The organism is Geothrix mesophila, from assembly GCF_022808835.1.
GTDB classification, from domain to species: domain Bacteria; phylum Acidobacteriota; class Holophagae; order Holophagales; family Holophagaceae; genus Geothrix; species Geothrix paludis.
Genome location: NZ_JAKZLD010000004.1, coordinates 110,502 through 156,995, shown reverse-complemented (window position 1 = coordinate 156,995; position 46,494 = coordinate 110,502). Strand labels below are relative to the sequence as shown.

The following is a 46,494-nucleotide window of genomic DNA, read 5'->3' as shown; positions in this document are numbered from 1 at the left end:
ACCCCCTCGCCGCCCCCCCCGGGGGGGTGGTCTCTTTTTGCGGGTGGGCGCCCCCCCCCCGCTACGCACGCACTCGGGCCGGCGGGGCCCCGCTCCGAAGGCTCCCCCGGAGCCTTCTCCGCGACCCGCCTCGTCCCTCGCACCGCGCCGCTGCCCTTCGCCACGGACCAGGCGCCGTCAGGCCGGGCCTGCTCGGACGTTACAGCGCCCAATCCTGTCCTTCTGCAGGAAGTTCGGGGCTGGTCCTGATCGTAGCTGTCGATAAATCGGGAGCGGGTGCTCCCGCTTTGTCGTATCCGGCTTCCATGCCAGCGGCGACGCGGATGTCAGCCGCCTGGCCAGCTCATGGGAGGTCCGGAACCCCCGACTGGGGCATGAACACGCGTCTATCCTTGTCGATGATCAGATAGGAAATGGGCTTGCCGAACAATCCCATGGGCGAGCCGTAGAAGGCCCGGTGCCTGGAGGCGTCTTCGGGGCTGGGCGCCGACCAAAACGTCGGCATCCCGGGCATCCGCTGACCCAGAAAATTCCGGAGGGATTCACTTATCAGAGCGTGCGAGGCATGGTCCTGCCAGCCTGGATCGATGCTCTGGAGCCTGCCTGCCAGGTCAGGGCTGGAAAGCACGATCACGGGGACGGTCCACTCTGAAATGCCGCATTCCCCGGGCAGATTCCCGTGGGGAGCCTTGGCCTGGAAATTCTGCCCATGGTCGCTGGTATAGAACACCAGGGTGCCCTCCGGAAGCCGCCCGGCCACGCCCTGTAGGAACGCCAGCGAGGCCCGGGAGATCGAGATGGAATAGGGGTCCGGGGCCCCGGCCACCTCAGGCGGAAGGCTATGCGCATAGGGGAAGTGGGTCCCGACCTTGTTGATGAGGGTGAACGTCCGCTCCGCCTTCCCCAGCTGGCCGAACAGCGCGGGGATGGCATTGAGATCCCGCTCCGTTCGCACACCCAACGCCCCGGCCGGCAGGACTTCGTCAATGAAGGACTTCTCAAGGTCATCGAAGTAGTCCTGGATGGCCAGGTCGTCCAACACGCCCTGGCAATCGATGTAGGCGGTCCGGAACCCAGCCTCCTTCGCCACCTGGAAAAGGCTGGGGAAGTGGCGAAGGGATGTTCCCGGATCTTTCGGATCCGCGCCCCGCCTGAGCATCAGGTTCGAGGCGGCGCTGGAATTGGCGAAGCTGTACCCCAGACCGAGATTGCGGAGGTCCGGCAGGTGAGCCCGATCGACCAGGTCGCGGAACGCGCCCCCTTCCACCGATTCGTCGATGACGAGAACGAGGTGCCGCACGGTGGGGTCCATGGGAACGTGCTGGAACGCCGCCGCGGCTTTTCCGCCTTGTACCCATCGGTGGGCCGCGGCATCCACGGCCAGCGTTCCGGCGTGCAGGCCGGCCTGGAACTGCATGGGAAACCCATTCAGAGCCGTGTCTCCACCGATGGCCAGGATCGCCACGTACATGACGACCGCGGTCAGGCTGGCGGTGATCATGGGGATGCTGTTCCTGATCCGCAGGGCGACGCGGACCCAGATAAGCAGGACCAGCACCCCTAGGATCTGCAGCACCACGATGAGGATGGGTGCCGTGAATTGGGACAGCGCATCTCGCGTGTTCCCGACCGATTCCAGGAGAGCCTTCCCGTCGACCAGGGTCAGGGGCCGCCCCCTGATCCTGAAGAAGGAGGTGCCGACCAGAAGATTAAGAGAGAAGAAAAGCCCCCCCAGGATCGCCCACCGGCGACGGGCGATCCCGCAACCCACCAGCGCCAGGACTGCGGCCAGGATCTCCACCAGGTAGATCAACCGTTTCAGCGGGTGCCCCAGGGTGGCCATCCGCTGGGGGATCTGGGGATTCATCCACAGCGATAGCACCACCAGCAGCGCGCACGCGACCAGCACCTGCGCGCGTCGGGTCAGCTTGAGAGGTCTGGGCAGGATCGATTCCGTGACCACCGGAGGCTCCGGATCAAGTCACTGTGAGCACCTGACACCCTAAGGACAAGTGTGGCGGGCGTGAGGAATCAAGAAACCTACATTCATCTGCCTTTAGGACTTTGGTCAGAGCATTCGGAGCGGGCGCTCTGGGAGGGTCGGACGAACCGGGCCGGGGCTCATCGCAGACAGGGTGGTTCGATCTCAAGGGCCCCGGACGAGGCCAGGCGCGGCAGACATTCAATGACGGGAGCCATCCGGCCCCCTTCGTTTCCCGGACGAAAACCTCCCTCGGACAGGCTCAACGGGAGCCCACCCGCCCTTCGCATCGCGCTGCTGCCGTTCGCTACGGATTAGGTTCGGTTTTGAACCTGCGAAAAAGCGGGGGCCACGGCCCCCGCTTTTTCGTACGCCACAAAGCAGGCTACTGAGCGGCCCTACTCAATCCGTCACCGCGAACACCACGCGGTCGTTGCGCAGGCGCTCGGGGTCCAGGATGCGGATGGTGGCGTTCTTCCGGTCGTCGGCGAGGATCACGGTGTAGTCCTTGTCCTTCTGGAGGGAGCCGGGCACCACGTTCACCTTGCTGATCTTGGCGAGGCCCACGTCCGAGGCCTGGATCTGCACCTGGGGATTGGGATCATCCAGCGGGAGATCCTTCACGAAGCGGGAGGCCACGGCCTTGGGGCCCATGCGGTCCTTGGCGAAGACCGGCACCACGATGACGCCTTCGTTGACCAGCTGCTTGCGCTGGCCGACCAGGTAGTGCATCGAATTGAGCTTGGCCTTCTGGGCCTGGCTCAGGGTGGTCAGCTCGCTCACCTGGGCCGTCAGGGTGGTCTTCTCGGAATGGAGGGCGTCCACCTCTTCCTGCACCTTGGTCCGCTCAGCCATCAGGTCCTGCACCTGGCCGGAGAGGTCATCGCGGTCCTTCTGGAGGGCCGCCCGCTGGTTGTGCAGGTACTCGGTGGGACCGATCTCGGCCTTGCCCTGGGTCACGGCGGTGAAGTACGCGCCGCCGGCGTACTGCTGGTAGACCTGCCAGCCAGGCTGGAGGTCTTCCAGGATGTTCGCCCGGGCGGCCAGGGTCTTGGCCTTCTCCTCCGAGAGGCCCTTGCCCTTCAGGAAGCGCACGGCCATGGCGAAGTGGTTGTCCTTCTCGGTGGCGATCTGGGGCTTGGGCAGCTGGGACTGGAGCCTGGCGATCTTGGTGTTGAGCTCGCCGATCTGCTTGTCGCGGTCGAGGATCTCCTGCAGGAGGGCCGCGGTGCCGTTGTTCTTCTCGGCCTTGATGCGCGATTCCAGGAGTGCGCGCTGGTCCTCCGTCAGCTGGATGCCCGCGGCGTTGGGCTGCAACCCCGCCTTGGCCATGGCTTCAGCCTGGGCCTTGGTGACGCCCTGGGCCTGGCCTTCAGCCTGCTGGGCCTCCGCCACCTTGCTGGCGAAATCCTTGGATTCCGCGGACTCGGACTGCGACTTCTGATTGCACCCGACCGCGAGAGCGAGCGGGAGGACCGCGAGGGCGGCCCCGAGAGCGAAGGGTTTCAGGAATGTCATGCACACCTCCTCAGAGAGCGGGGAACGCTGGACCTGAAGGGTGGTGCCGCCTCCGGATTCACGCAAGTCAATGTATATACACCATTTGTTCTATCACGAGCCCATCCCTGCGGAGGTGCGCCTCACTTAAAGGCCGTGATCTCTTCACTCAAGCAGGGGTCCATCAAGGCCGCGGTCGCGAAGATTTTGGTGTCGACCTCAAAAAAAGCGGGGGCCGGAGCCCCCGCTTCTCCTTCGGACCCGGAGGCCCTATTCCATCTCGTTGGCCAGGACGGGAACCTCGACCACGGGCGCGGCCGCTTCCGCCTTGCCGCCCAGGGTGGCGTGGAAGGTGTCCCAGTCCAGTTCCTTCTCCCAGCTGGCCATCACGACGGCGGCGATGCAGTTGCCGATGTGGTTGGTGATGGCGCGGGCCTCGGACATGAACTTGTCGATGCCGAGGATGAGGGCCATGCCGGCCACGGGGATGGTGGGCACCACCGCCAGGGTGGCGGCCAGGGTGATAAAGCCCGAGCCCGTGACGCCGGCGGCGCCCTTGCTGGTGATCATGGCCACCACGAGGATGCCCAGCTGCTGGCCCAGGGTCAGCTCGATGCCCAGGGCCTGGGCGATGAAGAGCGAGGCCAAGGTCATGTAGATGTTTGTGCCATCCAGATTGAAGGAGTAGCCCGTGGGGATCACGAGACCGACGATGGACTTGGAGAGGCCCAGCTTCTCCATCTTGTCCATGAGGGGGATGAGGGCGGACTCGGAGGAGCTGGTGGCCATGACCAGCAGCAGCTCGCTCTTGATGTAGCTCACCACCTTGAAGATGTTGAAGCCTGCCAGCCGCGCGATGATGCCGAGGACCACGAAGATGAAGACGGCGCAGGTGGCGTAGAAGAGGAAGATGAGCTGGGCCATGGGGATCAGCGACTTGAGGCCGAACTTCCCGATGGTGTAGGCGATGGCCGCGCCGGCGCCCAGGGGGGCGAGGTAGAGGATCTGCTTCATGACGCCGAAGAACATCTTGCTGAGGTTGTCCAGCATGCCGATGACGGGATCCTTGACCTTGTCGGGCAGGGCCGCGAGGGAGAAGCCCATCAGCACGGAGATCAGCAGCACCTGGAGGATGTCGCCCTCCGTGAAGGCGCTGAACAGCGTCTTGGGGATCATCTTCAGCAGGTGGTCCGTGACCGTCAGGTGCTGGGCCTGGGTGACGTAGTTGGCTACGAGCTTGGGATCGAGCTTCGAGGGGTCTGCGTGGAAGCCGCGGCCGGGCCCGAACACGTTGGCCATGACCAGGCCGATCACCAGCGCCAGGGTGCTGACGATCTCGAAGTAGAGGATGGCCTTCCCACCCACGCGGCCGGCCTTCTTGATGCTGCCGGATCCGGCGATGCCAAGCACCACGCTGCACATGATCACCGGCGGGATCAGCATCTTGATCAGGTTGATGAAGCCGTCGGCCGCCGGCTGCATCTTCACCGCGATGGCGGGATAGAAGTGCCCCAGGAGCGCGCCGAGGACGATCATGACGGCGACCCAGTTGTACAGTTTTGATGCGGCACGCTTGAACATGCGGATGGTCCTTTCAGAAGATCCAGACATGGGGAACAGGCGGCCCCGAGAGGGCCGGAAGGAAACGTGGTGGGAAAGATGCCGGAGGTCTGGGCGGAAACCCGGGAGGGGTCCGGGGTGCCGAACAGCTGCACTGCTCACACGACCTGCGGGTAGGTTTCCTGATTCTCGGTCACCCTTCCCGGAACGCACCGTTCTGGAAGTTGATTCCCCGATTTGGAACTTTTGAAAGCGGGTTACCCCCGGATGACCAACAACTCAACCCGGAGCGTCAAAGCGAGGTCCGGCTCCGCCGGGTCGAGCGCGGGGGTCCGGGAGGAGGCTCCACCTCCGCGAGCCCAAAGGGCGAGTGGGAGCCACGCCCCGCGTGGCGTCAGGTGGACGCGCAGCGCGCCCTTAGATCCCCACCACGCATGCGCAACGCGGGACCCCCGGAGAATCACAGGTATTTCTGGACTTCGCGCAAGTACCCCTTCTGGAACTGGAAGCGGTGGACCGGCCGCCCCCCAGTGCCGTAGCCGGGCTCCATCCGGAGCACCTTCAGCGCGCCGAGGAACTCGAAGTACTTCCGGACGGAGACCCTGGAGATGCCTACCTGGTGGCCGATCTCCTCGGCGGTGAACCAGGGGGACGGCCCCTGCCAGGCCGCGACCGCCTTCACCACCTTCTCCAGGGTGTTCCGGTCCAGGCCCTTGGGGAGCCCCTCCGCCTTCCGGCCTTCCGCGACCCGCCCGGCCAGGCGCTTGTCGAGCTCGATCTGATCGAGAACCTGGCCGCCCCGGATCAGGCGGCGGGTCTCGCCGTAGCGATCCAGGGCCTGCTTGAGCCGCTCGAACTCGAAGGGCTTGATGAGGTAGTCCACCGCGCCCAGCTTCAGGGCCCGATCGATGGTCGCCGCGTCCCTCGCGGCGGTCACGAAGATGACGTCCACATCCAGGGCCTGCCGGCGGATCTCCCCCATGAGCTCGATGCCGCTCTGCCCGGGCATGAAGATGTCCATGAGCAGCAGGTCCACGGTGTGGCGCCGCAGCAGGTCCAGGGCCTCGGCGGCGCTGCCGGCGGAGGCCACGGTCTCGAAACCCGGCACGCGGCTCAGGTACATCCGGTTGAGCTCGGCCACCATGGGATCGTCTTCGATCAGCAGCACCCGGATCATGGTTCCTCCCGGAGGAACAGGGTAAACGTGGCCGTGAAGAGGGCGCCGCCTTCTTCGCGGTTCTGCGCCACCAGGCGCCCGCCTCGGGCCTCAATGGCCCGGGCGGCCTGCCAGAGGCCGAAGCCGCGGTTCTCCCCCTTGGTGGAGAACCCCAGGTTGAAGGCCTCGGCCAGGATGTCTTCGGGCATCCCCGGACCGCTGTCCGCGACGGACAGGTGCAGCAGGGTGCCCTCGGGCCGGAGGGACACCTGGATCTCGCGGCGCACGCCGTCACCGATGGCCTCGACCGCGTTCTCCAGCAGGTTGCCGAGCACGGTGACGAGATCGTGGGAGGCGGCGTCATCGGGACAGGGGGGCAGCGAGGCGTCCTGGTCCAGCTCCATGTGGATGTTCTGCTCCCGCGCCGAGGCGAACCGGGCCAGCAGGAAGCCTGCGATGACGGGATCTTTGATCCGCTGGACCACGAAGCCCACCTCGTCGTCCAGCCGGCCCGCCACGCCGGCGATGTAGGTCTTCAGGCGCTCGTACTCCTCCAGCCGGACCAGCCCCAGGATCACGTGGAGCTTGTTCATGAACTCGTGGGCCTGGGCCCGCAGGGCATTGGCGTACAGGCGGACACCCGTCAGCTGCTCCGCCAGCCGGTTCATCTCCGTGATGTCGCGGAAGGTGGCCAGCGCCCCGGTGATGCGGCCGCCCACCATGACCGGAACGCGGTTCGTCAGGATCGGCAGGCCCAGGATGTCGCCCTCCTGGTCGTACTCCGCCTGGCCGGTCTCCATCACGGTGCCCAGCCTGGAGCTGGGGAGGACCTCTTCCACCGGGTGGCCCACCAGCTCGCCGTGGCTTCCCGCCAGCGCGAACAGACGCAGGGCCTCCTCGTTGACGATGGTGACCACCATCTCCCGGTTCACGCCGATGATGCCCTCCCGCACCGAATGCAGCATGGCGTTGCGCTGCTGGAGCATGGTGGCGATCTCCTGCGGCTCCATGCCCAGCAGGATCTTCTTGATGCGGCCGCCCAGGTACATGGCCCCCAGGATCCCCGCGGCGAACCCGATGACGCCCCCGATGACGATGCGCTTGCGCACGCTTACGATCGTGCGGTCCACACCCGACTGGAGGATGCCCACCGCCACCGCCCCCACCTGCCGATCCCCCTTCCACACGGGCGTGAAGGCGCGCAGCGAGAGGCCGAGGGTGCCCTTGGCGATGGAAAGGTAGGATCGCCCCTGGTACACCTCCGCATCGTCGCCGCCGGCGAACCGGGCGCCGATGAGGGAGGCGTTGGGGTGCGAGAGCCGCATCCCGTTCATGTCCATGACCACGACGTAGTCCACGCCGGATTCGGTCCGCATGCGTTCCGCAAGGCCCTGGACGTCAGCCTGGGGGCGGTTTCCCGCCAGGGCGTCCCGCACCACCTCCGCCTCGGCGGTGATCCGCGACAGCAGGACCACCTTCTGCCCCAGGGCGTCCCGGGTCTGGCGGGCCATGCGCCAGTCCACCATGGCCCCCGTGACGATGAGGGCCAGGGCCAGGATCAGCGAGACCAGGATGGTGATCCGGGTCCGGAGCTGGAGGAACGGGCGCATCCGCGGCATGGTAGGGACCATCGTAGGGCGGAAGGACGAGGAAAGGCGAGGCCGGCGGAGGCCCGCCCGTTCTGGGGTAACCTAGGGGCATGACCGACGACAAGTCCGTTCCACGGCTCCCCATGCCCCTCCGCCGCCAGAAGGCCGTCCAGGCCGCGTGGAAGCCGCTGCTGTTCCAGTGGCTGGTGCCGGGAGCGGGCTACTGGATGATCGGCGAGAAGGGCCGGGCCAAGGCGTTCTTCGGCGTCTGGGCCCTCTTCTGCCTCCTGGGTGCCCTGCAGATGCAGCATGGCGCGGTGGCCGGCGTGAAGGGCGGCGTCTTCGTTCCCCAGACCGGAGCCTGGCTGCCCACCCTGGGCGCCTTCGCCACCGCGGGCATCGGACCGGCGTACGGCTTCTTCGCCTGGGCCTTCGGTGGCGCGGGCACCGAGCCCGTGCGCACACTCACGCAGGAGTACGGGGCCACCTACGTGATGGTCGCCGGCCTTCTCAACTGGCTCTGCTGCTTCGACCTCTGGGACCGCATCACCGGCCGCTGGGTCTTCCGGCTTCCCAAGGACGAACAGGAGAAGATCGCCAAGGGCGAGTAGTCGCCGGCTATCAGCTGTCAGCTATCGGCCGTCAGCTAACGGCTGTCAGCCCTCGGCCTTGAGGGACTTCGCCAGGAGCTGGGCGCGGATGAAGGCGTCGATGTCGCCGTCCAGCACCTTCTGGGTCTGGCTGGTCTCCTCGCCGGTGCGGTGGTCCTTCACCATCTGGTAGGGCTGGAGGACGTAGCTGCGGATCTGGCTGCCCCAGGCCACGTCGGCCTTGTCGCCGCTGGCGGCGGCCACCTTCTCCTGGAACTTGCGCTGCTCCAGCTCGTAGAGCCGGGCCTGGAGCACCTTCATGGCCGTCGCGCGGTTCTTGATCTGGCTGCGCTCGTTCTGGCAGCTCACCACGATGCCCGTGGGCAGGTGGGTGAAGCGCACGGCGGATTCGGTGCGGTTCACGTGCTGGCCGCCGGCGCCGCTGGCGCGGAAGACGTCGATCTTGAGGTCCTTCTCGGGGATGTCGACATTGATGGTGTCGTCCAGCTCGGGGCTCACGTACACGGCCGCGAAGCTGGTGTGGCGCCGCTTGGCGGCATCGAAGGGGCTGATGCGCACGAGCCGGTGGACGCCCGCCTCGGCCCGCAGGTAGCCGTAGGAGAAGGGGGCATCGACGATGAAGGTGGCGCCCTTGATGCCGGCTTCCTCCCCGTCCTGGTAGTCGATCATCTCCGTGGCCCAGCCCTTGGCTTCGCAGAAGCGCAGATACATGCGCAGCAGCATGGCGGCCCAGTCCTGGCTCTCGGTGCCGCCGGCGCCGGGCGCGATGGCGACGATGGCGTGGTTGTTGTCCAGGTCGCCGCTGAGCATCATCCTCAGCTCGGCATCCTCCACCGCCTTGCGGAGCCCCGTCTCCACGGCCTCGGCCTCGACCAGCATCTCGGCGTCCTCGCGGGCCAGCTCCAAGCCCGTCTCCAGGTCCTCCAGCCCGCCGGACAGGCGCTTGGCCAGGGCGATGTCGTCGCTGATGGAGCCCCGCTTCTGGAGCAGGGGCTTGGCGGCCTCGGGATCGTCCCAGAACCCCGGGGCGGTGGTCCGCTCCTCGATCTGTTCCAGTTCCAGGGCCTTGCGCTCGGGATCCAGGTGGGCGACCAGCTGCCGGACCCGGGGCTCCAGTTCGTTCTTGGCCCGCACCAGGGTCTCGAAATCCATCGTCCGCGTCTCCAGCCCGAGCTTCCGGGGAACCTTCAAGTTTATGCCAATCGGGGATCGGCCGTCCCCACGGTATTCTGATCAGATGCATGATCCCACCCCCGTGCTGCCCGCCGATCTGGAGCCCACCGCCCGTGGGGTCCTGTCGGGCCATGGGGGCGTGACCCTCGCCTACGCGCGCTGGGAGCACCCGGAGCCCAAGGGGCGGGTGGTCATCTCCCACGGCTACGGCGAGCACGGCGAGCGCTACCGCCACACGGCCCGCTGGCTGCACGGGCTGGGCTGGTCCGTGTCCGCCATGGACCACAGCGGCTTCGGGCGCTCTGGGGGCATCCGGGGTGACGCGCATGGCATCCGAGCCTTCGTGGACGACTTCGCCCTCTTCCTCCGCCAGGAGCGTCGCCACGACGCCGGGCGCACGGGCGCCGCGCCCCGGGTGGTGGACGGCGTGCCCATGCCGCCCTTGCCCGTCTGCCCCCAGGTGGTGCTGGGCCACAGCTTCGGGGGACTGGTCGCCCTGCTCACCCTGCTCTGGCACGCGGATACCCTGGACGGCCTGATCCTGTCGAGCCCCAGCGTGGCTGTGCGGTCCAATTCGAAGGCCCTGGTCGTGCTCTCCCGCCTCCTCAACTGGCTCATGCCCCACCGGCCCATCCAGCTCCATGGCGACAAGAGCCGGGTCTGCTCGGATCCCGTCCTCGTTCAGCGCTACCAGACGGATCCCCTCTGCCACCGCTGGGCCACCGCCGCCTTCGGGGCCGCCCTGGACGAGGGCCGGGCCGAGCTGCTGCCCCTGGGCCAGGAGCTGGATCGCCCCATGCTCCTGCTGGAATCCGGCGAAGACACGGTGGTGGATCCGGACGCCTCCGAGGCGCTGTGGTCCGCCGTGAAGCCGGGCCTGCTGGAGCGGCACCGCCTGCCCGGTTTCTACCATGAGGTCTTCCACGATCGCCGGCGCGCGGAGGCCCAGGCCCTGGCCGAGCCCTGGCTGGACCACCTGTACCAGGCATGGAATCCCTCCCAGCGCCCCCGGAACCCTTCGCTCCGTCCCGCCATGTCTGAAATGCTGTCCCCGGAGTCCGCATGAAGCGCATCCTCACCGCCCTGTCCGTCAGCCTCCTCCTCGCGGGGCTGGGATTGGGCTGCCGCAAGCCGAAGACCGCCAGCCAGACGACCCTCAGCTCCACCGTCCTGATGGCCGAGGCGGACAAGCAGATGAAGCAGGGCAAATTCAACGAGGCCCGGACGACCCTCCGCCAGCTGGAGCAGTACCTTCCGGGCTCTCCCGAGTTCCCCAAGGCCAAGCTCATGCTGGGCGACAGTTTCTTCTTCCAGTCGAACCCCAGCTTTCCCGAAGCGGAAGTGGAGTACACGAGCTTCCTGAACTACTTCCCCCGCCACGAGCTCCGGGACTATGCCCTGTACCACCGGGCCCTGTGCCACTTCTCGTCCATCGAAAGCGCTGAGCGCGACCAGACTGAGACCCGCAAGGCGCTCGACGGGTTCCAGCAGCTGCTGACGGAATCTCCGGGCAGCCCCTACGCCCCCGAGGCCAGGTCCAAGGTCGTCCAGTGCTGGCGGCGCATCGCCGAGCACGAGCTGATCGTGGGCATCTTCTATGTGAACGTCTACTACTACCCGGGAGCCGAGCGGCGCCTGAAGGCCCTGCTGGAGACCTATCCCGACTACGTGGATCGCGAGCGGGCCTATTTCTACCTCGGCGAGGCCCTGCGCCAGCGGCTGCTGCTTCCCGAAGAGCTGAACCAGTTCGAGAAGGACTACGCCAAGAAGATCCAGAAGGAGGATCTGAAGGAGCTCACCCGGGAACAGGGCCTGCAGTACCAGAAGGACTTCATCACCTTCACCACCGAACGCATCAAGGGTTTCCGCGACGAGGCCAGGAGCTACTACCAGAAGCTGGTGGAGAGCTATCCGGGCTCCGAGTGGGCCCGCCGCGCGGCGGACCGTCTGGTGACCATGGGCACCGACGGCGTGAAGGAAGACCTGGATAGTTGATGTTGTCCGGGGGTTCCCCCCGCCACGCATGCGTGGCAGGGATCTCGGGGCCCGCTGCGCGGACACCCCGGGCCCCCGCGCTCGGTCCGGCTGAGCCGGTCCTCGCTTCAAATCAACCTCGGGACACGCCATGGACCTGAGCAGCCTCGGCCTCGGCACCTACCTCGGGGAGGCCACCTCCGCCGTCGATGAAGGCTATGCCGCCGCGGCCCACACCTTCTTCGCGGCCGGGGGGAATGTGTTCGACACGGCGGCGAACTACCGCGCCGGGCGCTCGGAGCGGGCCCTGGGTTCGGCCTTCGCCGGGCTCCCCCGGGAGGCGTTCTTCGTCTCCACCAAGGCCGGCTACCTGCCCATGGGAGACGGACTCACGGACGAAAGCCCCGGGGCCTGGTTCCGGCGCACGCTGGAGGGCCCGGGCATCCTGTCCGCCGAAGATGTGGTGGACGGCTGCCACGCCATGACTCCCCGCTACCTGGCCCACCAGCTCGAGGTGAGCCGGGCCGCCCTGGGCGTGGCGACCGTGGACCTCTTTCACCTGCACAACCCCGAGCAGCAGCTCCCGCATCTGGGGCCGGAGGCCTTCTACGCCGCCATCCGAAAGGCCTTCGAAGCCTGCGAGGCCTTCGTGGCCTCCGGGGCGATCCGCGCGTACGGCGTGGCCACCTGGAACGGGTTCCGGGTGCCGCCAGGGCGGCCCGATCACCTCAGCCTGGAGCGCCTGCTGGCCGCCGCGGAAGGTGCCGGAGGACGGGATCACCACTTCCGATGGATCCAGCTGCCCCTCAACCTCGCCCTGCCCGAGGCCTTCCTCGCCCCCACCCAGCCATTCCGGGGCGAACGCCTGACGCCGCTGCAGGCCGCCCGCGCCGCCGGCCTCTCCGTCCAGACCTCCGCGTCGATCATGCAGGCCCGCATCCTTTCCCAGCTTCCCGCGGACCTGGTGGAAGCGCTGGGAGGGGCGACCCCAGCCCAGGCGGCCCTCCAGTTCACCCGCTCCTGCCCCGGCGTCACGGTAGCCCTCTGCGGCATGAGCCGCGCGGACCACGCCGCCGAGAACGCCGCGGTGCTGGCCCTGCCGAAGGTGGACCCGGCCGTGCTGGAGGGCCTCTTCGGATGATCCTCCTCGCCATCACGCCGGGCCTCGGCTTCGATCGTGACCGCTGGGCCGCCGTGCTGCGCTCGGGCGTGGACGGCTTCCTGATCCGCGAGAAGCAGTTGGAGGCGCGCGCACTCCTGCAGGCCGCCACCTGGTGCCAGGACACCGCCCCCGAGGTGACGCTCTGGGTGGCCGGCCGCCTGGACGTGGCCTTCGCCGCGGGCTGTGGCCTGCACGCCCCGGAAGCCCATCCCGAGGTGGAACCGGGCCTGGTGCCGCTGTCCCGCCCCCTGCACGACGAAGGCCAGTGGGCCACCCGCAGCCGCGCGGACCAGTTGCTCATCTCGCCGATCTTCGCCAGCCCCGGCAAGGGCGCGCCCTGGGGGCCGGAACGACTGCGCCGCTTCCTCGACGGCCTGCCCGCGGAGGGTCCGCGCCTCCTGGCCCTGGGCGGAGTGGACCCTGCGAAGGCCGCTCTGCTCAGGCATCCGCGCCTGGTGGGAGCGGCGGCCATCCGGCCTTTCTGGGAAGGAGATCCGCGTCGTGCGGTCGCAGCCTTCCGCGAGCGCTCCTAGCCGGCGGATCTGGAGCCGGCTGGTATTCTGGAAGCGGAGGCTCCATGGATCTGCCCGAGAACCTGCATCACCTGGTCAGCGAACTGGGCGATTCGCTGGTGAAGGCCTTGGCCGAAGACGATCACTGCCGCGACCTCACCTTCCAGATCCAGGCCCAGGGCTACGGGCTCATGCTCATCCTGGAGGCCGCGCCCATCCGGCTCCGCGGGGAGGGCCCCAGCGAAGGGCTGCCCCAGGAGGGCCCCGAGCAGCCCTTCTCCGAGGACGACAAGCGCCTGATGAAGTCCTTCAAGATCCGGATGGACTGACGATGCCCCAGCTGTGGGACCTGCCGGCCCCTGAAGCCGGCCGCGCCGCGCGTCCCAATGCCGCGGGCCTGGACACCGCCGGCCTGAAGGCGCTGGTCTCCGCCCTGGGCGAGCCGGCCTGGCGGGGCGGCCAGATCTTCGAGGGCCTCTACCGGCAGCGCTGGACCCGCTGGGAGCAGTTCTCCAGCCTGTCCATGGTGCTGCGGACGCACCTGGAGGCCGAGGTGGACCTGTCCTGGCCCGCCATCGTCCAGAGCCAAGCCTCGGAGGACGGGTCCACCAAGCACGCCTTCGAACTCGCGGACGGAAAGCAGGTCGAAGGCGTATATATGCCTTATGTTGTCCGGGGGTCCGGCCTGCGACCTGCACCCCCGGAGGATGGTTCCGACGAGCAGCTCGATCGGGTGACGCTCTGCCTGTCGAGCCAGGTGGGCTGCGCCATGGGCTGCACCTTCTGCGCCACGGGGCAGATGGGCATCATCCGCAACCTCACGGCCGCGGAGATCGTGGGGCAGGTGGTGGCCATGCTGAACCACCACGGCCACCCCGAAGGCCGGCCCGTGAACCTGGTGTTCATGGGCATGGGCGAGCCCCTGCACAACCTCGACCACCTCATGGCCGCCTTCGCCATTCTCACGGATCCCAAGGGCCTGGCCATCCCGCCCCGGCGCATCACCGTGTCCACCTCGGGCCTGGTGAGCGGCATCGAGCGACTGGGCGCCTTCCCGAAGCGGCCGCGCCTGGCCCTGAGCCTCAATGCCACCACGGACGCCCACCGCTCGGCCATCATGCCCGTGAACCGGGTCTGGAACCTGGAGGCGCTGGCGGCGGCCCTGGCGGCCTTCCCCCTGCAATCCGGCGAGCGCATCACCCTCGAGTACGTGCTGCTGAAGGGCGTCACCGACAGCCTGGAGGACGGGCGGCGCCTCGCCGCCTTCGCCCGCCGCTTCCCCGCCAAGGTGAACCTGATCCCCTTCAACCCCCACGAGGGCAGCGGCTTCGAGCCACCGGAGGAATCCCGCGTCAGCGCCCTCTGCCGCCTGCTCTCGGATGCCGGCCTGCCTGTGAGCGTCCGCCGCAGCCGGGGCCAGGACGTGGCCGGCGCCTGCGGCCAACTGGTGCGGGAAGGCCAGGCCCGGAAACCGAAGGCCGAAGCCTGAAGACTGAGGATTGAAGACCGGGGACTGAGGACCCTTTTCCCGTCATCCTGATGGGGTGCTGCCCACCCCGAAGCCCTTCTTCGAGACCCTCCACGCCCTGCTGGACGCGGAAGGCGAGGTCACGCTCGGGGAACTGCTGGATGCCGCGGGCGAGCAGACCTACGGCCTGCTCACCCTGCTGCTGTCCCTCCCGAGCCTGGTGCCGGGCCTGAACCTCGGGCTGGCTCCGGTGGGCGGCATCGGGCTCATCGCCCTGGGGACCCAGTTGGCCTGGGGCACGCCCCATCCCTGGGTGCCCGGGCGGGTGCAGGCCCAGCCCATCCACAAGGGCCGCATCAAGAACGCCCTGGCGAAGCTCGAGACCCAGCTCGACCGCCGCCGCTGGCCCAGCGCCCAGCGGCGGCCCATCAACCACCGGTGGGTGGGCGCCTGCATCGCCTGGACGGGTTTCCTGCTGGCCATCCCCGTCCCCCTTCCCTTCGGCAACCAGCTGCCCGCCGCGATCCTATGCCTCCTGGGCGCCTCCCTCCTGGAGGAACGTCCCCTCTGGGCCTGGATCGGCGCCGCCGCCGCCTTCGCCAACACCCTGTACTTCGCCTTCAGCTTCGACCTCATCGCCCGCACCTTCATGAAGGCCTTCCACGCGATGATGAAGTGATGCGCATCGACGCCCTCACCCTCTTCCCGGAATTCTTCGAGGCCGCCCGCCTTGGCGTCACGGGGCGCGCCTTCCGGGAGTTGGGGCACACCCTCCTCACCCACAGCTACCGACCCTTCGCGGGCAACCCCTTCGGCCACGTGGACGACGCCCCCTTCGGCGGCGGGCCGGGCATGGTGCTGCGCCCCGAGGTGCTGCGGGATACCCTGGCCTCCGTGCCCCGGGCAGCGTCGAACCGCGTCATCCACTTCAGTCCCGCGGCGCCGCCCCTCACCCACGCCAAGGTGCTGGAGCTGGCCCGCCTGGATCAACTGATCCTCGTCTGCACGCGCTACGAGGGGCTGGACCAGCGGGCGGTGGAGCGCTACGTGGACGAGGAGCTCAGCGTGGGCGAGGCCGTGCTCAGCGGCGGCGAGCTGCCAGCCCTCTTCCTCATCGATGCCGTGTGCCGCTGGCTTCCGGGCGTGCTAGGCAACGAGGCCAGTGCCGAGGAGGACAGCTTCGCCACGGGCCTGCTGGACCACCCCCACTATACGCGACCGGCCGCTTTCGACGGTCTGGAGGTGCCGGTGGTGCTCCAGGGTGGCGACCACGGCGCCATCCGGCTCTGGCGCCTGCGGGAGGCCATGGCCCGCACGAAGCGCCTGCGGCCGGACCTCTGGACCGCCTACCTGCGGGACCGCCTGCCCACCCTGGATCGCCCCGCCCAGTGGTGCGCCTGGCAGGTGGAGCATCCCGAGGACTGGGACCGGGCCAAGCCCAAGGGCTGGAAGGGGTGGAAGCAGCTTGGCCCCTGAGGCAAGCTGCAACGCCCGTGTGCCCATTTTGCGACAGGTCGCAGCGGCCTGGAGATTCCCGCCAGCTGCCAGTCCTAAGGAATTTTGACCAAGCAACTTCAGGATATTCAATATCGCCATCCTCTATGGACAAGTTGGCATCATGGCTGCTCTTGTAGATGGGCCCCGCTTGGGCCCCACTGGAGAATCCATGACGATCCGCGCACTCATCCTGGCCGCCGCCGCGCTGGTGGCCCCCGCCCTCAGCGCCCAGGAAGGCCCCCGCTTCGGGCTCCAGGCGGGCCTCAACATCCCCCAGAGCGACCTCAAGGACGCGGTGGACAGCAAGGTGGGCTTCACCGTCGGCGCCCAGGCCACCTTCGACCTCCGGGGCGGCCACATGATCCGCCCCCGCCTGGACTACACCTGGTTCCCGGAGTACTCCGTGAGCGGTGGCGGGGCGTCCGCCAGTCTCAAGATGTCCAACATCTCCCTCGGCGCCGACTACATGTACTTCGTGGACGGCAAGCCCCAGGGCTTCTACTTCACCGCCGGCGCTGCCGCCATGCAGTGGAAGATGGAGGCCAATGTCTCCATCCCCGGGTTCGGCTCGGGCTCGAGCAGTGAGACCACCACCAAGCTGGGCCTGGCCGCCGGCGTGGGCTACCAGTTCAACAAGACGGTCGGAGCTGACGTCCGCTACCTGAAGAGCAGCGCCTGGGAAGGCGACCTCGACATGATCCAGGTGGGCGCCACCTTCCGCTTCTAGGCTGAGGTTCAGGGGCAAGGGGGCTTCCTCCGGGAATGCCCCCTTTCCTTTCCGGCCTTTTCCGATACACTGATGGACTCCCCGACTCCGGGGACATCGAGCCATGTCCGCCGATTCCGGCCCGGGACCGCTGGCCCAGGAGCCCACATGAGCCACATCATCGACCAGCTCGAAGCGAGCCTGCTTCGTTCCGATCTGCCCCGCATCCAGCCCGGTGACACCGTCAAGGTGCACGTGAAGGTGAAGGAAGGCGAGAAGGAGCGCATCCAGCTCTTCCAGGGCATCGTCATCGGCATCAAGGGCGGCGGCATGCGCACCTCCTTCACCGTCCGTAAGATCGCGAGCGGCGTGGGCGTGGAGCGCATCTTCCCCCTGAACAGCCCCACCATCGACAAGCTGGAAGTCGTGCGGCACGGCAAGGTCCGTCGCGCCAAGCTCTACTTCCTGCGCGAGAAGCTCGGCAAGGCCGGCCGCCTCAAGGAGCGCCGCACCGAGAACGGCGAGTAGGTCCAACCGCTTCCAACGAAAAGGCGCCCGCGAGGGCGCCTTTTCGTTGGAAATAAACGGAGTCGGATTCACCTCAACTCAAGCTAGATCTTTATTTCTAGCCTCATCTTTTCCCTCCCGAATGAAGGCGGCCTTCCCTTTTTTTGTGGGAACATGGCCCCGGCGCCGGTCGGCCCGCCCCGGGCCCGCGCCTTCCGGAGGAACCATGAAGATCCTGTCCCCGCTGACCCTGGCCATCCTGGCCGCCGCCGCCCTGTCCCTCCAGGCTGAAGCCCCCCGCTACGGCGTGCAGGGTCTCGTGAACATCCCCCTGGGCGACCTGAAGGACTACGTGGACAGCAAGCCGGGCCCGGGCATCGGCGTGCATGGCACCTTCGACCTGGGCGATGGCCACATGCTGCGCCCCCGCCTCGACTACGCGGTCTATCCCGAGTCCAGCTTCGGCAGCCTCAAGCAGGACGCCAACAACCTCAGCCTGGGCGGCGACTACCTCTACTTCATCGCCGGCAAGCCCGAGGGCCTCTACCTGACCGCGGGCCTGGCCGCCATGCGCTGGTCCTTCGAAGTGAAGGATCCCGTCCTGGGCGACGTCTCCACCCACACGACCAAGCTGGGCCTGGCCATCGGCGCCGGCTACCAGTGGAACGCCACCGTGGGCACCGAGGCCCGCTTCATCCACTCGCGCATCACCAGTCAGTTCCAGGCCGACGCCCTGCAGGCGGGGGTCACGATCCGATTCTAGGATAGGGTTCCTTCACGGCTCGGGCCCCGTCAGGGGCCCGAGTTCGTCAGAGGCCGTATTCCTTCCACCGCTGGCCGATGCGGTCGAGGATCTCGTCGGGGAACACCAGGTCGCGCGGCCACTCGCGGGGGAAGGCGTCCCAGGGCTTGTTCTTGCGGGTGGCGTCGATGCCCACCTTGGAGCCGAAGGCGAAGCGGTCGGCGCTGTGGTCCAGCACGTCCAGTGGCCCTTCGGTGAAGAGCATGTCGCGCCTCGGGTCCACGTTGCTGGTGAGGCGGAAGAGCACCTCGGTCAGGTCGTGGGGATCGATGTCCTCGTCCACCACCACGATGCCCTTGGTGAACATGATCTGGCCCGTGCCCCAGATGGCGTTCATGACCTTCTGGGCGTGGCCGGGGTATTCCTTCTTCATGGAGAGGATCGCCAGGTTGTGGAAGGCCCCGGCGGCCGGCAGGTGCATATCGCGGATCTCGGGCAGCACCATGCGGAGGAGCGGCAGGAAGATCCGCTCGGTGGCGAGGCCCAGGTAGGCGTCCTCCTGGGGCGGGCGACCCACGATGGTGGCGGGGAACACCGGGTTCTTCCGCATGGTGATCGCTTCCACATGCAGCACCGGATAGTCGTCGGCCAGGGAGTAGTAGCCCGTGTGGTCGCCGAAGGGACCCTCGCGGCGCAGCTCGCCGGGGGTCACGTAGCCCTCGATAACCAGCTCCGAATCCGCCGGGACCTCCAGGTCGTTCGTCACGCAGGGCACCATCTCGATGCCCTCACCCCGCAGGAAGCCCGCGAACATCACCTCGCTGAGGAAGGGCGGCAGGGGCGCGGTGGCGGCGTAGGTGAGCGCCGGGTCCCCGCCGAAGCTCACGGCCACGGGCATGCGCTCGTCCTTGCCGTAGCCGTGGCGGTTCCGGGCGCCGTCATGGTGGAGCTGGGTGTGGAAGCCCAGGGTCCGGTCGTCGAAGACCTGCAGGCGGTAGAGGCCCACATTGCGGTGGCCCGTCTGCTTGTTGCGGGTGTGGCTCATGCCGAGCGTGATGAAGGGTCCGCCGTCCTCGGGCCAGGTGGTGAGCACCGGCAGGTCGGAGAGCTTCACCTGGTCGCCCTTGAGGACCACCTCCTGGCAGATGCCTTTGCGCACGGTCTTGGGCATCCAGTTGCCGACCTCCGCCAGCACGGGCAGCTTGGCCAGCTTCTCGAAAAAGCCCGTGCCGGGCTTGGGCATGGCCTCCTGCACCAGCTTCTCGATGCGGTCGGCGATGGCATCCAGGCCGCGGGCCTCCCGGTCCACGCCCAGGGCCATCTCCATGCGCTTGAGGCCGCCGAAGGCGTTCATGGCCACGGGCATGGCCTTGCCCTTGGGCCGGTCGAAGACCAGGGCCCTGCCGCCCCCGGGCTGCTTGGAGATCCGGTCGGCAATGGCGCCCATCTCCAGATAGGGGTCGACTTCGGCGGCGATGCGGCTCAGCTCGCCCGCGGCCTCGAGCTGCTTGAGGAAGGTCTGGAAATCACGGCCCATGGGAATCTCCGGACCCCGATCATCCCATCCAGGCCTCGCCGCCGGAACCCTATCCCCTGTCATTCAGGAATTTCCCTTGAGGAGCCAGGGATTTTCCCGCATACTGATGGGCCTTGCCCTGGCCGTGGGCTCCCAAGTGCGTCCGATGGACCGCCGCCCCCGCGCCCCAACCGAATGAGGTTTCCATGTTCGCAATCATCAAGACCGGCGGGAAGCAGTACCGCGTCGCCGAGGGCGATATCCTCCGCGTGGAGCTGCTGGAGAAGGATCCCAAGCAGGCCGTGACCTTCGAGGACGTGCTCCTCATCGACAAGGACGGCGACCTGAAGGTGGGTCAGCCCACCGTGAAGGGCGCCAAGGTCGAGGCCGAGGTCATCACCCACGACCGCGCCAAGAAGGTGATCATCTTCAAGAAGAAGCGCACCACCACCTATCAGCGCACCCAGGGCCATCGCCAGGGCTACACGGAAGTGCGGATCAAAGCCATTAAGGCCTGAGCCATTTCGCTTCGCGAAATAGCTGGTGAGAACGACATCCATTTCTTCCGATTTCAAAATTGAAGAGGTACTTCCATGGCTCACAAAAAAGGCGTCGGTTCCAGCCGCAACGGTCGTGATTCCCATTCCCAGCGCCTGGGCGTGAAGGAGTTCGGTGGCGAGGTCGTCACCGGCGGCTCCATCCTGGTCCGCCAGCGCGGCACCAAGTTCAAGGCCGGCATCAACGTCGGCATGGGCAAGGACCACACCCTCTTTGCCAAGATCGACGGCAAGGTGCGCTTCCAGGACAAGGGCCAGTCCGGCCGCTTCATCCACATTGACCCGATCGAAGGTTGAATGCTGTCCGGGGGTCCCGCGCTGCGCGCACACCCCCGGGCCCCCGATCACAGGCCGGGCAAAGCCCGGCCTGTGATCATTCCCCCCTTCTCCTGAAGTGATCCCCCACCATGTTCCTTGACTACGTCCAGCTCCGCGTCGCCGCCGGCCACGGCGGGTCGGGCGCCATGAGCTTCCGCCGCGAGAAGTTCGCTCCCGAGGGCGGGCCGGACGGCGGCGATGGCGGCAAGGGCGGCTCGATCTTCCTCCGGGCCAACCGAGCCCTGAACACCCTGAATCCCTACCGCCACAAACGCGACTTCGCCGCCGAGCGCGGCCGCCAGGGCGAGGGCTCCCTGCGTCACGGCAAGGACGGTTTGGACGTCACCCTGGAAGTGCCCCTGGGCACCGTGGTGAAGGACGGCGACACCGGCGAGGTGCTGGCCGAGCTGCTGGCGCACGGCCAGGATGTCTGCGTGGCCCGCGGCGGCCGCGGCGGCCTGGGCAACACCAACTTCAAGAGCTCCACCAACCGCACGCCCCGCCACCACCAGCCCGGCGAAGAAGGCGAGGAGCGCACCCTCGACCTGGAGCTGAAGCTCATCGCGGACGTGGGCCTGGTGGGCTTCCCCAACGCCGGCAAGAGCACCCTGGTGAGCCGCCTGAGCGCGGCCCGGCCCAAGATCGCCGACTACCCCTTCACCACCCTGGAGCCCCAGCTCGGCGTGGTGAGCCTGGACCGCTTCGGCGGCGACCTGCTCGACAGCTGGGTCATCGCCGACATCCCGGGCCTCATCGAGGGCGCGGCGGACGGCGCGGGCCTCGGCATCCAGTTCCTCCGCCACGTGGAGCGCACCCGCATGCTGCTGCACCTGGTGGATCTCTCCGATCCCGTCACGGAGCCCGTGGAAGCCGTGCGCGTCATCGAAGGCGAGGTGGAGGCCTTCAGCCCCGTGCTGGCCGCCAAGCCCCGCTGGCTGGTGGGCACCAAGCTCGACGCCCTGCAGGATGAGGAGCGGCGCACCACCTTCGAGGCCCTCTGCGCCGACCGCGGCCAGAAGCCCATCTTCATCTCGGGCGTCACGGGCGAGGGACTGCGCGAGCTGGCCTTCGCGGTCGATGCGGCCCTCAAGGACAAGGACGCGGCCCAGTGAAGCGCGTGGGCCTGCTCGGCGGGGCGTTCAATCCCCCCCATGAAGGTCATCTGAAGCTGGCGCGGCTGGCCCTGGACCACCTGGATCTGGATGAGCTCCGCTTCGTGCCCACGGCCGTCAGCCCCCACAAGCCCGATCCCGGCGGCCCCGCGCCCGAAACCCGTCTGCACCTGCTGGACGAGGCGCTCCGCGCCTTCGATCCGCGCTGCGCCGTCGAGACCGCGGAACTCGAGCGGGGTGGCGCCAGCTACACCGTGGACACCCTGGAGACGCTGGCCGCCCGGGAGCCCGGCACGGCCTGGATCCTCGTCATGGGCAGCGACCAGCTGGCGGGCTTCGCCACCTGGCGGCGCCCGGAGCGGATCCTCCAGTTGGCTTCCCTGGCCGTGGCCCTGCGCCCCGGCGCCCCGGCGGACGTTCCGGCCTTTCCCGGGCTGCGACCGGCCTCGGCCTGGTCCGGCGGAACCGGCGAGCTGATCCGGCTTCCCTCCACGGATACGGACCTCGCCTCCACGGAGCTCCGGCACCGTCTGGCGGCGGATCCTGCCCAGGATCCGGGCGGCATCCCGCCCCAAGTTCTCGCTGCCATCCGCGCGGAAAACCTGTATCGTTAGCCCTGTTTCGGAGCCCGCATGACCCTTGATTCCCGGCTCGCGACCGTCGTCGAAGCCGCCCGGTCCAAGAAAGCCTTCCGCATCCGCCTCCTGGACGTGAGGGACATCGCCAGCTTCACCGACACCTTCGCCTTCATGAGCGGGGGCAGCGACCGCCAGAACCGCGCCATCGCCGAGGCGGTGGAGGATGCCCTCAAGCTCACCGGAGAGCGCCCCATCTCCCGCGAAGGCGAGGCCAACGGCAACTGGGTGCTGCTGGACTACGGGAACCTGGTCGTCCACGTCATGGACGAGGAGACCCGCCGCCACTACAACATCGAGGGGTTCTGGAGCGCCGGCCGCGATCTGGAACTGCCGGCCGAGACCCATCCCGCCCAAGAAGCCCGTCCGTAGGAGATGCCCTCCATGCTGACCAACCAGACCAACGCCTTCGAGGCCATGCAGGCCCGTCTTCGCGTCGCTTCCCAGCTCTACGGCCTGGATGACGCGCTGTTCAAGGTCTTCATGGCCCCCAGCCGGTCGATGATCGTGAGCCTCCCCGTGCTCATGGACAGCGGGCATTGGGAGGTCTTCACGGGCTACCGCGTGCAGCACAACATCGCCCGCGGCCCCGCCAAGGGCGGCATCCGCTACGACCTGAACGTCACCCTCGACGAGGTGAAGGCCCTCGCCGCCTGGATGACCTGGAAGTGCGCCGTGGTGGACGTGCCCTTCGGCGGCGGCAAGGGCGGCATCGTGTGCGACCCCTCGCGCCTGAGCCTGGGCGAGAAGGAGCGCCTCACCCGCCGCTACATCGCCGAGATCATGGACATCCTCGGCCCCGACCGCGACGTGCCCGCGCCCGACATGGGCACGGACGCGCAGACCATGGCCTGGGTGCTGGACACCTACTCCATGCACGTGCGCCGCACCGAGAACGCCATCGTCACGGGCAAGCCCCTGGGTCTGGGCGGCAGCCTGGGCCGCAACGAAGCCACGGGCCGCGGCATCCTCATCACCGCCCGCGAGGCCATGCAGCGGCTGGGCAAGCCCCTGGCCGGCGCCACGGTGGCCGTGCAGGGCTTCGGCAACGTGGGCAGCCAGGCCGCCCGCCTGCTGCACGAGGCCGGAGCGCGCATCGTCGCCATCAGCGACATCCAGGGCGCCGTGCGGAACGACCGCGGCCTGGACATCCACGCCCTGCTCAAGCATGTGGCCGAGGCCCGCACCGTCGTGGGCTTCCGGGGCGCCGAGCCCATGGACCCCAACGCCGTCCTGGCCCATCCCGTGGACATCCTGGTGCCCGCCGCCTCGGAGAACCAGATCACCGAGGCGAACGCCGCGCAGGTCCGCGCCAAGGTCATCGTGGAGGGCGCCAACGGCCCCACCACCCCCGAGGCCGATCCCATCCTGCTGGAGCACGGCGTCCTCGTGGTGCCGGACATCCTGGCCAACGTGGGCGGCGTCACCGTCAGCTACTTCGAGTGGGTGCAGAACCGCCAGGGCTTCTACTGGCGGGAGCGCGAGATCAACGAGCGCCTGGTGGACTACATGACCCACGCGTTCCAGGCCACCTTCGCCACCACCGACAAGTACAAGACCAACCCCCGCATCGGCGCCTACATCCTGGCCCTGGATCGCGTGGCCCAGGCCATGAAGTACCGCGGTTTCTACGCCTGAGGCCGATTCCAGGGCCCGCGCTAGGATGGAGGTTCCTCCTCTCCGCAGGAGCCTCCCGCTCATGTTGAAGCCGTTTCCCAGGTCCTTCGCGACCCTGGCCTTCGCCGGGATGCTCCAGGCCCAGTCGCCCATCGGCACCCTCATCTCGGAGCAGTCCCGCACCAACTTCGCCGTGCAGGGGGCGGGGGCCCGGGCCATGGGGCTCGGCGGCGCCTTCATCGCCGTGGCCGACGACGCCACGGCGGTTTCCTTCAACCCCGCGGGCCTGGCCCAGCTCCTCCAGCCGGAGGTGAGCTTCGTCGCCCGGGGGGCACAGCACAACGTGGGCTACCAGGATTTCGAGACGACCAGCCAGGGCCGTGTGCTGGCCGCCAGCGACGCGGTGACCACCAGCATCCGGTGGGATCCCCTCTTCGCGTCCGCCACTGCGCCTCTCCGCCTCGGCGGGCGGAACCTGGTGCTCCAGCTCTCCATCCAGCGGGCCTTCGCCCAGAACGAAGACAGCGACCGCGCCATGACCGAGGTTCCCGTCACCGGGGATCCAGCGACGGGAGGGCACCTCGACCAGAGCATCAACCAATCCGGCCAGATCGACCTGTACTCGCTGGCGGTGGCCTACGAGGTCTCCCAGCGCATTCTCCTGGGCGTGGCCTACAACCGGTGGCGGGGGCGCTGGGACCTCGACTCGTCGAGCACCTGGACCTCCTCCCTGGGCACTACCCAGGTGGCCTACCGGCAGGTCAACGCCCTCGACGGGGAGAACTTCAACCTGGGCCTGATCTGGCGCTGGCCCACCTGGAGCCTGGGCATCGTCCGCCGCACGGGCTTCCACGCCGACTACGCCTTCGCGACCCACCTGGCCACCAACTTGGCCCTGGGCAACCGCCAGTACGGCCCGATCACCACCGGCTTGCACTGGCCCTCCAGCACGGGAATCGGGTTGGCCTATCGTCCCGCCTCCCAGTGGCTCCTCACGTCCGACCTCACGCACACCCTCTGGTCCACCACCCGCTACATGTCCGATTCGCGGTATCTCAACGGCCAGAGCTTTTTCGACTTCGACAAGGGCGGCCGAACCCCCGACGCCACCACGGCCCACCTGGGCGTCGAGTACCTCATCCTCACCGAGGCCGACGCGGTCATTCCCCTGCGGGCGGGCTTGAGCCGCGAGCCCCAGCCGGTGGTGGACGGCGTGACGGGGGAGCAGCGCGTGATGTACCGGGTGTCGGTGGGCAGCGGCTTCAAGCGCGGGAACACGGGCATCGACCTGGCCTACCGCTACGGCTGGTCCCACCGCCGCGCCTCCCAGTTCCTCGAGATCGACCAGATCCTCAGCCACACTCCCCCGACCTCCATAGGCACCGAGCGCATCCGGGAACACCGGCTGGACCTTTCGTTCATCTGCAAGTTCGACCGGAGGCCCCTGGAGCGCGCCCTGCACTACCTGTTCGTGGGGGACTGAGGTGCGCGGCGCCTGGCTCCTTCCGGCCGCCCTCACCCTGTCGGCCCAGACCCAACCCACCTTCTACGCGGCCTGGCAGGACGGACTCGACGCGGAGCACGCGGCCCACTGGCAGGAGGCCGCAGCCGCCTACCGCCGGGCGCTGGAGCTCCGCCCGGCGCCTACGGCCCGGGCCTTCACCTACGGCAACAACCTGATCCGGGACTACTACCCCCGCACCCGCCTGGCCCGGTGCCTGGTGGAACTGGGCGATCTGGACGGCGCCGAAGCCGCCCTCGCCGCGGCCCAGGGCGAGCCTTCCGCAGCGCGGGAAGCCCTGGCCACCCGGATCGCCGGCCTGCGAGCCGCGCGGAACCCGGGAACCGTCTCGACCAGGCCGGAGCAGGTCCCCACCCCGACCCCGCCGGTCGATCCCGCGCGCCTCCAGGCCGCGCCGCCGCTCACGGCCGCGGTGGCCGAACAGCCTTCCTCCCAATCCCAGGCGCAGACCCAGACCCTGGGCCCCGCCGGATCACCTTCCCCGGCGGCCGCCTCCATCTCCCCGGCTCCAGACCGCCGCTTCCCGGCGGCAGAACCACCTTCCCAGCCACCGCCCCAAACCCAGGTCACCGCCTCCCTTCCCGCGCCCTCGGGGCCTCCTCCGCTTCCCCGCTGGCTGCCCTGGGCGGCCGGTCTGGGCTCGGTCGCTCTGGGTGCGACCCTCTTCGGCCGCCACCGCAGAAGAAGGGGCCTTTTCTCGCAGCGGCAGCCCGCCGATCGCCGAGGCCTCGAATATGCCCCACCGTCGGCCGTCGGCCCCTACCGGGTGGGTCCCCTCCTCGGGCGTGGTGGTTTCTCGAGCACGTACCTCGCCTGGCACCAGGAGACCGGCCAGGAGGTGGCCCTCAAGCTGCCCCATCCCCATCGCCTGGATGATCCCGAATTCCAGCTCCGCTTCCGGCAGGAGGCCCGGCTGGGAGCCCAGCTGGACCATCCGAACCTGGTCCGGATCCTCGATCCAGGTCCTTTGGAAGGGACCCCGTACCTGGCCATGGAATACGTCCCCGGCCCCACCTTGGACCAGCGGTTGAAAGAAGAGGGGGCCCTGCCCGTCGAGGTGGCCCGCGCCATCGCCCTGGACGTGGCCCGGGCCATGGCATACGCCCACGGCCGTGGCGTGGTCCACCGCGACCTCAAGCCCGGCAACATCCTGCTCGCCGGCGCCGGAGCCCGGGTCATGGACCTGGGCATCGCCCGGGTGATGGATGCCGCCACCGTCACCACGACCTACGCCTTCCTCGGAACGCCCCTCTACGCGGCGCCAGAGGCCCAGCTCAAGACCCATGTGGGTCCCGCCGCGGACCGCTACAGCCTCGGCGTGATCCTCTTCCACATGCTGGCGGGCGCTCCGCCTTTCCGAGGGGAGACGCCCTTCGAGATCCTGGACCGGCACCGCACGGCCCAGCCCCCCGACCTCCGCTCCCTCCGGCCCGAGGTCCCCCCGGTCCTGGCCCGATTGGTCGCCCGCCTCCTGGACAAGGAGCCGGACCAGCGGCCCGACGATGGGGAGGTGGTGAACCTCCTGATGGGGCGGGCCCCGCTCATGGCCCGGCCAGAAGGTGTGCCGCCGGATTGAGCACCACCACCGGCGCCCGCCGCCGGTAGGAGGGCCTGAGGGTCGAGGCTTCCGTCGGCAGGGCGCTGCCCGATGGGATCTGGTCGGTCACGGACGCCCACCAGGCGGGTTCCACCAGGGCCACCACCGGAACCGGCGCGGCCAGAGCGGCCTGCAGGCCGGCAGGCGTGTCGAGCACCGGCAGATCGTGTCGCAGGCGGAGGCTGGCGAACCCCAGCTGGGTTTCCGTCAGCTGGCTCTCCACTACCCGCGCGCCGCGGCGCTCCAGGCGGAGGGCGTCCGCATAGGGGGCGGCGAGGGGGCGCCAGATCTCCCGATCCCATTGGGGCACCGCGATCGCCAGGAAGAGGGCCAGGAAGACCGCCCACTGGGTCATGCCCCAGTCCAGGGCCCCCCGGAAGTCGCGCCGCCACAACCGGCCCAGAGACACGATGCTGAGGGCCAGGGACCCGGCGGACAGGCCCAGCGCCAGGGGCCAGGGCAAGTGGGCCCGGACCATGGCGATCCAGGGGAAGCCCACCGCCAGGATGCCGACCAGGAAGAAGCTGAGCCCCAGGACGGCCATCAGCGTCCGGTCGATGCGGCGACGCGCCCGGGGCACCCTCATGTCCAGCCACAGGGCCGCGTGCAGGAACGTGATGGGGAAGACCGGGAGGATGTACTCCATGCGCTTCTCGGCCGACAGGGAAAGCAGCAGCAGGTTCAGAGCGAAGGCCAGAGGCAGGAAGTAGCTCCGCGGGGACAGGTGGTGCCGCCGTCGGCGCGGGAAGGCCGAGGCCATCGCCGCGGCCCAGATGGCGAGCCAGGGCAGCAGGTTGCCGGGACTGCGCTGGAGATAGAAGGTGAAGGGTTCCACGTGCTCGCCGAGGCGCCCAGTGCGAGGCACCAGGCTCGGGTCCGCCATGAAGCGGCCGAGGGTGTTCCTCAGGAAGACCTCCACAAGGAATTCCTTCCCGCCCCGGAGGGCGAGGGGGACCACCCATCCCAGGGCCAGCAGGACCGCCACCGCCATGCCCCAGCTGGGCCGGAGGAAGGCCTTCGCAAGCTCCCGGTCCTGCTGGATGAGGATCGTGATTCCCAGGGGCAGCAGGATCAGCACCGGACCCACCAGCCCCTTCGCCAGGAAGGCCAGGCCCAGGCTGGTCCAGAACCATGGGATCCAGCGCGCACGATAGTAGGGCTCCACCAGGGCGAGGAAGGCCAGGCCAAGGCTGAAGCTGACCGCGGCGGTCAGGGTCATGTCCACCACGGCCATGTGCCCGACCTGGAAGAAGAGTACGCTGGTGCCCACCATGAACCCGGCCCAGCCCCCGGCCCGGGCCGAGCTCAGGCGCCATCCCAGAAAGCTGGTCCACACCACGGTGGCCAGGGCCAGGAGGGCCGAAGGCAGCCGGAGGGCCCAGGGCTCGAAGCTGCCCGTGGCCCGGCAGACCAGGGCGCCCAAGGCATAGAAAAGGGGCGGCTTCTCCAGGTAGGGATGGCCGTTCAAGGTGGGGACGATCCAGTCGCCGGTGGTGGCCATCTCCCGCACGATGCCGGCCACGTAGGGCTCGAAGTAGTCCCACAACTCATGGTTCCCCAGGCCCAGGCCATAGAGGACCAGGGCCGCCAGGGCGGTCCAGAGCAGGGTCTGCCACCCCAGGATGCGCCGCCCGCTGACCTTCAGCGTCTCGGAGGTGTGGGCCTTGAAGGGGGTGACGGGGCGCATGGGCCCATCAGGTTACCTCACCCTCCATCAGGCGGCGGCCCGGTCCCGGACCGCCGCCTTCGGACGGGCCGGCCTCAAAGCCCCAGGTTCACCGTCAACGTCAGGCCCGCCGTCACGGTGGCCGGCTGGACGGTGGAGGTGGTCACGGTGGTAGTGCCGTCGGCGTTGAGGGTGGTGCGGACGGCCTGCACGCTGTAGGCCCCAGCGGGCACCGTGGCGAAGCCGTAGGTTTCCGTGGAGGTGCCCACGGTCGCCATGCCGCTGTCCACGATGAAGGCGAAGCTGCCCGAGCCCGTGACCAGGGTCTGGAGGAGGTTCACCGCGTCGCTCTGGCTGCTGGTGGCCACGGGCGTCAGGCCGCCGGACACGCCACCGGTGGCCGCGTCCGCGGTGAAGGCCGCGTTGTAGGTGAAGACCGGCGTGGCCGCGCTGAGGGCATAGCCATCGCTGGCCTTGGCGTCATAGGCCTTCGGCGTGGTGGTTCCCAGCACGGGCTGGCTCACCACGTAGTAGGTGGCGCCCACGGGCAGGAGGTCCAGGGTGTACGCGCCGGTGGCGTCCGTGGTGGTGGTGCGCGCGATCCGGGCGTTCCCCGTGGTGTCCAGGGTTTCCGCATAGACCACGGCGCCGGCCAGACCCGTCGACGTCGCGGCATCCGTCAGCTTCCCGGAGATGGAGCCCGTCACGATCTTGTCGTAGGCCCAGACCGTGGGACGGAGGAGGTACTGGTTGGACATCCCGGCCTGCACCACCTGGATGGAATGGGCCGCGTCGAAGTCGATCCACACGTCCTTCGTGGTGCCGGCCGCCACGTCGAAGCTCACGATCAGCTTGACGCCCGACTGAAGGCCCGAAGGCACCGTGAGGGGCTGGACGCTGCCATCCGCCAGCTTCACGGTGTTGCCCGACCCGAGGATCAGTCGCATCTGCTGGTAGTGGCCCGCGGGCAGCGTGGTCCCGGCGGCCAGCATCTCGCTCACGCCGCCGGTGAGGCTCAGCAGGTTGTAGGTCTTGTCCGGGGTTCCGAGGGTGATCCAGCCGCCATTGCCGCTGATCTCCACGGACTGGATGTGGACGTTCACCTCCTGGTAGCCCGTGATGGGGCCATCCACCAGGTGGACGTTCATGGTGCCGGTGCTGGATCCTGACGAGCCTCCGCAGGCCATCAGGAACGCCAATCCCAGGGTTGCCAACACAACGATGGTTAATCCACGCCAACGGCTCATGGTTGCCTCCTCGGGGGTTATTGAGTCCCGAAACCATTCTTTGGTTGAAGGGTGGAAAAGAGCCGTCGTGGCCAAGCGGCAGGAATATGAATGTTTATACAAAATCATGAACAACGATAAAAATCGCGGGCCGTCGAGTGCCTATTTTTGTGACGTTTCGCCCCCATCCAAAGGCCTAGTTCCATCTCGACCATTGGTTCCGATCCGTCCCAGCAGGCGCAGCAGGCCATCCAGGATGGTCAGCGGGTGCGGCGGGCAGCCGGGGATGAAGAGGTCCACCGGCACCACGCTCGCGGCGCCACCGAGTTGCTCCTCCTGCTGGTAGTAGGGCCCGCCGGCGATGGCGCAGGCCCCCACGGCGATGACGAGCTTGGGTCCCGGGATGGCGTCGTAGGTCTTGCGGACGGCCAGTTCCATGTTCTTCGTCACGGGGCCGCAGAGGAGCAGGCCGTCGGCGTGGCGCGGCGAGGCCACGTACTGGATGCCGAAGCGCCCCAGGTCCCAGGCCAGGGTGCCCAGCACGTTGACGTCCACCTCGCAGCCGTTGCAGCCGCCGGCGCTCACCACCCTCAGCTTGAGCGACCGGCCGAAGAGCCGCTTCATCTCCCCGTCCAGGGCCGCCGCCAGGCGGTATTCCTCGGCCGGATCTGTCACCAGGTCCTCCCGGTGCCGGGTGGCGAGGCGGTGCTCCTGCGTGTATCCGATGGCGCCCTCGGGGCAGGCCTCCACGCAGTCGGGGCAGAAGAGGCAGCGGCCGAGATCCAGGCGCGGGCCCGCGGGACCGAGCGTGATGGCGTCGGTGGGGCAGGCCTCCGCGCAGGCCCGGCAGCCCCTGGAGTAGCTCTCGGCGCAACGCTCCGGATGGATCTTCGGCCGGCCCCGGAAACGCTCGGGCAGCGCAGGCAGCGCCTTGGGATAGGGCAAGGTGCGGTACCCCTGGCGCCAGCGGGAGAGCAGGATGTGGATCATAGGTCGTGCCCGCAGTAGGAGAGGTTGAAGCTCTTGTTGCACAGGGGGAAGTCGGAAACCTGCTCGCCCCGCAGGGCCAAAGCCAGGCCGAACCAGTTGTGGAAGGAGGGGTCCACGAGCTTGTAGCGGGCGAAGCGCCCCTGGGCATCGGTCCAGGCCAGGTGCAGCACCTCGCCGCGCCAGCCCTCCGTGAGCGAGACGCACAGGTGTTCCGGGGCCCGCGGCGGCAGGGGCCGGGGCCTGGGATCGGCGTCGCTTTCCGTCAGAGCAGCCAGGGCCGCGGCGAGGAAACGCGAGCTCTCGCCCAGCTCCAGCCAGCGCACCCAGGCCCGGGAGTGCACGTTGCCGCTCTCAGCCTGGGCCACAGGCAGGGGCCGGATCCCGTAGGGACCGAACGGATGGTCGCGGCGCACATCCCGGCCCAGGCCGCAGGCCCGCGCCGCCACGCCCACCAGCCCGATCTGGCGCGCCTGGTCGGCATCCACGCGGCCCGCCGCCTCGAAGCGGATCATCACGGAAGCCGCACCCCATAGCAGCTCCACCGCGTCCTTCGTGTCCGCCCAGGCGCGGTCCAGGCGCGGCCGCATGGCGGCGGCCCGCGCCGGCTCCAGGTCCTGGCGCAACCCGCCCGGCCGCAGCCAGTCCCGGCCCAGGCGACTGCCACAGCCCTCGGCGCTCAGGTTCAGCCAGTCACCGCGGATGCGCCCGCAGAAGGACGCCGTGGGCAGGAAGCCCACATCGCCCGACAGGGCGCCGAGGTCGCCCACGTGGTTGGCGGCGCGCTCCAGCTCCAGGGCCACGCCCCGCACCAGGTCCACGCGCTCGGGTACCTGGACGTCTGCCAGGCCTTCCAAGAGGCGGCAGTAGGCCCAGGCGTGGGCGATGCTGCTGTCTCCGGCGGCGGTCTCCGCCTGCTTGAGGCTGAGAGGATGGGGCCCGCCGATCAGGGCCTTCTCCAGTCCTCGGTGCTGGTAGCCCAGGGCGATCTCCAGGTGGAAGACCCGCTCACCGTGGCACTGGAAGCGGAAGTGCCCGGGCTCGATGACGCCCGCGTGGACGGGCCCCACGGCCACCTCGTGGACCTCCTCGCCCTCCACCCGGTAGAAGTCCATGGCGCCCGGAACCGGTGCCCCGCCGCGCTGCCACGGATCGGGCGCGCCGATCCAGGGCAGGTGGAAGCGCACGGGTTTCAGCCAGGGATGGCCTTCGGGGACGATGCCGGTCTGCTCGGCGATCTCCCGCTCGAAGAGGTGGGCCTGGGGGCAGTCGGGCGTGAGGGCGGGATAGCGGGGCGCATCCAGCTTGGTGCGGAGGACGCGGAGCGCGTGTCCCGCATCGTCGGCCAGCACCGCCATGAGCTGCAGGTCGAAGCCGGCGCACAGGCAGGCGAGGCGGTCCCCCTCCTGCACGCGCCGCAGGATGGCCTCGCGGAAGTCGCGGATGGGCAGGTCGGGCACCTCCCGCAGGGGCAGGCGCTGGCCGTTGCGGAGGATGGGCAGGGCGGAGGTCATGGCCGCACCTCCAGGCTGGCGGAGCGAAGGCCCTCGGCGGTGGCGCTGGCGTGGTCCAACATGGCCTGGAGGGGCCGGGGCAGCCAGATCCCCAGGACCAGGGCCAGGCCGAGCGCCACGATGAGGGGCGCCGTGGTGGCGGGCGCATCCTTGTAGGGCGTGCGGACGCGCTGGGCGCTGGGCGTGCCGAAGACCACCTTCACCACCGTTTCGCTCATGGCGAGAAAGATGCCGCCCAGCAGGACGAGGAAGGCGGCGCCGCTGGCGAGGTGGCCGGTTCCCAGGGCCCCTGAGGCGATGCTGAACTCGCTGAGGAAGGGCGCGAAGGGCGGCAGGCCCGTGATGGCCAGGAAGGCCAGGAGGAAGAGCCAGCCGGATACCGGCGTGCGGCGGAGGGCGCCGGTGACGAAGGGCAGCTGCTTGCTGGCGTAGCTGCGGTGGATGTTGCCCGCCGACAGGAAGAGGACGCTCTTCACCAGGGCATTGGCCGCCAGATGGAAGAGGGCGAACTTCGCCGCCAGGCCCCCGATGCCGATGCCGAAGACGAGGATCCCCATGTGCTCGACGCTGGAGTAGGCGAGCATCCGCTTGATGTCCGTCTGCCGGATCATGAACACCAGGGCCCAGGCCATGGAGAGCATGCCGAAGGCCACCAGCAGTTCCCGGGCGAAGGCTCCCTCGCCCGCCGCCGCCACCACACCGTAGATCCGAAGCAACGCGAGGAACGCGCAGCTGGTGACACCACCGGCCAGGAGGGCTCCAACAATGCCCGGGGTCTCGCCGTAGGCGTCCGGCTTCCAGGTGTGCAGGGGCGCCAGGCCCATCTTGGTGCCGTAGCCCACCAGCGTCAGCACGAAGCCCGCCCGCAGCCAGGGCCGCGACAGCAGGGAGGCGTTCTCCACGAGCCGCGTGTAGCGCAGCGGCTCCTCCAGTCCGCCCATGTGCGCCGCATAGGCGATGAAGAGCGTGCCCAGCAGCGCCAGGGCGATGCCCACGGAGCCGATGACCAAGTACTTCCAGGCGGCCTCCAGGGAGCGGCGGTTGTGGTTGAAGTAGATGAGGGGCGCGCTGACCAGGGTGGTGGTCTCCATGGCCACCCAGGCGATGCCGGGATGGCGGGCCTGGGCCAGCAGCGAGGCCAAGCCCAGGAAGCCCAGAAGGCAGGTGGCGAGCACGCGGTGATCGCGGTCCGGGCGCAGGGCCAGGTAGGCCGGGGCGTAGAAGGCGCAGATGCAGAAGAGGACGCTGATCACCAGCAGCACCCAGCCGCCCAGGGCGTCGAGACCGAACCAGGCGGTGGCAGGCAGGGTGCGCCAGCCCGCGAGGGCCATGAGCAGCAGCCCCAGGTGGAGGACGCCCACGGCCGGCAGGATCCAGGCGCGGAGGGTGGGGGACGACACGGCGAAGGCCAGGGCCGCGGCCAGGAGAGGGACGAGGATGAGCAGCCAGGCCATGGGTCAGTCCTTCAGCTCGGCCAGGTGCCGGGTATCCGTAGAATCGAAGGCCACGCGGATGTGGTTGATGACGATGCCCATCACGAAGATGCCCACGAAGAGGTCGAGCAGGATCCCCGCCTCCACCAGGGCCGGCATGTCCTCCACCAGCAGGAGGCCGAAGAGGTAGATGCCGTTCTCCAGCACCAGGTAGCCCACCACCTGGGTGAGAGCCTTCCGGCGGGACACCAGCAGCAGGAAGCCCGTGAACAGCGTGGCCAGCGAGGCGGGCACCATCAGCACGTACTCCGTGCCCGGCTTGAGCGGCAGGTTGTGGGCCAGCAGCAGGCTGAGGCCCGTGCCCAGGGCGCAGAGCATGAGCGAGACGGTGTAGCCGATGTAGGGATCCACCTCGCGCTGGATGTGGACCTGCTTCAGGGCGCGACGGAACAGGAAGGGGATGAGCCAACCCTTCACTGTGACCGCCGCGATGGCCAGCAGGATGATGTGGAAGTGGCGGCCCAGGCCCATGGCCAGGGGCATCAGGCCCAGCAGCACGCCCTGGAGCACCGCGAACTGGATGGCCTTGGCCACGCGGCTCGTGGCCACGAGGCTGAAGTTGGACAGCATGGTGAGGGCGATGAGCAGGTCGGGCAGCATGGCTACACCAGCATCAGGAGGAAGGCGAAGGCGGTGGCCAGCACGCCGGCCACGAGGAACTGCGGAACCTTGGTCATTCGGAATCGGGCCATGGAGCTCTCCACCACGCCCACTCCCACGGCCAGGCCCGCCAGGGCCGCATAGAACGCCAGCCAGTTCTGCCAGGCATGGGGTGCGCGGGGAAGGGCCGGCGTCAGGATGAGCGCGCCCAGCACCAGGAGCTTGAGGCTGGCGCCGTAGAGCACCAGGGCGAGGGGGCGGCCCGAGTGGTCGAGCACCATCACCTCATGGATCATGGTGAGCTCCAGGTGCGTATTGGGGTCGTCCACGGGGATGCGCGAGTTCTCCGCCAGGTAGACGATCACCCAGCCCGCCAGGATGAGGATCAGGGGTCCCGTGAACCGCGCCGTGAGGCTGCCCGGGAAGGCCAGCATGGTTCCCAGCGAGAGGCTGCCGTTGGCCTTGGCCAGGGCCGCGAAGCCCAGGAACAGCGCGGGTTCCGCCAGGGCCGAGAAGGTGGCTTCGCGCGCCGCGCCCATGCCCTCGAAGCTGGAGCCCGTGTCGAGCGCCGAGAGGATCGTGAGGAAGCGGGCCAGTCCGAAGAGGTAGGCGAAGAGGATGACATCGCCCTGGAAAGAGACCGGTGCCGGCGTGTGCCCGAAGGGGACCAGGCAGGAGGCCACCAGCCCCGCGGCCACCCCGCCCACGGGGCCTGCCAGGAACACCCAGGTGGTGGTGCGGCTGAAGACGGCCCGCTTGCGGGCGAGCTTGGCCAGGTCGTAGTAGAGCTGGAGCACCGGCGGCCCCTGCCGGCCGGCCATCAGGGCCTTGGTCTTGGCGATGAGCCCCGGGATCAGGGGCGGCAGCAGCAACGCGGTGAGCATGTGCAGCAGGAACTGGAGCATCGCCGTGAGCATCACCGGGAGCGTCGGGAGCATTGTCGGGAGCAGGGATCGAACCATGTCAGGCCACCATCCAGACCAGGAGCGCGAGCAGGGTGAGCAGGACGTAGAGCAGGTAGACGGGCAGCGCCCCGCCCTGGGCCACGCGGAGGAGGCCGGCGCCGCGCACGGCGAGCTGGAGCGCGGGCGAGGCCGCCCGGTCCAGGGCCGGATCCGGCACATGGCTTTCGTACCGCGCCAGACGCGGGAACCAGCCCACGAGGCGGGGAAGGTGCGCCACGGGCCGCAGGGCCCAGCGGAGGCCCCGGACCAGGCCGTCCGCGAAGGAGGAGGCGGTGTACTGCATCCGCGCGTCCGCCGCCGCGTAGCCGCAGTCCCAGGTGGGCAGATCCCTCCCCTGCGGCACCAGGCGGAGCCAGCGCCCGAGCAGGAGGGCCAGGAGCCCCAGGACCAGGGCCGCCCAGGTCAGCATACGCAGGGGGGCCAGCGCGGCGAGCGCCTCGCCGCCCACCGGCGCCCCGCCGGCCGCGCTCACCACACGCCCCAGGGCGGGCGCGAAGAGGACCGGGGCCACGCCGATGGCCAGGCAGGCCAGGGCCAGCAGGCCCATGGGCAGGAGCATGGTGCGCGGCGCCTCCGGCGCCTGCTCTGCCGCTGGGGTCCGCGGCAGCCCCAGGAAGGCCGTGCCGAAGGCCTTGGCGAAGCAGGCCAGGGCCAGGGCCCCGATGAGGGCCAGCGACACGAGGATGACCAGCGGCCAGGCCTGGCGCCCCAGCCCAGGATCGGAACCCAGCCCCCGGAAGGCCCCCAGGTAGATCAGCCACTCGCTCACGAAGCCGTTGAGGGGCGGCAGGCCGCAGATGGCCCAGGAGCCCGCCAGGAACGCGGCGGACGTCCAGGGCATCGTCCGGCCCAGGCCGCCCAGGCGCTCCAGGTCGCGGGTGCCCGTGGCGTGCAGCACCGACCCCGCCGAGAGGAACAGCAGGCCCTTGAAGAGGCTGTGGTTCACCACGTGGAGCAGGGCCCCGGCATAGCCCAGGACCTGCATCGCCGGATGCCCAGTGGCCTTGCCGAGGGTGCCGAGCCCCAGGCCCAGCAGGATGATCCCGATGTTCTCGATGGAGTGGTAGGCCAGCAGGCGCTTCAGGTCGTGCTGGCCCAGGGCAAAGGCCACGCCGAGGATGCCGGACAGGGCGCCCAGCGCCACCAGGGCCCCGCCCCACCAGGCCGGCGGATCCGGAACCCAGGAGAGGAAGCGGACGAGGCCCAGGATCCCCATCTTGAGCAGCACGCCCGACATCAGCGCCGAGACGTGGCTGGAGGCAGCGGCGTGGGCCGGCGGCAGCCAGACGTGCAGCGGCAGCACACCGGCCTTGAAGCCGAAGCCCAGCAGGAAGAGGGCGAAGAGGGCCGTGCCCCCGCGGGTGGCGGCCAGACCCGCCGGAAGCGCGGCGAAGGCCGAATGGCCCTGGACCTTGGCGAGCAGCGCGAATGCCGCGAACAGGAACAGGGTGCCCGTATGGGTGGCGGCCAGGTAGATCCAGCCCGCCCGCCGGGTCTCGGACTCGCGGTCCTCGGCCATCACCAGCAGGAAGGCGGCGATGGCCATACCCTCCCAGGCCAGCAGGAAGGTCAGGGCGTGGGCCGCCATCACCAGCATCAGCAGCGAGGCCGTCAGGAATCCGAAGACCAGGCGCAGGATCGGCGTGTGGCCCCGGTGGCCCTCCCAGTAGCCCAGGCCGTACAGCCCTCCGCTGAACGAGAGCAGCAGCACCGGAATGGAGAAGAAGGCCGCGAGCGGATCCAGCACCAGGAGACCCGGTGATCCCAGCGCCGCGGTGTGGAGCAGGAGGGTCCCGCCGGGTCCCCCGGCGAGCACGGGCAGGGTGGCCATCAGGCCCAGCACCGCCGCCAGGCCCAGCAGGCCCGCCGCCACCTCCCCACCCCGCCGCCGCAGGAACAGCCCCGGCACGCCGGAGACCGCCGCGACCAGCAGGGCGAGGAGGGCGAGGTTCATCCCAGCAGCCTCCCCCTCAGCAGCATCCAGAGGAAGGTGCCCAGGAGGGTCAGCAGCACGTAGAGGAGGTAGACCGGGAGGTGACCCTGCTGGAAGCGCCGGAACCGGAGCAGGCGCTCCGCCACCCGGACCACCCGCGGCTCCAGGAACACCTCGCCGAAGGGTTCCCGGAAGGCCTGGCGGAAGGAGGCCCCGCCCGGGAAGAGCCCCCGGAGGCGCGGCCGTCGCGCCCGCAGCCCCGGTTGGACCGGAGCCCACGCATCCGCGAAGGAGCTGCCGGTGTATTGGGCCCGGGCCACGGCCGCGGCATAGCCGCAGTCCCAGGTGGGAAGGTCCGCCCCCGGCGCTTCGGGCGATCGGCGGAGCCAGGCGAAGCCCACCCCGACGAGGATCAGGAGTCCCAGCTCCACCCCGGCCAGTCGATGGAAGTCCACGCGGAGGCCCGCGGCCAGCAGGGCCGGCGTCCCGGGCGCCCCGGGTGCCACCGCGGCGACCACCCGGTCCAGCAGGGGCAGCAGCAGGAAGGCCCCCAGGCCCACCGCCAGGCAGAGCCCCGCCAGGACCGCCATGGGCAGCAGCATGGAGCCGGCCGGGTCATGGGCGTGGTTCGCGAGGTCGCTTCGGGGCGAGCCCAGGAACAGGGTGCCGAAGAACCGGGCGAAGGCCACCGCCGCCAGCCCCCCCGCCAGGGCCAGGGCCACCAGGCCCAGGGCCGCGGACCAGGGATAGCCCCGACCCAGGGAGGCGAAGAGGCCCCGGTAGAGGAACCACTCGCTCAGGAAGGCGTTGAAGGGCGGCAGGGCCGCCACCGCCAGCACCGCCGGGAAGACCACCAGGGCCGTGCGGGGCATGCGTCGCGCCAGGCCGCCCAGCGCCTCCATGTCCCGGGTCCCCGTGGCGTGCAGCAGGGCCCCGGCTCCGAAGAAGAGGAGGCTCTTGAAGAGGGCGTGGTTCCAGACATGGAAGATCGCCCCGCCGAAGCCCAGGGCCATGAGCCAGGGATCATGCGTGGCCCGGCCCGTCCAGCCCAGGCCCACGCCCATGGCGATGATCCCCAGGTTCTCGATGCTGGAGTAGGCCAGCAGCCGCTTGTAGTCCCGCTGGGCCAGGGCGTTCCCCACACCGTAGAGGGCGGTGAGGGCTCCAATGGCCAGGAGGGCTCCACCCACGCCCCGGGGGATGCCCGGCAGCAGGCTCGACACGCGGAGAATGCCGTAGATGCCCGTCTTGAGCATCACCGCCGAGAGGATGGCCGAGACATGGCTGGGGGCGCTGGCGTGGGCCGAAGGCAGCCAGAAGTGCAGGGGCAGCACGCCCGCCTTGAACCCGAAGCCCGCCACCGCCAGCAGGAGGATGCCGCCTTCGAACCAGAGCGGGGCGGAAGCCGGGAGAGGAACCCACGACAGGCCTCCCATCCGCTGAGCCAGGAGAATCACCATGGCGGTCAGAAGCAGGGTGCCCGTGTGGGTGCAGGCCAGGTAGACCCAGCTGGCGCGCCGGACCTCCGGCTTCTCGTGCTCGGTGCCCACCAGGAAGAAGGCGGACACGGCCATCAGCTCCCAGGCCACCAGGAACACCAGGCCGTGGCGGGCCAGGAAGAGCAGCGTCATGGCCGCCACCAGCAGGTCGTAGAAGAAGCGCAGGGAGCGGCCCGAGCCCCAGGCCAGCTGCACCGGCCAGTAGCGCTGCCCGTAGATCAGGCCCAGCCCGCCCACCAGCTGGAGGGGCAGCAGGAAGGCCGCGGACAGGGCATCCAGCTCCAGGCGGGCCGGGAAGCCCCAGACCTGGAAGGCCAGGCCCGAGACCGTCCCCCCGAGCAGGAGGTGGAGCGCCGCCCCCAGGGCCAGGAGGCTGCCCAGGAGGCCGAGGCCCGTGGTCATGCGCTCCGGCGCGCGCGGCACGGCCGAGACCAGGGCCCCCGCGAACCAGCACCCGGAGGACGCGAGGACCAAGGCCACATCCAGCATCTGCACGCTCCGGGTTCAGGAAACGAGCCCGGCGGCTCAGGTTTTGGCTGGGGCACCCGGGTGGGGGCTCGTCATCAGATGGGCCGGGGTCGGTTGGGCCCATGCTACTCCCAACCCGGGTCCGTCTTCAAAAACCGATGCGGACATAGCGGGCCGCTCCGGACAGGGCAAGGCCCGGAAACCCCGTATCTGAGGGTTTCCGGGCCTTGAGGCGGGCGGATCAGAGCCCCAGGTTCACGGTCGTTGTCGTGCTCGCGGTCACGGTGGCCGGCTGCACGGTCGAGGTGGTCGTGGTGGTGGTGCCATCCAGGTTCAAGGTGCTCCGCACGGCCTGGACACTGTAGGTCCCGACCGGAACGGTGGTGAAGTCGTAGGTCTCCGTGGAGGTGCCCACGGCGGCCATGGTGGTGCGCACGATGAAGCCGAAGGTGCCCGACGACGTCACCAGCGACTGGAGCAGGTTCACCTGGTCGCTCTGACTGCTGGTGGCCAGCGGCGTGAGGCCGCCGGACACGGTGCCCGTGGAGGCGCTCGCGGTGAAGGCCGCGCTGTAGGTGAACACGGGGGTCGAGGCCGTCAGGGCGAAGGCCTCGCTGGCCTTGGCGTCATAGGCCTGCGGGGTCGTGGTCCCCACCAGCGGGTGACTCACCACGTAGTAGGTCGTGCCCACGGGCAGCAGGTCCAGCGTGTAGGCGCCATTGGCGTCCGTCACGGTGCTGCGGGCGATCCGGGCGTTCCCGGAGCCGTCCAGGGTTTCGGCATAGACCGTCACGCCGGGCAGGCCCGTGGAGGTGGCGGCGTCCGTCAAGGTGCCCTGGATGGAGCCCGTGGCGATCTTGTCGAAGGCCCAGATGGTGGGACGCAGGATGTACTGGCCGGACATCCCGGCCTGCACCACCTGGATGGAGTGGGCGGCGTCGAAATCGATCCAGACGTCCTTCGTGGTCCCGGCCGCCACATCGAAGTTCACGATCAGCTTGATGCCACTCTGCATGCCCGACGGCACCTTGAGGGGCTGGACGGACCCATCGGCCAGCTTGACGGTGTTGCCGGAGCCGAGCACCAGCCGCATCTGGCCGTAGTGGCCCGCGGGCAGGGTGGCGCCGGTGGCCAGCGTCTCCTCCACGCCGCCCACGAGACCCAGCAGGTTGATGGTCTTGTTGGGCGTGCCCAGGGTGATCCAGGTGCCGTTGCTGTTGATCTCCACGGACTGGATGTTGACGTTGATCTCCTGGTAGCCGGAGATGGGCCCGTCCACCAGATGCACGTTCATGCTTCCGCTGGCGACGTTGCCGCCGCTGCCCGAGCCAGAGCTGCTGCACGCCAGCAGGAAGGCGAGGCCCAGACCGGCCAGCGTCAGGAAGGTTGCGCGCCATTTCAGCATGGTCACCTCCGATCTCATGCCCCGGATAAGGACATCAGGACAGCCATCATGGTCCCGGAGGGGGTGCCCCGCAATTTAAAAAATGAGTTTTAAGGCCAATCAAATAAAGATATAGATCTTTGGGTCTAACTTTCTTAGAACACCCTGAGCAGGGCCACGTACCCGTTCACGGTGCGGACGCCCGCGATGTCGCTCTGCACGCCCACGCCCAGATCCACGCGCACGGCGGTGAAGAGCCAGAAGCCCGGCAGGTCCCCTGTGACGCCGACGCCGCCCATGCCGTAGGTCTTCTGGTCGTCGAGGCTGCGGGCCCGGGCGTACTCGAGGCTGAGGGACAGGCGCAGGTTCGGTCCCGTGGGGATGGCGAGGGCCGTCTTGGCGTAGGAGAGCCGGTCCGCCGCGATGGCATTGGCCCGGATACCCGCGATGCGCACCACGCCGCCCAGGCCGCCCACATCCAGCGCCTTGAAGCGGTCGAAGGCACGCCCCGAGGCCCAGCCCGCCTCGCCGTGGAACCAGAGCCCGGGCGACACCTCGCGATCCAGGCCCAGGCTGCCGCCCCAGCGGCGGAAGTCCCCACCGTCGGGCACCTCCTGGAGATCTGCGGCCAGGCCGTAGGTCCCGTCCGGCCGGCGGCCCCAGCCGTGGTAGGCCCGCACCTGGAAGCCGCGGAAGAGCCAGGAGCCCTGGAGGGTGCCGATGCGGGTCAGGCCCGAGGGCGGCAACTGGTACCCCGGCGTGCGGTACTTGCTGTCCCCCTCGCTGAAGTCGTCGTACTCGAAGTCGCCGCGGCCCTCCAGGCGGAAGCCCAGGCCCAGGTCCCGCCCCAGCTCCAGGCCCATCTTCCCGAAGCGGCGGCCCACGCCGTCCCGGTCCGAGAGCCGCCCGTTCACCACGGGACGCTCCGTGCCCTTGAGCAGCAGGACCGTGGCGTCAGCGCTCACGTCGAAGCTGCCCAGGCCCCGGGGGATGGCCAGGCTGGCGGTGTTGAAGAGGATGGCCGTGAGGGCGTTGAGCTGCACGCCCTTCCCGAAGGCGTTGTAGTCGAAGTAGAGGAGGCCGCCCAGGGGCGCCACCGGCGGCGTGAGGCCCGGGTCCGCCAGCACCACCGCGGCCAGGGCGCGGCCGCTGCTCTTTGGCTTCTCCTCGATCTTCCGCGTGCCGTCGCCCTGCTTCGTGAAATAACGGGCGCCCTCGGGCGTCACCTTGAGCATGGTGGCTCCCGAGGCCCGGGCCTCGGCGCGCGCCGCCTCGAAGCCCTCGCCGTTCACCTGGAAGTCGCGGTAGGTGAAGCGGCGCTGCACCTGCACCACGCCCCCGGCGCTCACCCAGCGCTCGAAGGTCTGCACGGAGACGGGCCGCCACAGGCCCGGCGCGGCCTCGCCGTAGGTGAGGATCTCCCGCTCGCTCTTCACGGTGCCCGGCAGGTCCGTGCGTTCCCGCCGCTCCACCAGGATCCGCCCCGTGGCCTCCTCCACCTCCAGATCCCCGGAATACAGCAGGGGATCCGCGTCCACCGGCTCGAAGCGCAGCCGCCGCCGCCCCGGGCCCGCCGCGCCACCGTCCCGGTAGCGGTAGCGCTCGGTCATGCCGAGGGCCACGGGCAGGGACATGGACTGGCGGCTTTCGATGAGGGGGAGCTGCACCTCGCCGTCGAGCTTGGCGGTGACACCGTTGAAGCGGACGGCCTTCTGGAGCAGCTCCGGCCATTCCCCGGCCTGCTCGAAGTAGCCGAAGCTGAAGCCCAGGTCTCCGCCCCGCCCGGAGGGCGTCTGGAGGTGCAGGTCCAGCTCCGCCTTGGCCTGCACCGTGCGGGCCGCGGCCCGGGCGCGCAGCTGGGCGGCCCGCACCTTGGCCAGCAGGGCGCCCACGTCGTAGGCCTCGGCGGCGCTGACGGCCACCTCCGTGCGGTCCTTGGGCAGGGGCACCGCCGACCATGCACCGCCCGCGAAGGTCCAGCGGCGCATGGCCCCGGCGCGGTTCCGGAGGGTGAGGTCCCCCAGGCCGCCCTCCACGTCCGTGAAGCCCGCGGGCAGCGCCTCCGCCAGCCGGGCCCCGGGGCCGCCGGCGGGCACCACCACCCGCCCCCCGTCGCCCATGAGGACGGACACCAGGGCCCCGGGGTCCGAGGGCAGCCAGAGGGTCCAGGGCCGGCCCGGGAAGCTGTCCTGGGCCCGGGTGAGCTGCGCCCGCCACTTCGCCGGGTCCAGGTTCAGGTCCGCGGGCACCAGGGCGCCGCCGTCGACGGCCCCCCAGGCGGTCTCGTCCAGGAGGGGCGCGGCCTCAGGATCGAAGGCCACGTAGAGGCGCTGGGCCGGCGACTGGGCCTTGAGGGCCTGGGCCGCCGCCAGCAGGAGGGGAAGCCGCCCTTCACCGGAGGGCAGGCGCAGCCGCACGGCGGAGGCCTCCTTCAGGCCCGCCACCAGGTCGGTCCAGCGCTGCCGGGCCGCCTCCACCTGGGTCGCGTCCCGGTTGTCCCGGGGCACCAGGAGCGATCCGTCCACGGCGCGCAGGTCCAGGATCGCCGGCTCCGCGACGCCTGCGCGCAGGGGCGCGGAGGGCGGGGCCTGGGCTGCCAGGGTGAAGGTGAGGACGGGCAGCGCAAGAAGCGGGCGAAACGGCACGAGGCCTCCGAAGGATCCCATGAGGCTATCCGGTCGGGGGCGGAGCCTCCAGACTCCGGGCTTCCTTTCCCGCTATCCTCAAAGCTCCCAGGTGCCCATGCGATTCACGGTCCGGCTCACGCATTCCAATGGCGACGTCCTCGTGCGGGACTTCGAGGCGGAGAGTGTCGAGGCGCTGCGGGCCCGCGTGCTGGCCGAAGGCGGCTTTCCCCTCGAGATCACCCGCACGGACACCGCCTTCCGCAGCCGCACCCAGCTCAAGACCGAATCCCTGGTGCTCTTCAACCAGGAGCTGCTGGCCCTGCTGAAGGCCGGCATCCCCCTGCTGCAGTCGCTGGAGCTGCTGGTGGGCCACGGCAAGGATCCCCAGCTGCGCCGCTCTCTGGCCCACGTGGTGGAGCTGGTGCGGGAGGGCATGTCCTTCTCCGACGCCCTGGAGCAGGCCGGGGCCTTCCCGCCGGTCTACCGCAGCAACGTGGTGGCGGGCGAGCGCAGCGGCACCCTGCCGGAAGTGCTGGCCCGCTGGCTGTCCTTCCAGAAGTTCGCCCAGAGCAGCCGCCGGCGCATCATCGAGGCCCTCTTCTATCCCGCCTTCCTGGTGCTGGTGCTCATCCTGGCCCTGGGCGTGATCTTCAACGTGGTGCTGCCGCGCTTCGCGGAGTTCTACGCCGGCGGCGACATCGAGATGCCCCTCGTCACCCGGATCCTGCTGGGGATGGGCAAGGTGGTCAGCTCCACGCTCTGGCTCCAGGGCATCCTCCTCGCGGGTCTCGCGGTGCTCATCCGCTGGATGGCGGCCTCGGAGGCTGGGCGCAAGCTGGCGGAGCGGATGCTGCTGATGCTGCCCAAGGTCGGCACCCTCTACCGCATGTACCACTCCAGCGTGTTCTCGCGCACCCTGGGCGTGCTGCTCTCCGGCGGCCTACCCGTGGTGCAGGCCCTGGAGGTCGTGCAGCGCACCAGTCCCAGTGAGCGCCTGAAGGGGGGCCTGGCCGTGGTCACCGAGAAGGTGCGGGCCGGCAGCAGCCTCCATCTCGCCCTGGAGCAGGCGAAGATCCTGGATCCCCTGGCCGTCGAGATGGTGCGCGTGGGCGAGCAGAGCAGCGCCCTGCCCGAGATGCTGGACCACGTGGCCGACTTCTTCGACCAGGAAGTGGAGAAGGCCACCACCGCCGTCACCAGCCTCATCGGTCCCGTGCTCATCCTCTTCATGGGCGTGGTCGTCCTCGGCCTCCTGCTGGCCATCTACGTGCCGCTCTTCAACGCCAGCAACGTGGTGCGGTAGCGCTTGGCCCAGTAGGCACTCTTCGACCGGGCCCCCGCGGACGGCCCCGTGAGGGACCTACTTCATCCTCCGCTTCAGCTGGTTCCCCACCTCCACCATGGCATCCAGCACGGGGCCCATCCGCTGGCCCAGCTTCGTCAGGCGGTATTCCACCGTCGGAGGCGAAGTCGGCATCACCTCGCGCAGGATGAACCCATCGGCTTCGAGACGCCGGAGCCGCGTCACCAGCACCTTCGCGGACACACCCTGGAGGTCCCACTGCAACTCGCTAAACCGCCTCGGGCCTTCCCTCAGGTACCAGAAGATCTCTAGGGTCCAGGCTCCCTGGACGAATTTGAGACATGTGCTGAGCGGGCAATCCTCGGGCGGCGGGGTTGCCTTGTTCTTTCTCCGGGGCACCATCCAGCCCTCCATGTCCTCGGTTCAAGCCGGCTGTGCGGGGTCTAGCATCCGCCGCCGGATTACCGGATGGTAACGCCATTCTTCCGTATACATGGGAAACCAGGTTACCAATCGTAACCACGCGCCCTAGTGTAACGACGCGGCCCGGTCTGGCCGCGCCCAAGGAGCCAACCCATGAGCACCCTCCAAAAGAGCGTCATCGTCACCGGCGGTTCCAGTGGAATCGGCCTCGGCGCCGTGAAAGCCTACCTTGAGCAGGGATACGGCGTAGTCGCCAATTCCCGGAGCATCGACCCGGGAAAGCTCGAGAAACACGGCGTTCAGGCCTCGCCGAGGCTGGTGCTCGTTCCCGGGGACATCAGCGAGGAAGCCACCGCCAGACGGATCGTGGCAGCCGCCCTCCAGGCCTTCGGCCGCATCGACGTCCTCGTGAACAACGCCGGCATCTTCATCGGAAAGCCGTTCATCGAGTACACCCCCGAGATGTTCGAGCGCCTCCTATCCACCAACCTCCGGGGCTTCTTCCATGTCACCCAACGGGCTGTCCGGCAGATGCTCCAGCAAGGGGGTGGCAGCATTGTGACCATCTCGGCTGCCATTGCCGACCAGCCCCAGGCGGCGCTTCCCGGGACCCTTTCCGTGCTCACCAAGGCCGGTCTGAACGCAGCTACCCGCGCCCTGGCCTTGGAACTCGCCCCGAAAGGGATCCGTGTGAACGCCGTGGCGCCTGGCGTGATCGACACGCCGCTCTTGCCTGAGAATTCGGACGCATTCCTGAAGTCCATGCAGCCCACCGGGCAGATCGGGCGGGTCGAGGACATCGTCAAAACCTTGCTTTACCTCACGGAGAGCCCCTATGTGACGGGCCAGGTGCTGTACGTGGACGGTGGCATGACGGTCGGGCGCTGGTAGGCCCACGGGTCCCGGAACGGCTCCACCTTCATCGGTACTTCTGCTTCAGCCACTTCTGCGGATCCTGCGGCTGGGCCTGGTGGCGGATCTCGAAGCCGAGGCGGGGGCCGTCCACGGTGTCGCCCACGGCGCCCACCCGCTCGCCGGCCTTGAGCACCTGGTCCTTGGCCACCTGCAGGCCCTGGAGGTGGGTGTAGAGGGTGAACCAGCCGCCGCCGTGCTCGAGAATCACCATGGGGCCGTAGCTCTGGTAGTAGTCCGCGTAAACCACCTTGCCGTCGGCCACCGCGGCCACCGGAGCGCCGCTGGACGCCGCGATGAGCAGGCCGCTCTGCATGGTCTTGGTGTGGAAGCGGGGATGGAGGTGCTCGCCGAAGCCCTGGGCCAGGGTGCCCTCCACGGGCTGGGGCAGGCTGCCGTGCAGGGTGGCGAAGGCCACGGCGGATTCGAAGACCTCGGCCCTGGGCTTGGCCAGCAGGCCCGCCAGCAGGCGCTCCAGCTGGATG

42 protein-coding genes (1 of these 42 cut by a window edge) are annotated in these 46,494 nt (G+C 69.2%); 22 read left to right on the top strand and 20 right to left on the bottom strand.

Annotated features, from left to right (window positions below):
* Positions 1 to 343 precede the first annotated feature (343 nt).
* The 5 genes from MLG87_RS13005 to dcuS form a co-directional block, all read right to left on the bottom strand.
* Positions 344 to 1,963 carry an LTA synthase family protein gene (locus MLG87_RS13005; protein ID WP_243295578.1) on the bottom strand — a complete coding sequence of 540 codons (1,620 nt, stop codon included), beginning with the start codon at positions 1,961 to 1,963 and terminating at the stop codon, positions 344 to 346.
* A 420-nt stretch (positions 1,964 to 2,383) separates the two neighbouring features.
* Positions 2,384 to 3,499, bottom strand: coding sequence for a coiled-coil domain-containing protein (locus tag MLG87_RS13000; protein WP_243295577.1), 1,116 nt, complete (start codon positions 3,497 to 3,499; stop codon positions 2,384 to 2,386).
* A gap of 249 nt (positions 3,500 to 3,748) precedes the next feature.
* On the bottom strand, positions 3,749 to 5,059 hold the full coding sequence (gene dctA, locus MLG87_RS12995) for a C4-dicarboxylate transporter DctA (protein WP_243295576.1): 1,311 nt from the start codon (positions 5,057 to 5,059) through the stop codon (positions 3,749 to 3,751).
* A 439-nt stretch (positions 5,060 to 5,498) separates the two neighbouring features.
* Positions 5,499 to 6,215 (bottom strand): response regulator, encoded by a 717-nt coding sequence (locus MLG87_RS12990; protein ID WP_243295575.1) that lies wholly within the window; start codon positions 6,213 to 6,215, stop codon positions 5,499 to 5,501.
* Positions 6,212 to 7,813, bottom strand: coding sequence for a DcuS/MalK family sensor histidine kinase (gene dcuS / locus MLG87_RS12985; RefSeq protein ID WP_243295574.1), 1,602 nt, complete (start codon positions 7,811 to 7,813; stop codon positions 6,212 to 6,214). The genes MLG87_RS12990 and dcuS overlap by 4 nt, the downstream gene beginning before the upstream one ends.
* Positions 7,814 to 7,893: 80 nt before the next feature.
* On the opposite strand from dcuS, the gene MLG87_RS12980 reads away from it, so the two are divergent.
* On the top strand, positions 7,894 to 8,394 hold the full coding sequence (locus MLG87_RS12980; protein ID WP_243295573.1) for a DUF6677 family protein: 501 nt from the start codon (positions 7,894 to 7,896) through the stop codon (positions 8,392 to 8,394).
* Positions 8,395 to 8,439: 45 nt separating this feature from the next.
* Here MLG87_RS12980 and prfB read toward each other — a convergent pair whose 3' ends face one another.
* Positions 8,440 to 9,546, bottom strand: coding sequence for a peptide chain release factor 2 (gene prfB / locus MLG87_RS12975; RefSeq protein ID WP_243295572.1), 1,107 nt, complete (start codon positions 9,544 to 9,546; stop codon positions 8,440 to 8,442).
* 85 nt (positions 9,547 to 9,631) lie between these two features.
* On the opposite strand from prfB, the gene MLG87_RS12970 reads away from it, so the two are divergent.
* From MLG87_RS12970 to MLG87_RS12920, 11 genes are all read left to right on the top strand, one after another.
* Positions 9,632 to 10,633: an alpha/beta hydrolase gene (locus tag MLG87_RS12970; RefSeq protein WP_243295571.1), complete on the top strand. Its 1,002-nt coding sequence runs from the start codon at positions 9,632 to 9,634 to the stop codon at positions 10,631 to 10,633.
* Entirely contained in the window at positions 10,630 to 11,562 is a 933-nt protein-coding gene (locus MLG87_RS12965; protein ID WP_243295570.1) for an outer membrane protein assembly factor BamD, read from the top strand. The genes MLG87_RS12970 and MLG87_RS12965 overlap by 4 nt, the downstream gene beginning before the upstream one ends.
* A 130-nt stretch (positions 11,563 to 11,692) precedes the next feature.
* Positions 11,693 to 12,682 (top strand): aldo/keto reductase, encoded by a 990-nt coding sequence (locus tag MLG87_RS12960; RefSeq protein WP_243295569.1) that lies wholly within the window; start codon positions 11,693 to 11,695, stop codon positions 12,680 to 12,682.
* Positions 12,679 to 13,236 (top strand): thiamine phosphate synthase, encoded by a 558-nt coding sequence (locus tag MLG87_RS12955; protein WP_243295568.1) that lies wholly within the window; start codon positions 12,679 to 12,681, stop codon positions 13,234 to 13,236. Before MLG87_RS12960 ends, MLG87_RS12955 begins: the two co-directional genes overlap by 4 nt.
* Before the next feature lie 44 nt (positions 13,237 to 13,280).
* Positions 13,281 to 13,544 carry a hypothetical protein gene (locus MLG87_RS12950; protein ID WP_243288358.1) on the top strand — a complete coding sequence of 88 codons (264 nt, stop codon included), beginning with the start codon at positions 13,281 to 13,283 and terminating at the stop codon, positions 13,542 to 13,544.
* Positions 13,545 to 13,546: 2 nt separating this feature from the next.
* Entirely contained in the window at positions 13,547 to 14,704 is a 1,158-nt protein-coding gene (gene rlmN / locus MLG87_RS12945; RefSeq protein WP_243295567.1) for a dual-specificity RNA methyltransferase RlmN, read from the top strand.
* 55 nt (positions 14,705 to 14,759) lie between these two features.
* Complete coding sequence (locus MLG87_RS12940; protein ID WP_243295566.1) at positions 14,760 to 15,362, top strand: exopolysaccharide biosynthesis protein; 603 nt, start codon at positions 14,760 to 14,762, stop codon at positions 15,360 to 15,362.
* Complete coding sequence (gene trmD, locus MLG87_RS12935) at positions 15,362 to 16,159, top strand: tRNA (guanosine(37)-N1)-methyltransferase TrmD (protein WP_243295565.1); 798 nt, start codon at positions 15,362 to 15,364, stop codon at positions 16,157 to 16,159. Before MLG87_RS12940 ends, trmD begins: the two co-directional genes overlap by 1 nt.
* A gap of 190 nt (positions 16,160 to 16,349) precedes the next feature.
* Entirely contained in the window at positions 16,350 to 16,907 is a 558-nt protein-coding gene (locus MLG87_RS12930) for an outer membrane beta-barrel protein (protein WP_243295564.1), read from the top strand.
* 147 nt (positions 16,908 to 17,054) lie between these two features.
* Positions 17,055 to 17,414, top strand: coding sequence for a 50S ribosomal protein L19 (rplS, locus tag MLG87_RS12925; RefSeq protein ID WP_243295563.1), 360 nt, complete (start codon positions 17,055 to 17,057; stop codon positions 17,412 to 17,414).
* Between the two features lie 205 nt (positions 17,415 to 17,619).
* Entirely contained in the window at positions 17,620 to 18,156 is a 537-nt protein-coding gene (locus tag MLG87_RS12920; protein WP_243295562.1) for an outer membrane protein, read from the top strand.
* 46 nt (positions 18,157 to 18,202) lie between these two features.
* On the opposite strand, the gene MLG87_RS12915 is transcribed toward MLG87_RS12920, so the two are convergent.
* Entirely contained in the window at positions 18,203 to 19,672 is a 1,470-nt protein-coding gene (locus MLG87_RS12915) for a menaquinone biosynthesis decarboxylase (RefSeq protein WP_243295561.1), read from the bottom strand.
* A 185-nt stretch (positions 19,673 to 19,857) separates the two neighbouring features.
* Between MLG87_RS12915 and rplU the strand changes: the two genes are divergently transcribed.
* The 8 genes from rplU (at position 19,858) to MLG87_RS16325 (ending at position 26,988) form a co-directional block, all read left to right on the top strand.
* Positions 19,858 to 20,169 (top strand): 50S ribosomal protein L21, encoded by a 312-nt coding sequence (gene rplU, locus MLG87_RS12910; RefSeq protein ID WP_243295560.1) that lies wholly within the window; start codon positions 19,858 to 19,860, stop codon positions 20,167 to 20,169.
* 75 nt (positions 20,170 to 20,244) lie between these two features.
* A complete protein-coding gene (rpmA, locus tag MLG87_RS12905) occupies positions 20,245 to 20,505 on the top strand; it encodes a 50S ribosomal protein L27 (protein ID WP_026852683.1) in 261 nt (86 codons plus the stop codon).
* A gap of 110 nt (positions 20,506 to 20,615) precedes the next feature.
* Complete coding sequence (gene obgE, locus MLG87_RS12900; protein ID WP_243295559.1) at positions 20,616 to 21,638, top strand: GTPase ObgE; 1,023 nt, start codon at positions 20,616 to 20,618, stop codon at positions 21,636 to 21,638.
* Positions 21,635 to 22,252 carry a nicotinate (nicotinamide) nucleotide adenylyltransferase gene (gene nadD, locus MLG87_RS12895; protein ID WP_243295558.1) on the top strand — a complete coding sequence of 206 codons (618 nt, stop codon included), beginning with the start codon at positions 21,635 to 21,637 and terminating at the stop codon, positions 22,250 to 22,252. Before obgE ends, nadD begins: the two co-directional genes overlap by 4 nt.
* Positions 22,253 to 22,270: 18 nt before the next feature.
* The gene (gene rsfS, locus MLG87_RS12890) at positions 22,271 to 22,645 is read left to right on the top strand and encodes a ribosome silencing factor (RefSeq protein WP_243288369.1); all 375 of its coding nucleotides are present in this window, start codon (positions 22,271 to 22,273) and stop codon (positions 22,643 to 22,645) included.
* Between the two features lie 12 nt (positions 22,646 to 22,657).
* Entirely contained in the window at positions 22,658 to 23,911 is a 1,254-nt protein-coding gene (locus MLG87_RS12885) for a Glu/Leu/Phe/Val family dehydrogenase (RefSeq protein ID WP_243295557.1), read from the top strand.
* A 61-nt stretch (positions 23,912 to 23,972) separates the two neighbouring features.
* On the top strand, positions 23,973 to 25,373 hold the full coding sequence (locus tag MLG87_RS12880; protein ID WP_243295556.1) for an OmpP1/FadL family transporter: 1,401 nt from the start codon (positions 23,973 to 23,975) through the stop codon (positions 25,371 to 25,373).
* A gap of 1 nt (position 25,374) precedes the next feature.
* Entirely contained in the window at positions 25,375 to 26,988 is a 1,614-nt protein-coding gene (locus MLG87_RS16325) for a serine/threonine-protein kinase (protein WP_243295555.1), read from the top strand.
* Here the strand turns inward: MLG87_RS16325 and MLG87_RS12870 are convergent.
* The 11 genes from MLG87_RS12870 to MLG87_RS12820 all read right to left on the bottom strand — a co-directional run bounded on the left by MLG87_RS12870 (position 26,954) and on the right by MLG87_RS12820 (position 43,389).
* Positions 26,954 to 28,696, bottom strand: a complete 1,743-nt coding sequence (locus MLG87_RS12870) for an ArnT family glycosyltransferase (protein WP_243295554.1) — start codon at positions 28,694 to 28,696, stop codon at positions 26,954 to 26,956. The two genes, MLG87_RS16325 and MLG87_RS12870, sit on opposite strands and share 35 nt — an antisense overlap.
* Before the next feature lie 74 nt (positions 28,697 to 28,770).
* Complete coding sequence (locus MLG87_RS16205; RefSeq protein ID WP_279341289.1) at positions 28,771 to 29,922, bottom strand: DUF4382 domain-containing protein; 1,152 nt, start codon at positions 29,920 to 29,922, stop codon at positions 28,771 to 28,773.
* Between the two features lie 141 nt (positions 29,923 to 30,063).
* The gene (locus tag MLG87_RS12860; protein ID WP_243295553.1) at positions 30,064 to 30,891 is read right to left on the bottom strand and encodes an NADH-quinone oxidoreductase subunit B family protein; all 828 of its coding nucleotides are present in this window, start codon (positions 30,889 to 30,891) and stop codon (positions 30,064 to 30,066) included.
* Entirely contained in the window at positions 30,888 to 32,402 is a 1,515-nt protein-coding gene (locus MLG87_RS12855) for a hydrogenase large subunit (RefSeq protein ID WP_243295552.1), read from the bottom strand. Before MLG87_RS12855 ends, MLG87_RS12860 begins: the two co-directional genes overlap by 4 nt.
* A complete protein-coding gene (locus tag MLG87_RS12850) occupies positions 32,399 to 33,856 on the bottom strand; it encodes a proton-conducting transporter transmembrane domain-containing protein (RefSeq protein WP_243295551.1) in 1,458 nt (485 codons plus the stop codon). Before MLG87_RS12850 ends, MLG87_RS12855 begins: the two co-directional genes overlap by 4 nt.
* 3 nt (positions 33,857 to 33,859) lie before the next feature.
* Positions 33,860 to 34,495 (bottom strand): hypothetical protein, encoded by a 636-nt coding sequence (locus tag MLG87_RS12845; protein ID WP_243295550.1) that lies wholly within the window; start codon positions 34,493 to 34,495, stop codon positions 33,860 to 33,862.
* A 2-nt stretch (positions 34,496 to 34,497) separates the two neighbouring features.
* Positions 34,498 to 35,400: a respiratory chain complex I subunit 1 family protein gene (locus MLG87_RS12840; RefSeq protein ID WP_425250897.1), complete on the bottom strand. Its 903-nt coding sequence runs from the start codon at positions 35,398 to 35,400 to the stop codon at positions 34,498 to 34,500.
* 58 nt (positions 35,401 to 35,458) lie between these two features.
* Positions 35,459 to 37,414, bottom strand: a complete 1,956-nt coding sequence (locus MLG87_RS12835; protein WP_243295548.1) for a proton-conducting transporter transmembrane domain-containing protein — start codon at positions 37,412 to 37,414, stop codon at positions 35,459 to 35,461.
* A complete protein-coding gene (locus MLG87_RS12830) occupies positions 37,411 to 39,381 on the bottom strand; it encodes a proton-conducting transporter transmembrane domain-containing protein (RefSeq protein ID WP_279341288.1) in 1,971 nt (656 codons plus the stop codon). The genes MLG87_RS12835 and MLG87_RS12830 overlap by 4 nt, the downstream gene beginning before the upstream one ends.
* Before the next feature lie 220 nt (positions 39,382 to 39,601).
* The gene (locus MLG87_RS12825; RefSeq protein ID WP_243295547.1) at positions 39,602 to 40,765 is read right to left on the bottom strand and encodes a DUF4382 domain-containing protein; all 1,164 of its coding nucleotides are present in this window, start codon (positions 40,763 to 40,765) and stop codon (positions 39,602 to 39,604) included.
* 134 nt (positions 40,766 to 40,899) lie between these two features.
* Positions 40,900 to 43,389, bottom strand: coding sequence for a hypothetical protein (locus MLG87_RS12820; RefSeq protein WP_243295546.1), 2,490 nt, complete (start codon positions 43,387 to 43,389; stop codon positions 40,900 to 40,902).
* Positions 43,390 to 43,486: 97 nt separating this feature from the next.
* Here MLG87_RS12820 and MLG87_RS12815 point away from each other — a divergent pair, with 97 nt between their 5' ends.
* Positions 43,487 to 44,674, top strand: a complete 1,188-nt coding sequence (locus tag MLG87_RS12815; RefSeq protein ID WP_243295545.1) for a type II secretion system F family protein — start codon at positions 43,487 to 43,489, stop codon at positions 44,672 to 44,674.
* Between the two features lie 57 nt (positions 44,675 to 44,731).
* On the opposite strand, the gene MLG87_RS12810 is transcribed toward MLG87_RS12815, so the two are convergent.
* On the bottom strand, positions 44,732 to 45,076 hold the full coding sequence (locus MLG87_RS12810) for a winged helix-turn-helix transcriptional regulator (protein WP_243295544.1): 345 nt from the start codon (positions 45,074 to 45,076) through the stop codon (positions 44,732 to 44,734).
* A gap of 174 nt (positions 45,077 to 45,250) precedes the next feature.
* Between MLG87_RS12810 and MLG87_RS12805 the strand changes: the two genes are divergently transcribed.
* On the top strand, positions 45,251 to 45,988 hold the full coding sequence (locus MLG87_RS12805; RefSeq protein ID WP_243295543.1) for an SDR family NAD(P)-dependent oxidoreductase: 738 nt from the start codon (positions 45,251 to 45,253) through the stop codon (positions 45,986 to 45,988).
* Positions 45,989 to 46,016: 28 nt separating this feature from the next.
* On the opposite strand, the gene MLG87_RS12800 is transcribed toward MLG87_RS12805, so the two are convergent.
* Positions 46,017 to 46,494, bottom strand: the 3' end of a protein-coding gene (locus MLG87_RS12800) for a murein hydrolase activator EnvC family protein (RefSeq protein WP_243295542.1). The gene runs 665 nt beyond the window's last position; the window shows 478 of its 1,143 coding nt (coding positions 666-1,143); its start codon lies off the right edge, out of view; the stop codon is at positions 46,017 to 46,019.

What these genes read in the sequence shown, in the direction of transcription:
- MLG87_RS12950 (WP_243288358.1), top strand. Translation starts at nt 13,281, where the DNA reads ATGGATCTGCCCGAGAACCTGCATCACCTGGTCAGCGAACTGGGCGAT.
- MLG87_RS16205 (WP_279341289.1), bottom strand. Translation starts at nt 29,922, where the DNA reads ATGAGCCGTTGGCGTGGATTAACCATCGTTGTGTTGGCAACCCTGGGA.
- MLG87_RS12850 (WP_243295551.1), bottom strand. Translation starts at nt 33,856, where the DNA reads ATGGCCTGGCTGCTCATCCTCGTCCCTCTCCTGGCCGCGGCCCTGGCC.
- rsfS (WP_243288369.1), top strand. Translation starts at nt 22,271, where the DNA reads ATGACCCTTGATTCCCGGCTCGCGACCGTCGTCGAAGCCGCCCGGTCC.
- MLG87_RS12845 (WP_243295550.1), bottom strand. Translation starts at nt 34,495, where the DNA reads ATGCTGCCCGACCTGCTCATCGCCCTCACCATGCTGTCCAACTTCAGC.
- MLG87_RS12805 (WP_243295543.1), top strand. Translation starts at nt 45,251, where the DNA reads ATGAGCACCCTCCAAAAGAGCGTCATCGTCACCGGCGGTTCCAGTGGA.
- MLG87_RS12920 (WP_243295562.1), top strand. Translation starts at nt 17,620, where the DNA reads ATGAAGATCCTGTCCCCGCTGACCCTGGCCATCCTGGCCGCCGCCGCC.
- MLG87_RS12810 (WP_243295544.1), bottom strand. Translation starts at nt 45,076, where the DNA reads ATGGTGCCCCGGAGAAAGAACAAGGCAACCCCGCCGCCCGAGGATTGC.
- rlmN (WP_243295567.1), top strand. Translation starts at nt 13,547, where the DNA reads ATGCCCCAGCTGTGGGACCTGCCGGCCCCTGAAGCCGGCCGCGCCGCG.
- MLG87_RS12830 (WP_279341288.1), bottom strand. Translation starts at nt 39,381, where the DNA reads ATGCTGGATGTGGCCTTGGTCCTCGCGTCCTCCGGGTGCTGGTTCGCG.
- MLG87_RS12965 (WP_243295570.1), top strand. Translation starts at nt 10,630, where the DNA reads ATGAAGCGCATCCTCACCGCCCTGTCCGTCAGCCTCCTCCTCGCGGGG.
- rplS (WP_243295563.1), top strand. Translation starts at nt 17,055, where the DNA reads ATGAGCCACATCATCGACCAGCTCGAAGCGAGCCTGCTTCGTTCCGAT.
- trmD (WP_243295565.1), top strand. Translation starts at nt 15,362, where the DNA reads ATGCGCATCGACGCCCTCACCCTCTTCCCGGAATTCTTCGAGGCCGCC.
- MLG87_RS12960 (WP_243295569.1), top strand. Translation starts at nt 11,693, where the DNA reads ATGGACCTGAGCAGCCTCGGCCTCGGCACCTACCTCGGGGAGGCCACC.
- MLG87_RS12855 (WP_243295552.1), bottom strand. Translation starts at nt 32,402, where the DNA reads ATGACCTCCGCCCTGCCCATCCTCCGCAACGGCCAGCGCCTGCCCCTG.
- MLG87_RS12980 (WP_243295573.1), top strand. Translation starts at nt 7,894, where the DNA reads ATGACCGACGACAAGTCCGTTCCACGGCTCCCCATGCCCCTCCGCCGC.
- MLG87_RS12990 (WP_243295575.1), bottom strand. Translation starts at nt 6,215, where the DNA reads ATGATCCGGGTGCTGCTGATCGAAGACGATCCCATGGTGGCCGAGCTC.
- rpmA (WP_026852683.1), top strand. Translation starts at nt 20,245, where the DNA reads ATGGCTCACAAAAAAGGCGTCGGTTCCAGCCGCAACGGTCGTGATTCC.
- MLG87_RS12870 (WP_243295554.1), bottom strand. Translation starts at nt 28,696, where the DNA reads ATGCGCCCCGTCACCCCCTTCAAGGCCCACACCTCCGAGACGCTGAAG.
- dctA (WP_243295576.1), bottom strand. Translation starts at nt 5,059, where the DNA reads ATGTTCAAGCGTGCCGCATCAAAACTGTACAACTGGGTCGCCGTCATG.
- obgE (WP_243295559.1), top strand. Translation starts at nt 20,616, where the DNA reads ATGTTCCTTGACTACGTCCAGCTCCGCGTCGCCGCCGGCCACGGCGGG.
- MLG87_RS12930 (WP_243295564.1), top strand. Translation starts at nt 16,350, where the DNA reads ATGACGATCCGCGCACTCATCCTGGCCGCCGCCGCGCTGGTGGCCCCC.
- MLG87_RS12970 (WP_243295571.1), top strand. Translation starts at nt 9,632, where the DNA reads ATGCATGATCCCACCCCCGTGCTGCCCGCCGATCTGGAGCCCACCGCC.
- MLG87_RS12840 (WP_425250897.1), bottom strand. Translation starts at nt 35,400, where the DNA reads ATGCTCCAGTTCCTGCTGCACATGCTCACCGCGTTGCTGCTGCCGCCC.
- MLG87_RS12825 (WP_243295547.1), bottom strand. Translation starts at nt 40,765, where the DNA reads ATGCTGAAATGGCGCGCAACCTTCCTGACGCTGGCCGGTCTGGGCCTC.
- MLG87_RS12880 (WP_243295556.1), top strand. Translation starts at nt 23,973, where the DNA reads ATGTTGAAGCCGTTTCCCAGGTCCTTCGCGACCCTGGCCTTCGCCGGG.
- MLG87_RS13000 (WP_243295577.1), bottom strand. Translation starts at nt 3,499, where the DNA reads ATGACATTCCTGAAACCCTTCGCTCTCGGGGCCGCCCTCGCGGTCCTC.
- MLG87_RS12955 (WP_243295568.1), top strand. Translation starts at nt 12,679, where the DNA reads ATGATCCTCCTCGCCATCACGCCGGGCCTCGGCTTCGATCGTGACCGC.
- MLG87_RS12915 (WP_243295561.1), bottom strand. Translation starts at nt 19,672, where the DNA reads ATGGGCCGTGATTTCCAGACCTTCCTCAAGCAGCTCGAGGCCGCGGGC.
- MLG87_RS12815 (WP_243295545.1), top strand. Translation starts at nt 43,487, where the DNA reads ATGCGATTCACGGTCCGGCTCACGCATTCCAATGGCGACGTCCTCGTG.
- MLG87_RS12885 (WP_243295557.1), top strand. Translation starts at nt 22,658, where the DNA reads ATGCTGACCAACCAGACCAACGCCTTCGAGGCCATGCAGGCCCGTCTT.
- dcuS (WP_243295574.1), bottom strand. Translation starts at nt 7,813, where the DNA reads ATGCCGCGGATGCGCCCGTTCCTCCAGCTCCGGACCCGGATCACCATC.
- prfB (WP_243295572.1), bottom strand. Translation starts at nt 9,546, where the DNA reads ATGGATTTCGAGACCCTGGTGCGGGCCAAGAACGAACTGGAGCCCCGG.
- rplU (WP_243295560.1), top strand. Translation starts at nt 19,858, where the DNA reads ATGTTCGCAATCATCAAGACCGGCGGGAAGCAGTACCGCGTCGCCGAG.
- MLG87_RS12860 (WP_243295553.1), bottom strand. Translation starts at nt 30,891, where the DNA reads ATGATCCACATCCTGCTCTCCCGCTGGCGCCAGGGGTACCGCACCTTG.
- MLG87_RS12835 (WP_243295548.1), bottom strand. Translation starts at nt 37,414, where the DNA reads ATGAACCTCGCCCTCCTCGCCCTGCTGGTCGCGGCGGTCTCCGGCGTG.